Below are 57,671 nucleotides of genomic sequence, written 5' to 3'. Positions count from 1 at the left end.
CCACCGCCCAGCCCCGTTCGCGCCAGCCTTGAAATCGGTTGAGCATCAGCCCCTCGGTGCCAGTTCGGTGACGTGCGGCAAATGCCAGAAAGCATCGCGTACCGCGCGGTCGGAGAAACGCTCACGCAGTCGATCGAGCATCATCTCGGCACACTGGTGACGTTGCTGGTCGTCCATCGCGGCCAGGTGTTTCAGCCCTTGGGCCAAGTGTTCGGCATCGCCCAGCGGGAACAGAATGCCCACGCCTTCAACGACTTCCTTCGCCCCACCGCACGCGGTGGCCAGCAAGGGTACGCCGGCAGCCATGGCTTCCAGCAGCACCATGCCGAAGGGTTCGTGATCCGAACTCAGGGCAAATACGTCGAAGGCACGGAAGTAGCGACGGGCGTCCGGCACTTGACCGAGAAACAGCACGCGATCACCGATCCCCAGTTCCCGGGCCAGGGCCTTGAGGTCCTCTTCCAGGCGCCCGCTACCGAGAATCACCAGTTGGCTGTTGGCCGGCAAGCCCGGCAATGCCTCGGCAAAACCATGCAGCAACGTGGTCTGGTCCTTGTCCGGATGCAGCCGCCCGACGTTGCCGACAATCCACGCATCCGCCGACAGGCCAAGGGTTTCCCGGGCTTCGCGCACTGACACCTGGCTGGTCTGCAACGCCGGCACATCGACACGGTTATAGAGCGTCTGAATCCGCCCGGCCGGCCATTTCGGCAGGCAACGGCGCATGTCGTCACGCACCGCATCGGAGACGCCGAGCAGGCTCAGGCGCTTGCGGAAAAGATGGGCGAAGAGTTTGCGGGTGCCGCGCTTGTAATCGCCAAAGGCGTGATGCACACCGATCACCGGCAGCGAGGTGCCGAGCAAGGCGATGTAGATCGGCTTGAAACGGTGAGCAATGCAGAAACTGAAGTTGCGCGAAGCGGCGATCTTGCGCAGATCGCCGATGGCGCCCAGCTTCAGGCCACGAATGGCCTTGGAGCTGTATTCCATGAACAACACTTCATCGGAAGCGCAGTTCGCGGCCACTTCGCTATCGGCGGCCCCGGTCAAAAAGACCGTGGTCACACGATAGCCAGTCCCCGCGAACAGGCTGGCGTACTGCCGGGCGCAGTCCAGGAACGGCCCGTCATAGCCGTGGCAGAACTGCAACACATGGCGTTCAGCCGAGCGTGTCATAAGCGTTGGCGCCCTCTTTGACCACCAGGATGTCTTCCATGATCAGATACTGTAGATCGGAACCGAAGAACATGTTCAGCGCGTCGGTCGGCGAGCAGATCATCGGCTCGCCACGACGGTTGAGCGAGGTGTTCAGCGACACGCCGTTGCCGGTCAGCACTTCCAGCGCCTTCATCATGTCGTAGTAGCGCGGGTTGTATTCGCGCTTGAGCACCTGGGCCCGGGAAGTGCCGTCTTCATGGACGACTTCCGGCACGCGGGTCTTCCACTCTTCCGCCACTTCGAAGGTGAAGGTCATGAACGGCGCCGGGTGATCGATCTTGATCATCTGCGGGGCCACTGTGTCGAGCATCGACGGGCAGAAAGGCCTCCAGCGCTCGCGGAACTTGATCTGGTGGTTGATGCGGTCAGCCACACCGACAGCGCTCGGGCAACCGATGATCGAACGACCGCCCAAGGCACGCGGGCCGAACTCCATGCGGCCCTGGAACCACGCTACCGGGTTGCCATCGACCATGATTTTGGCGATGTTTTCCGGCATGTTTTCGAGCTTGCGCCACACCGGCTTGCTCGGGTGACGGGCGCACGCGGCGACAACGTCTTCGTTGCTGTAGGACGGGCCGAGGTAGACGTGTTCCATCTTCTCGACCGGTACACCACGGGCGTGGGACACGTAGGCGGCTGCACCGACCGCGGTACCGGCATCGCCGGACGCAGGCTGGACGAACAGTTCCTTCACGTCATCGCGGGCGATGATTTTCTGGTTGAGCTTGACGTTCAAGGCACAGCCGCCGGCGTAAGCCAGCTTGCCGGTTTCCTTGAGCACGTCGCCCAGGTAGTAGTCGATCATCTGCAGCGAAATTTTTTCGAACAGCGCCTGAATGCTCGCGGCGTAGTGGATGTACGGCTCGTCGGCGATATCACCTTCGCGCTTCGGACCCAGCCACTCGATCAGCTTCGGCGAGAAGTAGTAGCCTTTGCCCTTCTCTTTATAACGACGCAGGCCGATGACGTTGGCGTAGTCGGTGTTGATCACCAGTTCGCCGTTTTCGAACGAGGCCAGGCGCGAGAAATCGTATTTGCTGGCGTCGCCGTACGGCGCCATGCCCATGACCTTGAACTCACCGTCGAGCATGTCGAAACCGAGGAACTCGGTGATTGCGCCGTACAGGCCGCCGAGAGAGTCCGGATCGAAGAATTCCTTGATCTTGTGGATCTTGCCGTTTTCGCCGTAACCGAAAAAGGTCGTGGCGTACTCACCCTTGCCGTCGATCCCGAGGATCGCGGTTTTCTCTTTGAAACCGGAGCAGTGGTAAGCACTGGAGGCGTGGGCCAGGTGATGCTCGACCGGCTCGATCTTGATTTTCTTCGGATCGAAGCCCAGTTGCTCGAGGCACCAGACGATTTTGTTGCGATAGCGCTTGTAGCGACGGTTGCCCATCAGGATCGCATCAAGGGCGCGGTCCGGGGCGTACCAGTAACGCTTGGCGTACTGCCACCGAGCCTTGCCGAACAGGCTGATCGGGGCGAAGGGAATCGCGACCACGTCAACGTCGGATGGCTTGATGCCCGCCTGCTCGAGGCAGAACTTCGCCGATTCGTAAGGCATGCGGTTCTTTGCATGTTTATCGCGCACAAAGCGCTCTTCTTCAGCCGCCGCGACCAGCTTGCCGTCGATGTACAAGGCTGCGGAAGGATCATGGCTAAGGGCGCCGGACAGGCCAAGAATCGTCAATGCCACAGGGGTCTAGCCTCTTTAGTCTGCATGCAGGCGACAAGCGCCTCAAAAATTAATGTGCCCCTCGCGAGGGGCGAGAGACAGCTAAAGGGCGGGATTATAGCTTAAAAGCGACGGCAAGCCTCTAGCGGGAAGTGGCAAGCGGCAAGCTCACGCGTTGACAGCAGAAAGACGTCGACTTAGGCTCCTGTTCAAATGGACTGGGAGATCCCGGTCGGCGTTATAGCCTCGGTGAGTTCATCGGGGCTTTTCGCTTTCTGAAAGAGGGAAAACCTGGTTCAGGACTAGCCACATGAATTGCCGAATACAAAAGCGTTACCCGCGGCCCGCCCGCCAGTAAATACTCAGATTGCCGTCGCTGGCCTGGCGGTAAATCGTGTAGGGCAAGGAAACGGTGTCCATGACCCCTGACAGGGTCAGGTCCAGCAATACGAAGGGGACGAGGAAGCCAGTGGGGTCAGGCGGGGCATTCAAGATGCAGAAGTCGTAGGCCAGGCCGCTGTAAATGCGAGGGATGGACTGGCAGTAGGTTTTTTGCTTGCGCAGGCCGCGAGCGGCGTCTTCGTCATCTTGCAGCACCGTCAGCGCGGTGCCGCAGCCGGATAAAACCAGTGAGAAAGTAGCGATCGCAACAGCTGTTTTTATGGTCAAAATCTGCCCTCCGTGAACGTCAGGCAAACTAGCATCGTGGCTATTCAGGGCACAGTTCATGGGGTCTGTGGATCATGTAGGACGATTCACAAGAACCTGTCCCCATAATCTCGGGTGACTGGTCTGGCCCCATCGCGAGCAGGCTCACTCCTACAGGGGCCGGTGTTGAACACATATTTTGTGTACGACGGAGAACCACTGTGGGAGCGAACCTGCTCGCGATGGCGATTCAGGCAGCGCCAGAGATGTCTTTGGGCAGACGCTGGTCAATGACCTGATACAGCGCGCTGCTCTCGGGCCAGTTACGCATGAACCGCGCCCGGTCCCGCGCATACGCCGGGGCAAAGCTGCTCGTCGAGCCATGCTGACACATCGAATCCAGATCGATCAGCGCCCAGCGATCCTGCTGCCAGAACAGGTTGTGGCCTTTGAAGTCCCCATGGCTGATCCGCTCGCGGATCAGCTCGGCAAACAAATGATCCAGCGCCACCAATTCAGCCTCAGGCGCATCACCCCGTTCAACGTAGGGCGCAAAGCGTTCAATGATGTCCGGCCCCGGCAGATATTCGGTCACCAGATACGCCCGACTGCGCAGCCAGAGAAAACGCTTCTCCAGCAACGCCAACGGTTTGGGCGTGGCGATGCCGAGGAACGCGAGGCGATTGCCTTCGCGCCACGAGTGCCAGGCACGGCTCGGGCGCCAGAAGCGTTTGAGCCAGTGTGCAAAGCCTTTGATGTTGTAGCGCTTGATCACCAGCGTCCGACCATCAACCTCGACTTTTCCTACGCTCGCCGCACCGCCGGTCTTATAGAGATGACCTTGGTCGAGCAAGGCATCGGCCTGTTCCAGCACCGGCACCATCGCCGCTTCTTCTTCGCGGCGAATCGCACGCAAGCCAAACGCCCCGCGCTGAACGCTGAACAGCGAACACTCGCGACCGACCTTGATCAGGTAATCCTTCAAGCGCCAGCTGCGAACCTTGTCGATCTGCTTCTGCAACGCTTCCATCGGCAACGCGTGTTCGCCGTTGCTCAACAGGTAATACACCAGCAATTCTTCGGTGAACGGTTCCAGTGACTTGGGCAACTGGGCGAAAAATACGCCGAGGTTTTCCAGGACCTTCTGCCGTGACAGCGGCTGGCCCGGCGTTTCAGCGCAGACGCCGCCGCCATCGATCAGGTACAACCGACCTCGCTGACGCAAGAGATTGTCCAGGTGCAGGTCTTCCTGCCAGAGCCCCTTGCGATGCATTTGGCCGATAGCGCCCAACGCTTCGGCCAGCACGGCCCCTTGCATATCCGCCAGCACCGGCAGGTGTTCGACTTTTTCCCAGGTATCCCCCAGGCTTTCGGCGCCTTCGAGGAAGTCGAACAACAGCCAGCCACCCTCGCCCTCTTTCAAACCGTCCACCAGCAGCTGCGGCGTGGTCAGTCCTTGATCGGCAAGCAAACGCACACCGTCCAGTTCACGCTGAAAATGCCGCGCCGCTTTGCTGCCGACCAACAACTTGGCCAGCACCGGACGGCCGCGCCACACGCCGGCACCCACGTAACGCTGTCCCGGCAAGACCCGCAACAGACTCAGCAGCTGCAAGTCGGCGGGACCGGCAGCATCGGCCAGGGAAATGCTCATCGGCAGGCTCGGGCTGCGGCCGGCGTTTTTCAGTTCGGACAACCGCATCAGCGCGTCTCCTTGTGACTGCGCCGCGCGGTCAGGCGCGAAACCCAACTGTCCACCAGCGAACTGTCCCGCGGCTGATCCACGTAGACCGCCAGCAACTCGCGAAACTGCGCCTCAGTCCATTCCGGCGCGCGACGCAGCAACGGCTCCAGGTCCTTGATCCGGTCACGCTGACCGAACAGCAACGGCCGGGTCTTTTCCAAGTCGATCAACTGCGCCTGATAACCGTCGCCCGTGGCCTGCAGAAAAATGTGTTTAGGGTAGAAACAACCGTGAAGCTGGTGTACGCCGTGCAGGCGCCGCGCCAGTTCGCCACAGGCTTTCATAATGGCCGAGTGCTGCGCCTCGCTGAGGTCCGACCAGCGCTGCAACAGCGAATCCAGGTCATCCCAACCGTCCAGCGCGCGGGTCAGCAGAACCGCCCGCACTTCCCCGTCGACTTTGCGCTCACCGAAAAACGCTGCCTTCAGCGCCGGAATGCCCAGCTTCTGATAACGACTGATGTTGCGAAATTCGCGGGCAAAACTCGGTTCGCCAAACGGCGCATGGAAGGTGCGCGTCAGGTAGTTGCTCTGGCGCTTGAGGTAGTAGCCATGACCTTCCAGATCCAGCCGAAACACGCTGCTCCAGCCGCCACCGACGGTGTTGGGTTCATCCACCGCGTCGAGCTGCTTGGCCCAGAGTGCGTCGAACGTGCCGAGGCCATGGCGCTCAAGCAGCGCTCGGTCTTCAGCAGCCAGAAAATCAGTCATTCGCGTCCCTCGAAAAATCTCACCACGTGCCGGATCCGTTTTTTGTCGTCGGCATTCAGCCGATCACGCTGGCGGTATTGCAGGTAAAAGCGCAGGCGCTGGGTCGCCGACAGGTGATATTTGGCCACCTTGTCGAGACAGGCCAGGTCCTTGGTGATCCGGTACTTGAGCCAGAAGCCGCGCCAGAAATCGCCATTGGGGCAATCGATCAGGAACAGCTTCGCCTCATCGTCGACCAGCAGGTTGCGCCACTTCAAATCGTTATGGGTGAAACGGTTGTCGTGCATGGTCCGGGTGTAACCGGCCAACTGACGACTGACGGTATCGACCCAGGCGCGGTCCACCAACTTCGGATCATGGCGGTCCGCGAGGGCCGACAAGTCTTCTGTGTTCGGCAGTTCGCGGGTAATCATCGCGCCACGGGCATACGCCGCGCCACGCCGTTCCAGGCCCCAGGCCACCACTTCTGCGGTGGGAATGCCCCACTTGGCGAAGCGCTTGAGGTTCTGCCATTCGGCCTTGACCCGGGGCTTGCCCAGATAACGACGCAGGCCTTTGCCGGCGCCACTGTAGCGCTTGACGTAATAATTGACGCCGTTGCGATTGACGCGGATGACCTCGGACAACGGGTCGCGGGTCAGGCGCTCCCCCTGAAGCGCGAACACCGCTTCCAGGCAGCCAAAATCTTCCGCCAGATTGCTGTAAGCAGGCTCCAGTTTCCAACCCGGCATCAGAGCGCATCCCCGTATCGCTGTTTGCGGTCGTAGAGTTTGTTGGCCTTGCCTTCGAGCCAGGCGAGCAATCCGGCTTCCTCGCCCAGAATCTGACGCAAGGGCCGCTGGAAGTAGCCTTTGAGGAATCGCAGTTTGTCGCGTTTGGTCAGGCCGATGTCCAGGGCCGAAAAGTACAGCGCCGCCAGATCCTTGTTGCGCCAGCGTTGAGTGATCGTCGGACGGGTCTGGGCGCGGTGCAGGTCGATCACCGAGAGTTTGAAGTCATCAGCCGTCACCGGTTTGTCGGTGTGCAAAAGGAAATGGCAGATGTAGCAGTCGCGATGGTTGACCCCGGCGCGGTGCATCATGCCAGTCATGCGTGCGACTTCGGCGATCAGTGCGCGCTTGAGTTTGGGCTCGGGCGGGTTCTTGATCCAGTCGATGCTGAAGTCTTCGAGGCTGACGGTGGGCGCCAGCTCTTCGGTGACAATGAACGAATGCTGATCCGCCGGGTTGCTGCCCTTCTCGCCGTAAGCAACCGCCGTCATGGTCGGCACGCCGACTTCTTTCAGGCGCTGAATGGCCTTCCACTCCTGACCCGCGCCGAGTACCGGCAGCTTGGCCGTCAGCAGGTTCTTGAAGATCTCGCCCCAGCCGATGCCACGGTGGATCTTCACGAAAAAACCATTGCCGTTCACTTCAGTGCGCAACGTCCGGCGCGCTTCCAGTTCACGGTAAACCTCGCCCTGCAAGCCTTCGACTTCGGTGAACGCATCACGTCCGGCCCAAAGGCTCTTGAACGGTTCAGCCAGCATCAACTTCATTAAGCGTGCTCCGCCAGAATCACATCGGCCGCGTGTTGCGGCATGCTGTAGAGGTCGGCCGTCTCAGCGAAGGCCAGACCGTTGCGGCTCCAGGCCGCCCGTGCTTGAGCGTCGTTCAACATGCCGGTCAGGTACTGAGTCAGTTGCGCCTGATCGAACGGTTCGTCCAACACCAGGCCAGCGTCGGCCTCGGCGATGTAATGGGCGTAACCACAGACCGCGCTCACCAATACCGGCAACCCGGCGACCAATGCTTCGAGCAGCACCGTCCCGGTGTTTTCGTTATACGCCGGATGAATCAGCAGGTCGGCACCCAGCAGGAAACGCGGGATATCGCTGCGCCCCTTGAGAAACGTCACGTTGTCGCCGAGCCCCAAGGTGGCGCTCTGCATCTGGAACAATTTGGGGTCGTCCTGGCCAATTACAAACAGCCGGGTGCGTTTCTTCAGATCAGCGGGCAATGCAGCCAGCGCCTTGAGGCTGCGATCCACGCCCTTGGTCTTGAACCCGGAGCCGATTTGCACCAGCAGCAGGTCATCGTCCTTGAGATTGAATTCACGACGGAAATCGGCACGGATCTCGGCGGCATTGGCCGGGGCGCGACGGTCCTGTGAGATACCCGGCGGCAGCAAATGGAAGCGCTCCAGCGGCGTGTCGTAATGCTTGATGAACAGCGGCTGCTGGACCTCGGAAATCATCAGCACTTCGGTCTTGGCATCCTTGGCGAACACCGCGCGCTCGTACTCGGCGAAGTGCCGGTAGCGGCCCCAACGACGGTACAGCGAGTTGCGCAGGTTCTGCGCCTTGTCTTCGAAGCAGCCGTCGGCGGCGTAGTAAACATCCAGGCCCGGCATCTTGTTGAAGCCGATCAGACGGTCCACGGGACGCTTAACCAGGTCCGCTTCCATCCATTCGCTGAGCTTCTCGTTGCGCCGATGATTGAAGAACGCCTTGACCGGCGCCACCAGCACTTCGAAACCCGGCGGCACATCGCCTTCCCAGATCAGCGTGTAGACGCGAATCTGATGGCCGCGCTGCTGACATTCGAGGGCGATGCGCATGAAGTCGCGCTGCAAACCCCCGAACGGAAAGTACTTGTACAAGACGAATGCCAATTGCATCAGCGCAGCTCCTCAGCCAGTAACAACGTGCTCAGTCGGGTCGCGACACGCTCGGGATTCAGACGCGTGAAGCACAGGGGCCACTCGCGTTTCAGGTCGAACTGGCGGGCATCTTCGGCCGTCGGTTGATAGGTGCATTTCTTTTGCAGGCACGGCGCGCAGGGGAAGTCACTGGCGATGTGAATCTGCGCCTTGCCGTAGGCGCCGGTCAGGCCCGGGTTGGTCGGGCCGAACAGCGACAGGGTCGGTACGTCGAGCGCGGCGGCCAGATGACCGAGACCGGTGTCCACGGCTACGCAGGCTTGAGCGCCGGCCAGCACTTTGCCGACACCGGCCAGGTTCAGTTTGGGCAGCACTTCGACATGCCTGAACCCTGCGGCAATGCGTTCGGCGCGGGCTTTTTCGATGGGATTGCCCCACGGCAACTTCACGCCGACGCCGAGGTAGCCAACGCGTTCGGCCAATTCGCGCCAATAGGCTTCCGGCCAGTGTTTGGTGTCCCACGTGGTGCCGTGGAGAAACAGCACGTACGGATTCTTGCGCGGCAGTTCCACCAGGCGTTCGACGTTCAGGCCGTAATCGCCCAGGCCTTTTGGCAAGTCGTAGCCCAACGCCAGGGCGAACAATTGGCGGACCCGCTCGACCGCGTGCTGCCCACGACCCACCGCCAGGCGACGTGAATAGAATCGTGCGGCGATGGGTTCGCGCGCCGAATCCTTGTCGAGTCCGGCGACCGGCGCTTTGACATAGCGCGTCAGCCAGGCGCTCTTCAGCAAGCCCTGGGCATCAATCACCAGGTCGTATTTCGTAGCGCGAACGCTTTGCTTGAAGCGCTTCCACTCGCCACTTTTAATGGTTTGCCAGAGGTTCTTGCGCCAGCGACGGATCGCCACCGGAATCACCTTGCCCACGGCCGGGTGCCAGGTCGGGATTTCGGCGAAGCCTTCTTCCACCACCCAGTCGAACGTGATGCCGGGAATCGCCCGCGCCGCATCGGTCAACGCTGGTAACGCGTGAATCACGTCGCCCAGCGAAGAAGTCTTGATCAACAGAACGCGCAAACTATTTGACCTCAACCACAGTGCCCTGCAACCGCTGCAAGGCTTCGTTCACCGCTTGCGGCATGAGCTGGCGCAGGCAGTTGTAATGACCGAAGCGGCAGGTGCGATCGAAGCATGGGCTGCATTCGAGGCCCAGGCGCACGATCTCGACGTGCTCGGCCAAGGGTGGCGTGAAGCCCGGCGATGTCGAACCGTAAACCGCCACCAACGGGCGGTTGAGCGCGGCGGCGACGTGCATCAGGCCGGAGTCGTTGGACACCACCGCATCGGCGCAGGACATCAGGTCGATGGCTTCGGCCAGAGAGGTGCCGCCGCTGAGGTTCACCGACTCTTCACGCAGGCCGGGAATCAGCCGCGCGCGGATCTCTTCGCCGACCGCGTGATCGTTTTTCGAACCGAACAACCAGACTTGCCAGCCTTCGCGAATCTTCGCTTCGGCAACCTTGGCGTAGTGCTCGGACGGCCAGCGTTTGGATTCGCCGAACTCGGCACCGGGGCACAGGACCAACACCGGGCGGTCGAGGGCCAGACCGAATTTGGCCAGTGCCGCCTCGCGGGTGACCGGGTCGATCTGCAGGCTCGGCCGTGGATACGGAGTCGGCAGCTCGGCACCGCGCTCATAAGCCAGCGCCATGAAGCGCTCGATCATCAGCGGATAACGTTCTTTATCCAGGGTGCGCACGTCATTGAGCAGGCCGTAGCGGAACTCGCCACGCCAGCCGGTGCGTTTCGGGATGCCGGCGAAGAACGGCACCAGCGCCGACTTCAGGGAGTTGGGCAGCAGGATCGCCTGGTCGTACTGGCCGGCCAGGGATTTGCCGATACGCCGACGCGTCGCCAGCTCCAGGGCGCCGTGACCGAGCGGAAAGCTCAAGGCCTGACGGACTTCGGGCATACGCTCCAGGATCGGCCGGCTCCACTCGGGGGCCAGGACGTCGATTTCGCATTGCGGGTGGCGTTGTTTGAGACACTGAAACAGTGTCTGTGCCATCACCATGTCACCGACCCAACTGGGCCCAACGATCAGAATTTTCATGTGGTTTCCAAAAACGAACCGGGGAGGCATACGCCTCCCCGCCTCGAGAATTCTACAAAACACTGCAGATCTACTGTGGGAGCGAGCTTGCTCCGGGCGGCGTTCCGACGATGGCGGCGTGACAGTCAGCATAAATGCTGTATGTGACGGCCTCATCGCCGGCAAGCCGGTCTCGCTCCCACATTGGGTATTGGTGCACATCCAGTGCGGTGCAGCTTAGCTGCCTCAATCTACAAATCACCACAAATCCACTGTGGGAGTGAGCCTGCTCGCGATAGCGGAGTGTCAGTCACCATCAATGTCGGCTGTGATGGCCCCTTCGCGAGCAGGCTCACTCCTACATTTGAATCTCGTTGCTCTAACTGGCGCGTTTCAGCTTAGCCCCAGCTCGCGCCAGATCCGCACTACCTGCCGCCGTTCGTCCGCGAACTGGTCGCCCGGTATCACCCCGGCGTCCTTCTGCAAGGCCTGCCGGTGCGCAGCGGAGCGGTAGGCTTTATAGGCCTCACGCAGCAAACTGGCGTCTTCGGCGGGCATCAGCCCTTCGTGTTCCAGCTCTTCCAGAATGCGGATGTTGTCCGTCCAGCGCAGCAATGGCGGGTGTGTTTCGGACCACGCCAGGGCCGCGTATTGCACCATAAATTCAATATCGACGATACCTCCGGCGTCCTGCTTGAGATCGAACGGCGCCGAGGCCTCGAAGGCGTTTGCCGCGGTGCCGGCTGCGGTGCTCTTGCTGCCGAGGTTATCGCGCATCTTGGCGCGCATCTCGCTCACCTCCTGGCGCAAGGTCGCCAGGTCCCGCGCCTTGCCCAATATCGCTGCGCGAACCTTCTCGAACGCCTGGCCGACATCCTGGCTGCCGACCAGCACCCGCGCCCGCACCAACGCCTGGTGTTCCCAGGTCCAGGCTTCGTTTTCCTGATACCGGGCAAACGCGCCGAGCGAACTCACTAACAGTCCGGAAGCACCGGATGGTCGCAGGCGCATATCCACTTCATACAGCTGACCGGAGTTGGTCTGGGCCGTGAGCAAGTGAATGATCCGCTGCCCCAGCCGGGTGAAGAATTGCGCGCCATCAATCGGTTTCGGCCCGTCGGTTTCCGCCTGCGGATCACCGTCATGGATGAACACCAGGTCCAGGTCCGAACCATGCCCCAGCTCCAGCCCGCCGACTTTCCCGTAACCGACAATGATGAAGCCCGGATCGCACAGCGTACCGTCACTGCGCAGTGGCGTGCCGTATTTGGCCACGGTCTGGCGCCAGGCCAGCGCCAGCACTTGTTCGAGGATCGCTTCAGCGAGCCAGGTCAGGTAATCGCTGACTTTCATCAACGGCAGGCTGCCGGCGATTTCCGACGCGGCGACGCGCAAGCGGTGCGCCAGTTTGAAATGGCGCAGGGCTTCCATTTGTTGTTCGAGGTCGTCCTCGGGAATCCGCGTCAGACGCTCGCGCAATTCGGCGGCCAGTTCCGGCGCCAGGGGCGGCTTGAACAGCCGGCCTTCGTTGAGCAATTCGTCGAGCAGCAGCGGGAAGCGAGTGATCTGCTCAGCAATCCACGGGCTCGCCGCGCACAAGGTCAGCAACCGTCTTAGTGCGCCGGGGTTCTCGGTCAGCAACACCAGATACGCGGAGCGACGGGCCACCGCTTCAACCAGCGGCAGCACACGTTCCAGCACCAGGTCCGGATTGGCGTGCTCGACCGCCTGAGCCAGCAACCGCGGAATGAACGCATCGAGGCGTTCGCGCCCCAAGCGTTGCATCGCGCGCAACTGCGGGCTGCTGCGCAAACCGGCCAACGCTTTCAGGGCCTTTGTGGCATCGGCAAAACCGCCCTCTTCCAACTGACGGCAAGCAGCCTCTTCATCCTGGGCCTCTTCCCACAGCGGCAGCCATTCACCGCCGACCACCACTTCGCTTTCGGTGCCTTCCTCTTCATCGGGATCGGCAATCACCTGACCGAAGTGCCAGGCCACGCGGCCACGCCAATACATCAGCCGCTCATGGAAAGCCTCCCAGTCAGCGAAGCCCAACATAAAGGCAATGCGCGCCTGATCCTGCGCGCCGTCTGGCAGCATCTGGGTCTGGCGGTCGGCGATCGCCTGGATCGCATGCTCGGTGTAACGCAGGAATTCGTAGCCTTCGCGCAACTCGCTGATCACCGCTGGCGGCAGGTAACCCTGACCTTCCAGCGTGCTCAGTACTTTTAATAGGGGGCGTTGCTGCAGGCTCAGGTCGCGACCACCGTGGATCAGCTGAAACGCCTGGGCGATAAATTCCACTTCGCGGATGCCGCCCGATCCAAGCTTGATGTTGTCGGCCATGCCCTTGCGCCGCACTTCTTGCTGGATCAGCTGCTTCATGGTGCGCAGCGCTTCGATCGCGGAGAAATCGAGGTAACGCCGGTAAACGAACGGGCGCAGCATCTCTTGCAGTTGCGCGCCGGTCACTTGATCGCCGGCCACCACCCGCGATTTGATCATCGCGTAGCGTTCCCAGTCGCGGCCCTGATCCTGGTAATACTGCTCCAGCGCATTGAAACTCAGCACCAGGGCACCGGCCGAGCCGTAAGGTCGCAGGCGCATGTCGACGCGAAACACAAAACCGTCGACGGTCATCGGGTCCAGCGCCTTGATCAGGCGCTGGCCGAGCCGGATGAAAAATTCCTGGTTATCCAGCGAGCGTTTCACGCCGACGGTTTCCCCGCCCTCGGGGTAGGCGAAGATCAGGTCGATGTCCGACGACAGGTTGAGCTCCACCGCGCCGAGCTTGCCCATGCCGAGGATGACCATCTGCTGCGGCTCGCCGCTGCGCCGGCCGGTCGGCACACCGAACTGCTGGCAATGGCGCGAGTACAACCACTGATAGGCCTGATCGATGCTCGCATCGGCCATGTCCGAGAGGTCGCGGCAGGTCTGGATCAGATCCGCCTGGCGGGTCAGGTCACGCCAGATGATGCGCACTTGCTGGCGTGTGCGCTGACGGCGCAAGACACGCCCGAGCTCGTCGTCGGTTTCGGCCGCATTCACTGCCGCCGCAATCTGCCCGCACAACTCGCCGGGTACGAAGCTGCGGTCCAGTTCGCCGGACTGCACCAGTGCCAGCAACATCAAGGGGTCACGCACACTCTGTTCAGTCACGAAGTCGCTGGCGGCGGTGACGCGGGCGAATTGCGCCCAGCGTTCAGGCGTCCAGGCAGACAGGCCATGGTCGTCTTCCAATTCGCCGACGGCGGTGCGGAACGACTGCTCGGCGCGGGTGACAAACGGCTGGAGAATGCCGGGCAGTTCGGCAAGCGATGGGAGGCTCATGGTCTATCCTTGATCGGCGTGTAGAGGGCTGCATGTAGTGAATTTTCAAATCGCACTACGTGATCGACTGTCGAACAAAGGTTAGAAATAGCTGAAATCTCTTTCTTTTTGGCAGACAGCATCAAGCTTTCACCTTTTTCGGTTGGCAAAAGACCAACCTTAACGATTATTCTCACAACGCAGCCGGAGGCCACAAGCCGCTCATCTGTAGTTTTACTACTCGTATATACATTCGAAAGGCTGAAATGCCCGATGATTTGTAGTAAAACTACACGCCGCCGGAACAACCTCTCGGCAATCCAAGAATTTATATCGTCTGCCCACAAGGCCAGTCGCAAACTCAGGCAACCGATTCTGGAAGCCTTTCCGCCCTGGAGCAAGCCATGCAAGACCTCGATCCCGTCGAAACCCAGGAATGGCTGGACGCCCTGGAATCGGTTCTCGACAAAGAAGGCGAAGACCGCGCTCACTATCTGATGACCCGTATGGGCGAACTCGCAACCCGCAGCGGTTCGCAGTTGCCTTACGCCATCACCACGCCATACCGCAACACCATTCCCGTTACCCACGAAGCACGCATGCCTGGCGACCTGTTCATGGAACGCCGCATTCGCTCGCTGGTACGCTGGAACGCGATGGCCATGGTGATGCGTACGAACCTGAAAGATTCGGACCTGGGCGGTCACATCTCCAGCTTCGCCTCCAGCGCAACCCTGTATGACATCGGCTTCAACTATTTCTTCCAGGCCCCGACCGACGAACACGGCGGCGACCTGATCTACTTCCAGGGTCACACCTCGCCAGGCGTATACGCCCGTGCGTTCATGGAAGGCCGCATCACCGAAGACCAGATGAACAACTTCCGCCAGGAAGTCGACGGCCAGGGCTTGTCGTCCTATCCGCACCCTTGGCTGATGCCTGACTTCTGGCAGTTCCCGACCGTATCCATGGGTCTGGGCCCGATCCAGGCGATCTACCAGGCACGCTTCATGAAGTACCTGGAAGCCCGTGGCTTCATCCCTGAAGGCAAGCAAAAAGTCTGGTGCTTCCTGGGCGACGGCGAGTGCGACGAGCCGGAATCCCTGGGCGCGATCTCGCTGGCTGGCCGCGAGAAGCTCGACAACCTGATCTTCGTCATCAACTGCAACCTGCAGCGCCTCGACGGCCCGGTTCGCGGCAACGGCAAGATCATTCAGGAACTCGAGGGCGTGTTCCGCGGTGCTCAGTGGAACGTGACCAAAGTCATCTGGGGCCGTTTCTGGGACCCACTGCTGGCCAAGGACGTCGACGGCATTCTGCAACGCCGCATGGACGAAGTCATCGACGGCGAGTACCAGAACTACAAAGCCAAAGACGGCGCGTTCGTGCGTGAACACTTCTTCAACTCGCCAGAACTCAAGGCGATGGTTGAAGACTTGTCCGACGACGAGATCTGGAAACTCAACCGTGGCGGCCACGACCCGTACAAGGTCTACGCGGCGTACCACGAAGCGGTCAACCACAAAGAACAACCGACCGTCATCCTGGCCAAGACCATCAAGGGTTATGGCACCGGTGCCGGCGAAGCGAAGAACACTGCGCACAACACCAAGAAGGTTGATGTTGAAAGCCTGAAGTTGTTCCGCGATCGTTTCGACATTCCGGTTAAAGACTCCGAGCTGGAAAACCTGCCGTTCTTCAAACCCGAAGAAGGCAGCGCCGAAGCCCGTTATCTGAGCGAGCGTCGCACTGCACTGGGCGGTTTCGTGCCGCAGCGTCGCGCCAAAAGCTTTGACATTCCGACCCCACCACTGGATACCCTCAAGGCGATCCTGGATGGTTCGGGCGACCGTGAAATCTCCACCACCATGGCCTTCGTGCGGATCCTCGCGCAGCTGGTTAAGGACAAGGAAATCGGCTCGCGCATCGTCCCGATCATCCCGGACGAAGCCCGTACCTTCGGTATGGAAGGCATGTTCCGTCAGTTGGGCATCTACTCGTCCGTCGGCCAGCTCTACGAGCCAGTCGATAAAGACCAGGTGATGTTCTACAAGGAAGACAAGAAGGGCCAGATCCTCGAAGAAGGCATCAACGAAGCAGGCGCCATGAGCTCCTTCATCGCTGCCGGTACTTCGTACTCCAGCCACAATCAGCCAATGCTGCCGTTCTACATCTTCTACTCGATGTTCGGCTTCCAGCGTATCGGCGACCTCGCCTGGGCCGCAGGCGACAGCCGTACCCGTGGCTTCCTGATCGGCGGCACCGCCGGCCGGACTACGCTGAACGGCGAAGGCCTGCAACACGAAGACGGTCACAGTCACATCCTGGCTGGCACCATCCCGAACTGCCGCACCTTTGATCCAACCTACGGCTACGAGCTGGCGGTGATCATTCAGGACGGCATGAAGAAGATGACCGAAGAGCAGCAGGACGTTTTCTACTACATCACCGTGATGAACGAGTCCTACCAGCAGCCAGCCATGCCGGCCGGTGTCGAGGAAGGCATCATCAAGGGCATGTACCTGCTCGAAGAAGACAACCGCGAAGCGGCGCACCACGTTCAGCTGATGGGCTCCGGCACCATCCTGCGTGAAGTCCGTGAAGCGGCGAAGATTCTGCGTGAAGAGTTCAACGTTGCCGCCGACGTCTGGAGCGTTACCAGCTTCAACGAGCTGCGTCGCGATGGCCTGGCCGTCGAGCGCACCAACCGTCTGCACCCGGGCCAGAAGCCTAAACTGAGCTATGTCGAAGAGTGCCTGAACGGCCGTAAAGGTCCGGTCATCGCCTCTACCGACTACATGAAGCTGTTCGCTGAGCAAATTCGTCAGTGGGTCCCGTCCAAGGAATTCAAAGTCCTGGGCACCGACGGTTTCGGCCGCAGTGACAGCCGCAAGAAGCTGCGTCACTTCTTCGAAGTCGATCGTCAATTCGTGGTGTTGGCAGCCCTGGAAGCACTGGCTGACCGTGGTGATATCGAACCTAAGGTGGTGTCTGAAGCCATCGCCAAGTTCGGGATCAACCCGGAAAAACGCAACCCACTGGACTGCTGAGGAGACACTCTGTGAGCGAACTCATTCGCGTACCTGACATCGGCAGCGGTGAAGGTGAAGTAATTGAACTGTTTGTGAAGGTCGGCGACCGTATCGAAGCCGACCAGAGCATCCTGACGCTTGAGTCGGACAAGGCGAGCATGGAAGTGCCTGCGCCAAAGGCCGGCATCATCAAGAGTCTGAAAGTAAAGCTGGGCGATCGCCTGAAAGAAGGCGACGAACTGCTGGAGCTGGAAGTCGAAGGTGCCGCTACTGCGGCCCCTGCGGCTGCCGCTGCGCCTGCTGCCAAGGCTGAAGCCAAACCGTCTGCTGCTCCTGCCGCCGCCGCTGCCGCGCCTGCTGCTGCCACGTCCCAGCAAGTGAACGTGCCGGACATCGGTTCGGCGGGCAAGGCCCAGATCATCGAGATCCAGGTCAAGGTCGGCGACACCGTCGAGGCTGATCAGTCGCTGATCACCCTGGAATCCGACAAGGCCAGCATGGAAATCCCTTCGCCCGCCGCTGGCGTGGTCGAAAGCATCAGCGTCAAGCTCAATGACGAAGTCGGTACCGGCGACCTGATTTTGGTTCTGAAAGTGGCGGGGGCTGCGGCCCCTGCTGCTGCCGCGCCAGCTCAGGCCGCTGCGCCTGCTGCCGCTGCTCCGGCGCCAGCCGCTGCAGCACCGTCCGCACCGGTTGCCGACAGTGTTCAGGACATTCATGTCCCGGACATCGGTTCGTCGGGCAAGGCCAAGATCATCGAAGTGCTGGTCAAGGCTGGTGACACCGTCACCGCCGACCAGTCGCTGATCACCCTGGAATCCGACAAGGCGAGCATGGAAATTCCATCGCCTGCCGCTGGCGTGGTGGAAAGCGTTTCCGTCAAGCTGGACGACGAAGTCGGTACTGGCGACCTCATCCTGAAGCTGAAAGTCAAAGGCGCTGCGCCTGCTGCGGCTCCAGCGCCAGCCGCTGCCGCACCGAGTGCTCCTGCCCCTGCCGCCGCAGCACCTGCTGCTCCGGCACCGGCCGCACCTGCTGCTGCACCGGCCAAGCCGGGCGCCAAGGTTCACGCTGGCCCGGCTGTACGCCAACTGGCTCGCGAGTTCGGCGTCGAGCTGAACGCCGTCGGCGCCAGCGGTCCGCACGGTCGTGTGCTGAAAGAAGACGTGCAGGTTTACGTCAAAGCCATGATGCAGAAGGCCAAGGAAGCACCGGCCGCTGCTGCTGGCGCAACCGGCGGCGCGGGCATCCCGCCGATTCCGGTCGTGGACTTCAGCCGCTTTGGTGAAACCGAAGAAGTGCCGATGACCCGCCTGATGCAAATCGGCGCGTCGAGCCTGCATCGCAGTTGGCTGAACATTCCGCACGTGACTCAGTTCGATTCGGCTGATATCACCGACCTGGAAGCGTTCCGTATCGCTCAGAAAGCCGTTGCAGAGAAGGCCGGCGTCAAGCTGACCATCCTGCCGCTGCTGCTCAAATCCTGCGCGCACCTGCTCAAGGAACTGCCGGACTTCAACAGTTCGCTGGCACCAAGTGGCAAGGCGATCATCCGCAAGAAGTACGTAAACATCGGCTTCGCGGTCGACACGCCTGATGGCCTGTTGGTACCGGTCATCAAGAACGTCGACCAGAAGAGCCTGTTGCAACTGGCCGCCGAAGCCGCCGTGCTGGCAGCTAAAGCCCGCGACAAAAAGCTTACCGCTGACGACATGCAAGGCGCCTGCTTCACCATTTCCAGCCTCGGCCACATTGGCGGCACCGGCTTCACGCCGATCGTCAACGCGCCGGAAGTGGCGATCCTCGGTGTTTCCAAGGCAACCATCCAGCCAGTCTGGGACGGCAAAGCCTTCCAGCCGAAACTGATGCTGCCACTGTCGCTGTCCTACGATCACCGTGTGATCAACGGCGCCGCTGCTGCACGCTTCACCAAGCGACTGAGCGACCTGCTGGCAGACATCCGCACCATCTTGCTGTAACACCGACCAGCCCTCCTTCATCGGAGGGCCTGTCGCGTTCCACGTTTTCCGAGCGCCACGCTCGTACCTCAACCCCGCCAATTTGGCGGGGCTTTTTTTGCCTTGAATAAAGCACCTTCCTACAAACGTGGCTTACATCGCCCACAACTCAAGTCCACTTTCGCTCGATATTTATTTCCGCTCATTAACTAGGCTTAGTTCGACAGCATTTTCTTTTGAAAACTGCGAACCTCTTTTGCTTAGTTAGCGTTATTTCGAATGGATTCGAACATGTTCAAACCAACTGTCGGCCCTATTATTGGCCACACTACAACTAACCACGTGCGCATTTTTCTGCGAGGCGAACTTCAAGACAACGCATTGGTATTTGCCGGCATTCGCTATCGGCGTTATGGAGAAGAGCGTTGGTCCCAAGGCGTATTTGCCAAACTGTCCCTCTTGCGCGACATGGCCGATGTGATTGCGCTCAACGACCTCGCCACCGACACCGAGTACGAATACCAGGCCGGATGGTTCAGCCCCATGAGCCCGGTGCATACCGTGGAGACCGTCCAGGAGCTGCCGCTGCAGTGGCCACGGGACATTTATCGCTTTCGTACCCTGTCCAGCAAAGTCAGCACGCCGCGGGCGTACATCGTTGGCTCATGCCGCTACCTGCGCCTTACTGCAGGTGTGGTCATCGCACCACAGGCCGGCGACCGGATTTTTGCCTCGATCATCGAACTTGCGCAGCAGGCCGAACCGCGTATTAGCGCAATGCTGATGACCGGCGATCAAATCTATGTGGATGACCTGAACGTTATTGCGCCCGACCGGGAATACAAGGAAATACTCAGCAAGTACCGCGCGGCTTTTTCCCAACCGAATATCGCCAGGTTAATGTCCAGCGTGTCGACTTACATGATCCTCGACGACCATGAAATAGAAGATAACTGGCCCGCCAACGAGAGCAAGGCCGATGCTTATTTATATAAGAACGCCATGGCCGCCTATGAGATATACCAGGCCAGCCACAGCCCGGCGCATGATTTATTGGCAACTGGGCAACCCAGCAGAAAACTGGAACAGTATTGGTATCAGTTCGCCGAAGGCGATATTGAATGGTTTGTCACTGACAGCCGCACCCGCCGCAACTTGTCGGCCGATGATCGACGCATCCTCGACGATGATCAGGAACAGGCGTTGTGCAAATGGCTGATCCACAGCCCGGCCCGGGTCAAGTTCGTGGTCACCAGCGTGATGTTCTACCCCGACCGCAAACTCAACGGGGATGACGCCTGGAAAGCCTTTCCGGAACAACGCCTACGGTTACTGGAGACGATTCGTACGCATCGCATCAAGAACGTCGTCTTCGTTTCAGGCGATGTCCACGGCTCCCTGACCAGTCGCCTGACCCACAGCGAAGATACGGACTTCGAAGTGCACACCATCGTGTCGTCTCCCCTGTGCAACAGCAAACTGCTGCCGTACGCCTCCGCGTCCACCTTCATTCTCGATCAGGCACTGGCGCGAACCGCAGCGGGCGATTACCAGCACGAATTGACCAGCGAGGTGGTCAGCGAAGACAACTTCGCCCACCTGGTGGTCGATCGGGAGCAGATTCAGGTCAATTACCACGACCGGAACGGAGAGCGGCTGCAATCGATCAGCATTCCAATACGTTAAACCTGGAGCACTTGTGGCGAGCGAGCTTGCTCGCGCTGGGCTGCGTAGCGGCCCCAACATTCGGGGCAACGATTGCCGATGTTGTGAGTGCTGCGCACTCAAGCGCGACGGTGCGGCGATCCGACAAGCTCGCTCGCCACAGAAGGCCAAATGCATTAGTTTTCGGCCCTTGCTGGAGAAATCTTCGCCCCTGCCGACATATTCTTATAGCACTTGGCCTTCATGTCTCTTGTCAGTCAGTGTCGCAATGATGCAACCTTGCCGCAGGCAACAGTAAAGAGGGCGAGAGCCCGGCGCGATCAGCACATTCGAAGCGAGTTTCCCTCAATGAAAAGCCAACCCGATGCCGCCAGCCGTATGGTGGCCGAGGTAGTGACGCAATTGCCTGTGCCCTCGCGGCTCGGCATGCTGCGTTTCGAACGGCTGAATGAAGCTAGCTGGGCACTCCTGTTTCTCGATCCCAATTGCGAACGACAGTTTGGTCTGGCGGCCGTGGAGCTTTGTGCCCTGGTCGACTCACCCTACGCCAGCCTGATGGAGCCCGAAGCGCGCTATCAACTGCACGACGCGATTCAGCAGCAACTCAGCGACAGCCCGCATTACCTGATCCGCTACAACCTGCACACCGCCAAAGGCTCCCTGAGCCTGCTCGAACTGGGCGAAGCCTACCGCCAACACAATCGACACCTGCTGCGTGGCTACCTGATGGTCGTGGACGGCTTGTTCGACGGCGAACAACTGCTGCCGACGCTGGACCTGGAAACCCAGAACTCGCGCCTGCAAATCGCCCTGGAGCTCAATCAGCGCGCCCAGCTGGAACAACTGCAGCACCTGGACCGGGTGCGCGCCCAGCAAGACTTGATCCTGCTGCTGACCCGCCAGCGCTACAGCACCAACAATTCCCTGCAAGAAGCCGCCGAACTGATCACCCGCAGCGCTTGCGATATCTACGAAATCGACTGCGCCAGCCTGTGGAACCTTGAAGGCTCGCTGCTGGTGCCGATCTCGGCCTATCACCGCGCCTCCGGGGAATACCTGCTGCCGGATCCGATCGACGCCAGTGGCTTCCCGGATTACCTCGATGCCTTGCACAGCAGTCGCGCCATCGACGCGCACAACGCCATGCGCGATCCGCGCACCCGGGAAATGGCCGAGAGCCTGCGCCCGCGCGATGTGAACGCGATGCTCGACGCCAGTATCCGTGTCGACGGCCAGGTTGTTGGTGTGCTGTGCCTGGAGCAGACCGGCGCGACCCGCGCCTGGCAGTCGGACGAAATCGCCTTTGCCGGCGAGCTGGCCGACCAGTTCGCCCAAGTCATCAATAACCACAACCGCCGCACCGCCACGAGTGCCTTGCACCTGTTCCAGCGTGCGGTCGAGCAAAGCGCCAACGCCTTTTTGCTGGTCAATTGCGATGGCGTGGTGGAATACGTCAACCCGAGCTTCACGGCGATCACCCAGTACACCACCGAAGAAGTCCACGGCCAGCGGCTGTCGGAACTGCCGGCACTGGAAAACCTCAGCGAGCTGTTGTTCGACGCGCCCTCGGCGCTGGCCAAGAGCAACAGCTGGCAGGGCGAGTTCAAGAGCCGCCGTAAAAACCTCGAACCCTACTGGGGCCAGTTGTCGATTTCCAAGGTCTATGGCGACAACCGTGAGCTGACGCATTACATCGGCATCTACGAAGACATTACCCAGACCAAACTCGCCCAGCAGCGCATCGAGCGCCTGGCCTACACCGACAACCTGACCAACCTCGGCAACCGCCCGGCGTTCATCCGTAACCTCGACGAACGCTTCGCCCGAGACAGCGATACCCCGATCAGCCTGCTGCTGGTGGACATCGACAACTTCAAGCGCATCAACGACAGCCTCGGCCACCAGACCGGCGACAAACTGCTGATCAGCCTGGCCCGCCGTCTGCGCAACAGCCTGAGCCCGAGCGGCAGCCTGGCGCGCTTCGCCAGTAACGAATTCGCCGTGCTGCTCGACAACACCGGCCTCGCGATGGGCCAGCAAGTCGCCAACCAATTGCTCGCGACCCTCGACAAGCCGATGTTCGTCGATAACCAGTTGATCAGCGTCACCGGCTCCGTGGGCCTGGCTTGTGCGCCGCTGCATGGTCGCGATCCACAGACGTTGATGCGCAACGCCGGACTGGCGCTGCACAAGGCCAAGGCCAACGGTAAACATCAGGTCCAGGTGTTCACCGAAGCGCTGAACGCCGAGGCCAGTTACAAACTGTTCGTCGAGAACAACCTGCGCCGCGCCCTGACCCAGAACGAGCTGGACGTGTTCTATCAGCCCAAACTGTGCCTGCGCAGCGGTCGCCTGCTGGGTATGGAAGCGCTGCTGCGCTGGAACCATCCGGAAAAAGGCATGATCCGCCCGGACCAGTTCATCAGCGTCGCCGAAGAAACCGGATTGATCATCCCGATCGGCAAATGGATCGCCCGCCAGGCCTGCCGCATGAGCAAAGACCTCACCGCTGCCGGACTGGGCAATCTTCAGGTGGCGATCAACTTGTCACCCAAGCAGTTCTCGGACCCGGACCTGGTAGCGTCCATCGCCAACATCCTCAAGGAAGAAGCGTTGCCGGCGAACCTGCTGGAGCTGGAGCTGACCGAAGGCCTGCTGCTGGAAGCCACCGAAGACACCCACTTGCAGCTCGATCAGCTCAAGCGCCTGGGCCTGACCCTGGCCATGGATGACTTCGGCACCGGGTACTCATCGCTCAGTTACCTGAAAAAATTCCCGATCGACATCATCAAGATCGATCGAAGCTTCATCCACGAAATCCCGGACAACCAGGACGACATGGAAATCACCTCCGCAGTGATCGCCATGGCCCACAACCTGAAACTCAAGGTCGTGGCTGAAGGCATCGAGACCGCCGAGCAACTGGCTTTCCTGCGTCGTCACCGCTGCGACGTCGGCCAGGGCTACCTGTTCGACCGACCGATCCCGGGCGCCGAGCTGATCGAAAAGCTCAAACGCTACCCACGCGGCCCGCTCGTCTGACATAACACCGCGATCCCCTGTAGGAGTGAGCCTGCTCGCGATTGCGGTGTGTCTGTCGCCATCAATGTTAAATGTCCCGCCGCTATCGCGAGCAGGCTCACTCCTACAGGGGTAGTGCGTAACCGGGCAGCATTGGGCAAACTGGCGGTCTGATCCTACATCCCAACCTGACTGAGAGGACTGATCATGGTCTTGCGCTCGGAAATCCTGGTGAACAAAAACGTGCTCCCTACCAAAGAACAAGCTCTGCCTGGCCGTGAATCCCCAATGACCGTGCCGGAAAAACACTTCGTCCATGACGCCCCGCTGCTGGGCCCGTTCGCGATGGACGTGGATTTCGCGATCTTCGGCCTGGGCTGCTTCTGGGGCGCAGAACGCCGGTTCTGGCAACGTGAAGGTGTGGTCAGCACGGCGGTGGGTTACGCCGGCGGCTTTACGCCGAACCCGACGTACGAAGAAGTCTGCTCCGGCCTGACCGGCCACAGCGAAGTGGTACTGGTGGTCTACGAACCGGCAAAAGTCAGCTACGAAGAGCTGCTGAAGATGTTCTGGGAATTGCACAACCCGACGCAAGGCATGCGCCAGGGCAACGACATCGGCACTCAGTATCGCTCGGTGATCTATGCGACCAACCCGACTCAACTGGAGGCGGCCAAGGCCAGCGAGAAAGTGTTCCAGGCTGAATTGACCAAGGCCGGGAAAGGCGAAATCACCACTGAAATCGACGAAGCGCCGACGTTCTACTTCGCCGAGGCGTATCACCAGCAATACCTGGCCAAGAACCCTGAAGGGTATTGCGGGATTGGCGGTACGGGCGTGACTTGCCCGATATGATCTAGCGCAAACCTGTGGCGAGGGAGCTTGCTCCCGCTCGGCTGCGAAGCAGTCGTAAATCGGTATGCGGGTTCTTACAGAAAGAACACCAATACCGACTTTAGGGCCGCTGCGCGCCCCGGCGGGAGCAAGCTCCCTCGCCACAATTTCTTGGCTTACTCAGCAATCAACCAATCCATCTGCCACCCACCCTGGGTCTGCCCAAGCTTCTTGGACAACCACGGCAGCAGCTCACGCAATTCCTCTTCCAGCCCCCACGGCGGATTCGCAATCGCCAACCCGGACCCGTTCAGACTGTTCGGCGTATCCAGCGGATGCACCAGCAACTCCACCCGCAACAACTTCGGCGCGCCCGAGCCCGCCAGGTCCTGATAAAACCGCCGCAACATGCGCTGGTCCTTCACCGGGTACCAGATCGCCGCCACGGTTTGGCGCATCCGGCCAATCGCCTCTTTCAGCGACGCCGCACAACGCTGCATCTCATCGAGTTGCTCGAACGGCGGATCAATCAACATCACCGCCCGCTTCTCCTGCACCGGCAACATCGCACGCGGCACATGCCAGCCTTCGCCCAAGTGAACCTTCACCCGACGATCACCAGCCATATTGTCCTTGAGCAACACACCGTCTTCCGGGTGCTTCTCGTTGAGCATCAGCCGATCCTGCGGCCGCGTCAGACGCCGCGCCAGCTCCGGCGACCCCGGGTAATAGCGCAACTGGCCATCCGGGTTCATGTCGTGCAACACCTTCATGTAATCGGCGGTCAGCTCCGGCAGATCCGGCTGATCCCACAACCGCGCAATACCTTCCAGGTACTCACCGGTTCGGCTCGCCTGATCGCCCTGCAAGTCATACAGACCAATGCCGGCGTGAGTGTCGAGATAGGCAAACGGCTGCTCCTTGCGCGACATCAGGGCGATGAGGCGGGTCAAAGTCAGGTGTTTGAACACATCGGCGTGATTGCCGGCATGGAAGGCGTGACGATAATTCATGATTGCTCCTGCGAAGGCCGGGAAGTTTACCTTGTACGGCGCCGAACGTCAGGGCTTCGCAGCCGAGCGGCCAATCGCCGCCTGCAATCCCACGCCAACCCAAACCCTGTGGCGAGGGGGCTTGCCCCCGTTGGGCTGCGAAGCAGCCCCAAAACATCCCAGCCAACCACAAACCCTGTGGCGAGGGAGCTTGCTCCCGCTGGGCTGCGAAGCAGCCCCAAACCCCAGCACCACAGGTTTGTCAGGCACACCGCAGCGCTTGGTCCTGCGACTGCTGCGCAGCCGAACGGGAGCAAGCTCCCTCGCCACAAAAGCCATCCAGCCCTTAGTCCGAAGGCCGAGCCTTCAACCGCCGTCCAACCACATCCAATACATCACATCCATCCCGCAACGGAATGGCACACAACAAAGCAAAATCACTAAGAATGAACGACTCACACTCGATCGAACCACGCATCGACAGGTTCTCAAGCACCTGCGTCACGGCGCGAATTCGATAGCTGGCAGCGTCATACAAAACATCAAGCGGCGCGTGGGTATCGACGAATAGCGTGGGCATGTCGTTGCAGTTGCTGGTGAGGGCCATGAAGCGGTTATCGGGGTGGGGGATTGGTTTTTCGTAGGGTGGATCGGGGTGAAGGGTTTTCATTTTTTAGACCTTGGTGATTGGGTTAAAAGCTACCAACGGCCTTTCCTACGGGCTTGGGTGGCAGCCATACGCGGGAGTAGGAAACTGAGCAACTCACCAAACTCAGCCACGCCGTAGCGTGCCCCGCGCACAGCCGCCGCGAACGATGTTACGGACACAAGTTAAGTGCCGCAATCAAACGACAGCGCTGATGCACGGTGAGTTGTCCAGGGTTCCTACACCCCGCCACTGCATTTGCAGCGACAGCCAAAGACTATCCATGGAGCTCACTTCGCACCAGTTCATGGAAACCGCTACAACTTGAAGGAAACTTCCGATGACCTTGCCCAGAAATTTCGCTGTCTGTAAGACCGCGTCGCGGGCAAGCCTCTCTCCTACAGATCACCGACATCCTGTGGGAGCGTGGCTTGCCCGCGATTGAGCGCGAAGCGGTCATAAAATCCATCAGACTCGAAATCAACGAGCCTCACCACGTGGATTGATCTTCAAGGCTGGCTTTATGAAGATCATCTTTCCATTCTTCGCTCGCTAACTTATATACATCCTCAAAAAAACCACGAGGATTTTTCAGTGAATACCATTCAGCTCGCGGCCAACTTGAGTCATACACATCATCTATATTGAACAAAATTTTAAAATCATAACTACTATCTCTTAGCTTGCTGGCTAAAAACTCAAACAACACAAATTTATGTCTATAAGACAAACACCCCAGCCTCAAACTGTGCTTATTGATCAAGATCTCTCTATCAAACTGGTTATCAGGATCAAAAGCCTCAAGCTCTTTACCACGAGTCTCCTCACGATCATAGACATTAAACACTCCAATAAACCACATCAGATTCGGCTCAAACTCCGTATCAACAAAAGGATCTCGCAACATCACTTTCTCTCCGTCGGAAAACCCGTATATGGCCAAGCCACTTTATCCTGATCAAACTTAACTTCAAACCAATTCAAATCATCATTCAACGTAGGGTTTTGTTTGTCCTTTTTATTCGGCCGATAACCACGACCCGCGCCAGGCAACTCCATCCTCACAATTGGGTCATTGTTGTGGTCCCAACCCGTATATGGATCGAGCCCGAGACCCTCCCTGGTCATAGCCTTGTTCAACGCATTAAGATGAACCCTCCAGTTCGCGAACTGAGAGCTTAAACTTCCTCTAGGTGGCACTGGAACTCTTCCAGTCTTAGGATTTGCTCCATCTATAGCCCTCTGTTTGAGTGCCACATCAGGTATTTCTGAACTGTGTTTTTGCACAGTGTGCATCTTGTATTTTTTCTCCAGTTTCATTACCCGACCCTTGGCGTTTGCCTCAGCAAGCTCATCAATCCTCGCCCGCCTCTGCTCAGACGTCAGCTTCGGCAGTTGCGGCTCACCCTCATCAACCCTAGCGCCAGTCGTATCACCCGGCGCCTCACACCCAGCCTTATCCGCCGGCGGACAACTCCCGCTCAACCCCAACGGATCAACCCACCCCATCGGATTCGGCGTGTATTGATACTGGTTCAGCCCTCCCGCCAACTTCACCGGGTCCGGTGTCAGATACCGCCCAACCTCCGGATCATAGTACCGATGCCGGTTGTAATGCAGGCCGCTCTCGGCATCAAAGTATTGCCCCTGAAACCGCAACGGTTGCTCAAGTTGCTCGCCCCCGCCCAACGCCAGGTGCGTGACTTTGCCGTAGGCGTTGTACTTCGCCGACCAGACGATCTCGCCACCAAAATCGGTCAGTTCCTGTGGCGTGCCGAGGTGGTCGAGTTGGTAGTAGAACGGGCAGGCCTTGCGCGGGCCTTTGCCGTCGAGCATCGCCAGTGGACGGAAGGTGCCGGGTTCGTAGACGTAGCTGCGGTAGTGTTCGCGGCTGCTTTCGGCGACGAGGTTGTCGCCTTGCCAGAAGAACTCGGTGGTTTTGCCGTCGACGGTTTTGGCGATGCGGCGGCCGAAGGCGTCGTAGCGATAACTGGTGCAGCGGCCGTCCGGGGTCGTGACGCCGACCAATCGGTGCTGGCAGTCGTAGCGGTATTCGGTGACGAGTTTTTGCGCGGTGCCGCGGCGTTCACGAACCAAGTTGCCGAAGGCGTCGTAGTCGTAATGCCGGTCGCCCTGCATCAGCAGGCGATTCCCTTTAACGGTCGCCAAACCGGGCCGATCTTGCATCAGCAGGTTGCCGGCGGGGTCGTGGGCGAAGGTTTCCGGTGGATCGTCGCGGGTGTGGCGGACGCGGGTCAGGCGGTTGAGCGGGTCGTAGTAATAGCTGCGTTGGCCGTGGCGGCTGTCGGCGATGGTCGCGAGGTTGCCGTTGACCGCGTAGCCGTAGTGGCGCATGTACAGTGGTCGGGTTTGCTGGTTGATCGCGTGGGCTTGCAGCCGGCCCTGTTCGTCGTAGTGGTAGTGGCTGGTGAGCTGGCCTTGCTGGCGTTGTTGTTCGCGACCGAAGGCAAATTCGTGAGTAGTGAGCCGCGCGCCGTTGAGGTCGATGGCGGTCAGCGCGCCGCCCTTGGCGTGGTGGTAGTCGAGTTTGCTGCCGTCCGGCAGGCGCAGGCGATTGAGTTGACCGCAGGCGTCGTAGCCATAGCGCAACGTGCCCCAACCTTGATGCTCGGTGATCAGTCGGTCTTGTTGGTCGTACTCGAATTCCAGCGGATGGTCGTGGCCGTCATCGACACCGATCAGTCGACCGAGGCTGTCGTAGCGGTATTCGACCTTGATGCCGTCGGGCAGTGTTTTGACCAGCAACCGTCCTGCCGCGTCTCGTTCATAAGCGGTGATGAGTTGCGAGCCATCGTCACCGGACTCGGTTTTTTCCAGCAGGTGGCCGTTGAGGTCGTAGGCGTACGCGGTGCGCTGGCCGTCGAACCCGGTTTCCTGTCGGATCAATCCGCCGGGTGTGTAGTCCAGGCGATATTTTTCGCCGGATTCGTTTTCGATCTCGGTAAGAAGCAGCTGCGCGTTGTCGTAGCGATACTTGAGCTGGGTGCCATCGGCATTGAGGCGACGGCTGACCAGATGCAAGTCGTCGACGTATTCGTAGCGGGTGACCCGGCCCAGTTCATCGCGTTCGGCAGTGATTTTTCCGTAGGCGTTGTAACTGAAGCCGCGAATGGCACCGGTAGGTAGCGTCGTCTGGATCAGTCGGCCGACGGCATCCCATTGGGACTTGGTGACCGCGCCGTGTTCGTCCTGCCGGGTAATCTGCCGCCCCAGCGCATCGTAGGAAAACCGCCGTACACCACCGTCCGGCAGCGTCTCTTCGACCAGTTGCCCCAAGCCATTCCAGACGAAAACATGCCGACTGCTATCCGGGTAACGGATCGACAGCAGCTGACCTTTTTCGTCGTAGTGATAGTGGGTGACCTGACCGTCAGGATCGGTCGCTTCGGTGATGTCGCCCTGGGCATTGCGCTGATATTTCCAGACGGTTTTGCCGCGATAGCGCGCGTGCAGGAAACCGTTGCGGTACTCGTAGGACGTTGGCTCGCCTTCTGGCGGAATCAGCGCCACCAGCCGTCCGACTTCGTCGTAACGGTATTCAGTGACGGCGCCGAGCGGGTCCTGCTCGGCAATCAGCCGGCCTTCATCGTCGTAGGCCTTGAGCTGTTCACCGCCGTCCAGTTCGACCTTGCGCACCAGCCGCGCCCGCTCGTCGTGGACGTAAACCTCTTTGCTGCCGTCGAGGTTGTGCACGGTGACACTGCCGGCATCATCCCAGACGTAGCACGCATCCATCTGCGCAAACGACGCCCAATGGCGGACGCAGCGCGCCGCTATGCCGGACCGTTCCCACGCCCAGAAGAAACTCGCCCCACCGGCCAGTTGTCGCTGGAGAATGACGTGCCGATCGTCGTAGTCGTAGCGCTCGCTTTCGCCAGCGGCGTTGGTGGCTTCGATGAGTCGGGCGCGTTCGTCGTAGCGGTAACAGACCAGTGTTTGCTCGGTCTGCCAGGCTTCTTCGAGGGTTTGAGCCGGAACGAAAACCTGATAGTCGACGGCGACCAGATGACTGCGCTCATAGCGCAGCAGCAAGGCGCGGCCAGCGCCGTTGTCGAGGCGCTGGATGCGGTCCTGGCGATCGCGAGTGATGCGCAGTCGGTTGTCGTAGCCGTCGCTGATTGCTGTTAGAAAACCGTTATGAAAGTGGTAGAACCGTGTCGCGTCGCCGGCCTGGGCGAGGATCAGTTCTTCGGGTTCATTGCCCAGATAAATCGCGGCGCGCGAGAGGCTGTTGTGGATCGCCGGGCGCTCGCTGCTCGGTAACGGAAAGGTGGTGCGTCGGTTTTCGTGGTCGATCCAAATGACGGTTTCACCGTCGATTTCCAGCCGATGGGATAACGAATGACTCCAGCCATATCCGAGGCCGGCATCGATTTCGGCGGCGCTGGTGCGGTAGAGCCGGGTGAAGTCGAACGGCAGGATACCGTCCAGTGAACCGTCGGTGAGGGTCAGCAGTTCTTCGCCGGTGACCATCGACACAGGGCATTTGTTGGTGGCGGTTTTATCGACGGAATCGGCGCTGTCGCCGTTGGGGTTTTTTGCCTGATCCGGGACGTTGTCGTGGTGTACGTGTTGCTTGAGTGTGGTGTTGCGCTTGGCATCCCAACGCAGTTGCATGCGACCTTTTTTCAGGCCCGCCGCCACACCGCGTGCGGCTACTTTTTTATAGCGATCAACGTAAGTAATGAAGCTGTTGATGATTGTGAAAATCGCTTTGACCATGCGCAGAACTGCACTGAGCAACTGCGCGCCCCGATCAGCCAGACGCATCGTCAAATAAGCGATGCCAGCCCCGGCCCCGGCAAAGGTCAGAACGATGCCGATCAGAATGTCGATCAACAACTGCACCACCAGCGTGGACAGCGCTTCGGCGGTTTTGCCTGCAATCTCGCTGGGAGGCAGCATGTCCAGCCATAGGCTGGCGGAGCGGACCAATAGGCACAGCGCCGCTTCGTCACTGGCCAGCAACTGGGCTTTTTCCATGATCTTCGGTGCGGTTTTCGCGAGCCTTTTCAGCTCTTCGGCACTCTCGCCCAACCGCTCACCAAACTTTCCGGGGTCCTTGAGGATGTCTGAAAGCAGGCTGATGCTGTCCCACACGCCCTCGATCGCCGCCCAACTTCCCGCCAACAATCCGTTACCAGCGGCGGCAAAAGTCGACTGTGACCATTGCGGTTTGAAACCTTCCCATTCTTTATGCAGCCAACCTTCCAACTCTTGGGTCAGGCCATCATAAGAAGAGAAAAGATCTTCAACTTGCTGCGGTGTGACTTCACTGTGAACGTGAATGCGGTAGAACTTGCCCTCTTTCCCCTCGAAGGTCCCTTTGCCATTTTCGTCGAGCGTGACCTGCTTTATCTCTCCACTCTCAGCCGCAATCACATCGACCTGAATATTTCCCACGGGAATGTCATAAACCGATTCAAACTTGCTCTCGATCTCCAGCATCCCACCCTTGGGGCACTGCACGACGGTGGAGATAAAATCGTCATCGCCGCTGCTCACAATGGTGCTGGTATTACCGAACCGAACGATCCGTTCCATCCCCATCAGCGAAGGCAAATCAGCCGTGTGACTGACCTTGTCTGCCGCCTGGCTAAGCCAATGCTTTAGCTGTTCACGGTAGAGGGACAACGTGTTTGGAAAACCGTCGAGCTCCTGCTCAATCCGTACGATCTGATCCATCAGTTCAACTCCGCCATCAGGTAGTCTGCCAAGGCTTGTTTCGGTGCTTGAGGCAGGTCCGGCGTCTGCAAAAAGATCGCGACTTTGTGCCGCAAAACGGGCTCAGAAAACGCATCAAAAAGGTCAGGTCGGTCCTCACTCAACCACTTCATCAAGTTGTTGATGCGGGTTGTCGCGGACTTGGTGGCGAGTTCTTCAAGCAGCGATTCGGAAACCTCCCACCACGGAAAAACCCTGGAGGTTTTCAACGCACTGCCGCCGATATCAAGCGGCTGCGCATTGATCAAACAGCGGTCAATCACCGGCATTAACTGCGTGGCGTTAACCTCGGCCGACTGAAGAATCGGCAACAAATAACGCCCATCCCAGAACCGAAAAAACACCGCATTACCATTGGGAAAAAGCACTTGAGTGAGGCTGCGCAGATGCTCGACCAGCACTTCTTGAGAGGCAGAAGAAACCGCCAGCCAACCCCAGTCCCGAGACTCGGTCGTGGCGACCCACTCCAGAAACTCACTGTCAGCGGTGACGATTCCGACATAGGGCATCACCGGTTCCCACTCGGCATACGCGGTGTCGGTCCAGATCGGACTCGGCGCTTGTGCTGTGGTCGCGTGTTGCCAGGCGTTCAGAGGCTGCGCAGCACTGGCGTTGCCGAAAATCGCAAACAACTGCTCGCCAGGTTTGAGCGGTTGGCGTTCCAGCCAGACGTGGGGTGACAAGTGATCAGGCTGCACAGACACCGTCCTTGCAGCGCTCGCATTCTTCGCAGAACGGCGCATCACTTTTCAGGCTCATGATCTGTGCCGCGCTCAGCAGGGCGGCCGGGGCGGCGACGAGTTTCAACGGTGTATTCGGCGACACGGGCGCTGCAGCCATCGCTGGCATCAGCGCGCCGCCGACCTGAATCGGCACACTGCTGAAAATCCCGCCAGGACCAATGTTGATCCACTGCCCGCCCGCCTGGATCGTCGCGCTGGCGCCACCGTCGATCACCACTTGCTGGCCGGCCCTGACATGGAATTGCTCACTGGCATTGAGCGCCTGACTGGTCACGCGGATGTGCCGGTCGCCAATCACCACCAAGTGATCATCGAGTTTCACCTCGGCCTGGCGCTGACCGTGGGTGATGCGTTGTTCATCAGCCTTCAGCTCATGGCGAGCTGTCCCCGTGACGACGATGCTGCGCTGGTTATCGACCTGCACCTGCTGATCGTGCAACACGTGCTGAGTCCAGTTTCGCTGGGCGCGCAGGTAGATTTCCTCGGCGCCTTTACGATCCTCGATGCGCAATTCGTTGTAACCGCCGCCTCCTGGACTACTTTGGCTGCGGAAAATACTGCGGGTCTTGTCGGCGGGCAGATCCAGCGGCACTGGCGTTGCTGCGTTGGGCAGGCAACCCATCACCAGCGGCTTGTCGGCATCGGCGTCGATGAAACCCACCAGCACTTCCATGCCGACTCGCGGGATCAGCACGCTGCCGTAATGGTCGTGGGCCCAGCCCGTGGCGACCCGCAACCAGCAACTGGAATGTTCGTTGAGCTGACCGTCGCGGTCCCAGGCGAGCTGAACCTTGACCCGACCGAACTCGTCGCAATGGATTTCGCTGTCGACCGGACCGGTGACCACGGCAGGTTGGTAACCGAGCATGCGTGGTTTTTCCGGCCCCAGGGGCGGGCGAAACGAAACGTCCCACGGCGTCGCCAGAAAAGTATTGCGATAGCCCTGGAAATCATCCGGGTCGTCGCTGGTGGCCGACTCTTCCAGCACTTGCGGCTGTCGGCCACGGTGCTCAATGCCAGTGATTAACCACAGGTCGTTCCACGCCTGACGCGGATGCTCGGCGAGGTGCAGGAAATGTCCGCTGACCAACGCAGAATCGTCGCCACGACCTTCCGCCTGACGGAAGTCCGCGGTGTGCCGCTCCAGCGCTCGTTGCGTCAGCTGTTTGCCATGCTCGCGATCAGTGAATTGGCCGGGAAAGTGGTAGTCCTCCAGCACCGGGCGCTGTTCGCTGTCGACCCGGCTTTCAAGGGAAAGACGCGGTTTCTGGAAGTCGTAATCGCGACGAGTGACCGCCGTGGTGCGGGTCTCCAGGCGTACGTTGAAACGCTTGATGGCCGGCGCATCCGCCGCCATGCCACTGCCCGGCAGGTACAGCGTCGACTCGGGCAGACGCGGGAACACCGTTTGATCATCGCCGAACACCAGCAGATGCCCGTCGGGACTGTGCTGGAAGTGGTAATGAATGCCGATCTCGGCACACAGCCTCTGGATAAACGCGAGGTCGCTTTCGGCGTACTGCACGCAGTACTCGCGAGGTGAGTAGTCGCTGCCGAGTTGAAATTCGAACGCATCGCGCTGGATGCCATGGTCCTTGAGGACCTGCGCAATGATCGCCGGCACGCTTTTGTGCTGGAAGATCCGCTGGTTGATGCGCTGACCGAGGTAGGCCAGCCGCGGTACGAGACTGATTTGGTAGCCTGTCAGACGTTTCCCGGAGTCGCTTTGACCGACGCGAAAGATCTGACCGTGTATGCCGGAACCTTGTGCATCGAAACTCAGAAACGCCTGACGATGCAGCAGGCTTTCGAGCTCGATGTCCGGCCGTTCGCTGACCAGTTCCAGGTCAAAGCGGTAGGGTTGGCTGATGGCTTCCGTGCCCGTGAACTCAAGCACCTTGAGCTCATTCTGGACGCCGTCGATCGTCAACGTGAAACGCGGTTGATTGGCAGGAGCGAACATCCGATGTGTCTCTGCAGAATGAAGGCGGGCGATTCTGCATGAGCGACAAGGGGTGTTGAGGGAGGGACAGGAAAATCAGATTCGCCCTACTTTTTTAGAGATTTATCCTTCAACAATAAGTGTGTTTGGCTACAGACATTTCCCACAAAAGTAGTGTGTTACAGCTGACGGCCTCTTCGCGGGCAAGCCTCGCTCCTACAGGATTTGTGATTCTGTAGGAGCGAGGCTTGCCCGCGAAGGGGCCATCAAAGACACCAAACCTTTCACCGCAAACAAAAAAAACGGCCCGCCTCCAAAGGAAGCGGGCCGTTTTCATGTTCGGCGAAAGGTCAGAGCCTTAGCTCATCGCGATCACTTGTTCAGGCGGAAATCAGCCTCGGCAGCAGCGAAACGCTGAAGCATGCCGTGAGTCGGCGAGCCCAGTTTGCTGACGAAGTAGATCGCCAGGCTGGCGAAGATGAAACCAGGGATGATTTCGTACAGGCCCAGCAGCTCGAAGTGTTTCCACACGATCACGGTGATCGCGCCGACCAGGATGCCGGCCAGTGCGCCGTTGCGGGTCATGTCTTTCCAGATCACGGAGATCAGGACAACCGGACCGAACGCAGCACCGAAACCGGCCCAGGCGTAGCTGACCAGGCCCAGTACGCGGTTTTCCGGGTTGGCAGCCATCGCGATGGCGATCAGGGCAACCAGCAGCACCATGGCGCGGCCGACCCAGACCAGTTCCAGCTGAGAAGCGGACTTACGCAGGAAAGTTTTGTAGAAATCTTCGGTCAGGGCGCTTGAGCACACCAGCAACTGGCAGCTCAGGGTGCTCATGACGGCAGCCAGAATGGCCGACAGCAGTACACCGGCGATCCATGGGTTGAACAGGATTTTGGCCAGTTCGATGAACACGCGTTCGTGGTTTTCGGTCACAGGACCGGCCACTTCAGGGTGCGCCGAGAAGTAAGCGATACCGAAGAAACCTACCGCGACGGTGCCGCCCAGGCACAAGATCATCCAGGTCATGGAGATACGACGAGCGTTAGCAATCGACTTGACCGAATCCGCCGCCATGAAACGCGCGAGGATGTGCGGCTGGCCGAAGTAGCCCAGGCCCCAGCCCATCAACGAGATGATGCCGATGAAGGTGGTGTTTTTCAGCATGTCGAAGTTGCTGGCATCTTGCGCTTCGATGGCCAGGAACGTGGTGTCGACGCCGCCAGTGGCCAGCAGCACGATGATCGGCGTCAGCAACAGGGCGAAGATCATCAGCGTGGCTTGTACGGTGTCAGTCCAGCTCACTGCCAGGAAACCGCCGACGAAGGTGTAGGCAATAGTCGCCGCAGCACCGGCCCACAGCGCAGTCTCGTAGGACATGCCGAAGGTGCTTTCGAACAGACGGGCACCGGCCACGATGCCGGAGGCGCAGTAGATGGTGAAGAACACCAAGATCACCACGGCAGAGATGATCCGCAGCAGACCGCTTTTGTCTTCGAAACGGCTGGAGAAGTAATCCGGCAGGGTCAGTGCATCGCCGTTGTGCTCGGTCTGCACGCGCAGACGGCCGGCGACGAACAGCCAGTTCAGGTAAGCACCAACGATCAGGCCGATGGCGATCCAGCTTTCGGACAGACCGGACATGTAGATGGCGCCCGGCAGGCCCATCAACAACCAGCCGCTCATGTCGGAGGCGCCGGCGGACAATGCAGTCACGACGCTGCCCAGGCTGCGACCGCCCAGAATGTAGTCAGAAAGGTTGTTGGTGGAGCGATAGGCCATGAAGCCGATCAGCACCATTGCTGCGATGTAGATCACGAACGTGATCAGTGTTGGATTGCTTACGCTCATTTAAGTGATGCCCTGGCTTTGTTTTTATGTAGCGGCAGAGTGTGAAACCTCCGACAAACGACAACGTTTGTTCAGACGATTTCGGGGCCCGCGCATTTATGACTGATGTTTCCCCAGGAAAGCCATCAGCCGGTACACCTGTCTTTTTTGACCGGTTGCACCTTGGGCGCGAATCCTATTCAACAACGCAAATAAGGTGCAACCCATTTCTTGAGAATAAGTTGCACCTAGTCGGATTTATCCGAAAAAGACCTGTTTTTGCTCCCTTTTAGCGCAGTCCTTACGGTTTTCTAGAATTAAAAGCACCAAGCAGGAGCGGTACGTTCGTACCGGAATTTATTTCCTGACGAGCTGCTTATTATTCCGACAAAAAAAGGGTTGCACCCGGTTGCACCTCAAAGGTTGCCCAGCTAATCTTGCGGCCAGCTGATGCCACGCGGTCGTGGCAAACATGAGGATAAAAATATGGCTACCACCACCCTTGGGGTCAAACTTGACGACCCGACCCGCGAGCGCCTCAAGGCGGCCGCGACCTCGATTGATCGCACGCCGCACTGGCTGATCAAGCAGGCAATTTTCAATTACCTGGAAAAACTCGAGGGTGGTGCAACCCTGACCGAGCTGAGCGGTTTGACCAAGGATTCCGACGACATCGTCGATGCGCCTCTGGATCACGCCCACCAGTGCTTCCTCGAATTCGCCGAAAGCATCCTGCCGCAATCGGTACTGCGCGCCTCGATCACCGCCGCCTACCGTCGCCCTGAGCCGGAAGTGGTGCCGATGCTGATCGAACAGGCGCGTCTGCCTGCTGCGATGGCCGAAGCCACCAACAAACTCGCCTCCTCGATTGCCGAGAAACTGCGCAATCAGAAAAGCGCCGGCGGCCGTGCCGGGATTGTTCAGGGTCTGCTGCAGGAATTTTCCCTGTCGTCCCAGGAAGGCGTAGCGCTGATGTGCCTCGCCGAAGCGCTGCTGCGCATCCCGGACAAAGGCACCCGCGACGCGCTGATCCGCGACAAGATCAGCACCGGCAACTGGCACCCGCACTTGGGCAACAGCCCGTCGCTGTTCGTCAACGCCGCGACTTGGGGCTTGTTGCTGACCGGCAAACTGGTCGCCACCCATAATGAAGCAGGCCTGACGTCGTCCCTGAGCCGCATCATCGGCAAGAGCGGCGAGCCGATGATCCGCAAGGGCGTCGACATGGCCATGCGCCTGATGGGTGAGCAGTTCGTCACCGGCGAAACCATCGCCGAAGCCTTGGCTAATGCGAGCAAGTTCGAAGCCAAGGGCTTCCGCTATTCCTACGACATGCTGGGTGAAGCCGCACTCACCGAGCACGATGCCCAGAAATACCTGGCCTCGTACGAACAAGCCATCCACTCGATCGGCAAAGCGTCCCACGGTCGTGGGATTTATGAAGGCCCGGGTATTTCCATCAAGCTGTCAGCCCTGCACCCGCGTTACAGCCGCGCGCAGTACGAGCGCGTGATGGACGAGTTGTACCCGCGTCTGCTGTCGCTGACCCTGCTGGCCAAGCAATACGACATCGGGCTGAACATCGACGCCGAAGAAGCCGACCGCCTCGAGCTGTCGCTGGATCTGCTGGAACGCCTGTGCTTCGAGCCGCAACTGACCGGCTGGAACGGCATCGGTTTCGTGATTCAGGCTTATCAGAAGCGTTGCCCGTATGTGATCGACTACGTGATCGACCTGGCTCGCCGCAGCCGTCATCGCCTGATGATCCGCCTGGTGAAAGGCGCGTACTGGGACAGCGAAATCAAGCGCGCCCAAGTCGAAGGCCTGGAAGGCTATCCGGTCTACACCCGCAAGGTGTACACCGACGTTTCCTACATCGCGTGTGCTAGAAAACTGCTGTCGGTGCCGGAAGTCATCTACCCGCAGTTCGCCACGCACAACGCCCACACCCTGTCGGCCATTTACCACATCGCCGGTCAGAACTATTACCCCGGCCAGTACGAATTCCAGTGCCTGCACGGCATGGGTGAACCGCTGTACGAACAGGTTGTAGGCAAAGTTTCCGAAGGCAAGTTGAACCGTCCGTGCCGCGTGTACGCACCGGTCGGTACTCACGAAACACTGTTGGCGTACCTGGTACGTCGTCTGCTGGAAAACGGCGCGAACACTTCGTTCGTCAACCGTATCGCCGACCAATCCATCTCGATTCAGGAGCTGGTGGCCGATCCAGTGGCCAGCATCGAGCAGATGGCGACGCTGGAAGGCGGCTTCGGCCTGCCGCACCCGCGTATCCCGCTGCCGCGTGATCTTTATGGTGCCGAGCGCGCCAACTCCAGCGGCATCGACATGGCCAACGAACATCGTCTGGCTTCGCTGTCCTGCGCCCTGCTGGCCACGGCTCACAACCACTGGAAAGCCGTGCCGATGCTCGGCTGCGCGTCCAGCACTGAAACCCCTGCGCCGGTCCTCAACCCGTCCGATCTGCGTGACGTGGTTGGCCACGTGCAGGAAGCCACTGTCGAAGACGTGGACAACGCGATCCAGTGCGCCCTGAACGCTGCGCCGATCTGGCAGGCCACTCCGCCCGCCGAACGCGCCGCGATTCTGGAACGTGCCGCCGATTTGATGGAAGGCGAGATCCAGCCGCTGATGGGCCTGCTGGCTCGCGAGGCCGGCAAGACTTTCGCCAACGCCATCGCCGAAGTGCGTGAGGCCGTGGACTTCCTGCGTTATTACGCAGTGCAGGCGCGCAACGATTTCACCAACGACGCCCACCGCCCATTGGGCCCGGTGGTCTGCATCAGCCCGTGGAACTTCCCGCTGGCCATCTTCAGTGGTCAGGTCGCTGCAGCATTGGCTGCCGGTAACCCGGTACTGGCCAAGCCTGCGGAACAAACCCCGCTGGTCGCCGCTCAAGCCGTGCGCTTGCTGCTCGAAGCCGGGATTCCGGAAGGCGTGCTGCAATTGCTGCCGGGCCGTGGCGAAACCGTCGGCGCCCGTCTGGTCGGCGACGATCGGGTCAAAGGCGTGATGTTCACCGGCTCCACCGAAGTGGCTCGTCTGCTGCAACGTAACGTCGCCGGTCGCTTGGATGCACAAGGTCGTCCGATTCCGCTGATCGCCGAAACCGGCGGCCAGAACGCGATGATCGTCGACTCCTCGGCTCTGACTGAACAAGTTGTGATCGACGTGGTGTCGTCGGCCTTCGACAGCGCCGGCCAACGTTGCTCGGCACTGCGCGTGTTGTGCTTGCAGGAAGATTCCGCTGACCGTGTCATCGAAATGCTCAAGGGCGCCATGGCTGAATGCCGTCTCGGCAACCCTGAGCGTCTGTCCGTGGACATCGGCCCGGTGATCGACGCCGAAGCCAAGGCCGGCATCGAGAAGCACATCCAGGCCATGCGCGACAAAGGTCGCAATGTGTATCAGGTGGCAATCGCCAACAGCGAAGAAGTCAAACGCGGCACCTTCGTGATGCCGACCCTGATCGAACTGGAAAGCTTCGACGAGCTGCAACGGGAGATCTTCGGTCCTGTGCTGCACGTGGTTCGCTACAAGCGCAAAGACATCGATCAACTGATCGGTCAGATCAACGCTTCCGGCTACGGCCTGACGCTGGGTGTGCACACCCGGATCGACGAGACCATCGCCAAAGTGATCGACAACGTCAACGCCGGTAACGTTTATGTGAACCGCAACATCGTGGGTGCCGTGGTTGGCGTGCAGCCGTTCGGCGGCGAAGGCCTGTCGGGCACCGGTCCGAAGGCTGGTGGTCCGCTGTACCTGTACCGCTTGCTGTCGACGCGTCCTACCGATGCGATCGAACAATCCTTCGCTCGCGGTGACGCCATCGCAGCACCGGACGTTCGTCTGCGTGATGCCATGAGCAAACCGCTGACCGCGCTGAAAGCCTGGGCCGACAGCAACAAGTTTGTCGACCTGAGCACGCTGTGTGTGCAGTTCGCGGCGCAATCGCAAAGCGGCATCACCCGCGTCCTGGCGGGCCCGACCGGCGAGCGCAACAGCTACGCCATCCTGCCGCGTGAACACGTGTTGTGCCTGGCGGAAGTCGAAGGCGATCTGCTGACTCAGCTGGCGGCGGTATTGGCTGTCGGCGGTTCGGCGGTGTGGCCGGAAGCTGAATTGACCAAGGCACTGTTCGCACGTCTGCCGAAGGACATTCAGGCGAAGATCAAACTGGTTGCCGACTGGAACAAGGACGAAGTGGTGTTTGATGCGGTTCTGCATCATGGCCATTCCGATCAGCTGCGTGCGGTGTGCCAGCAAGTGGCCAAGCGTGCCGGTGCGATTGTTGGGGTTCATGGATTGTCCCAGGGCGAGACTAACATTGCGCTGGAGCGTCTGGTGATCGAGCGGGCGTTGAGCGTTAACACCGCTGCGGCGGGTGGTAATGCCAGCTTGATGACCATCGGCTAAAACCGATAAGCCGGGCTGCCGCAATAGCCGCCCGGTACGCAATACCCTGTAGGAGTGAGCCTGCTCGCGATAGCGGTCTGTCAGTCACATCTGTTTTGGATGTGCCGCAGCTATCGCGAGCAGGCTCACTCCTACATTTGTTTTGTGGTGTTTGCTAAGTCGCTGCGCTGCTCCACCATCACGCTCATCAATCATCCTGTTCAGCCTTTATTCCCGCGCCTAGACTCGGTCCATTCCAAAAAAAGGTAGGCCGCCATGTCCGAGACGTTGCTCAGTTCCCGCAATCTGGCTTTCGAGCTGTACGAAGTCCTCGATGCCGAAGGCCTGACCCAGCGTGAGCGTTTCGCCGAGCACAACCGCGAAACTTTCGATGCCGCCATCGGCACTGCCCGCAGCATCGCCGAGAAGTTCTTCGCCCCGCACAACCGCAAGGGCGACGAGAACGAGCCGCGCTATGAAGACGGTCAGGCGATTCTGATTCCGGAAGTGAAACCGGCGGTGGATGCCTTCCTCGAAGCCGGTTTCCTCAACGCGGCGCGCAGTTTCGACGCCGGTGGCATGCAACTTCCTACGCTGCTGTCCCAGGCCTGCTTCGCGCATTTTCAGTCGGCCAACGCGGCGTCAACCTCGTACCCGTTCCTGACCATGGGCGCGGCGAACCTGATTGAAAGCTTCGGCACTGATGAGCAGAAACAGCGCTTCCTGCAACCGATGATCGACGGGCGCTTCTTCGGCACCATGGCCCTGACCGAACCGCACGCCGGTTCGTCGCTGTCGGATATTCGTACACGCGCGGAGCCTGCTGCTGACGGCACCTATCGCCTGAAGGGCAACAAGATTTTCATCTCCGGTGGCGATCACCCGCTGTCGGAAAACATCGTGCATATGGTGCTGGCCAAGTTGCCGGATGCACCGGCCGGGGTGAAGGGAATTTCGTTGTTCATCGTGCCCAAGTTCCTGGTCAAAGATGACGGCAGCCTCGGCAAGCGCAACGACGTCCTGCTGGCGGGCCTGTTCCACAAAATGGGCTGGCGCGGCACCACGTCCACCGCACTGAACTTCGGCGATAACGGCGAGTGCGTCGGTTATCTGGTGGGCAAGCCGCACCACGGTTTGAGCTACATGTTCCAGATGATGAACGAGGCGCGAATCGGTGTCGGCATGGGGGCGGTGATGCTCGGTTACGCCGGTTATCTGTATTCGCTGGAGTACGCCCGCGAGCGTCCGCAGGGTCGTGTGCCAGACAGCAAGGACCCGAACACTGCCCCCGTGGCAATCATTCAGCACGCTGACGTTAAACGCATGTTGCTGACGCAGAAAGCCTATGTCGAAGGCTCGTTCGACCTTGGGTTGTACGCAGCGCGGCTGTTCGATGACACCACCACGCTGGAGACTGAAGAGCAGCGCAAGCAGGCCCACGAACTGCTGGATTTACTGACCCCGATCGTTAAATCCTGGCCGTCGGAGTTCTGCCTGAAGGCCAACGAACTGGCGATCCAGATTCTCGGTGGCCACGGTTATACCCGTGAGTACCCGGTGGAGCAGTATTACCGCGACAACCGTTTGAACCCGATCCACGAAGGTACCCATGGCATTCAGTCGCTAGACTTGCTGGGGCGCAAACTGGCGCAGAACGGTGGTGCGGGGCTCAAGCAATTGATCCGCTTGATAGCCAACACCGCCGAACGAGCGCAAGCGCATGAATCGTTAACCGCGTTGCGAGAACCACTGGAGAAACTGGTCGCGCGCCTGCAATCGGTGACCATTGGTTTGCTGACGGACCTGGGCCAAGGCAAGGTCAACAGCAGCCTGGCGAACTCGGCGTTGTACTTGAAGGTGTTCGGGCACACGGTGATTGGCTGGCGCTGGCTGGAACAGGCGATTCGCGCCGAGGAAGGGCTGGCCAAAGGCAATGCGGCGGATGTGAGCTTCTATAAGGGCAAGCTGCAGGCGGCGCGGTATTTCCTGACGTGGGAAGTGCCGGGTTGTCACCATGAGCTGGCGATTCTTGAGGCTCGGGATGATGTTTGTTTGAACATGCAGGATGAGTGGTTCTGATCCTGAATCTTTGGTGTTGCTGAAGGCCAATCGCGAGCAGGCTCACTCCTACAGTAGTTCTGTGGTGAACACATTACTTGTGAACACCAGTGATCCAATGTAGGAGTGAGCCTGCTCGCGATGGCGTCAGCTCAGTTTGAAAATGCCCATCTGCCGCGCCAAATCATCCGCCAACCGCTGCAACGTCTGACAATCCTCTCGGCAAGCTCTCACTTCCCCAGCCGTCGCCCGAGCCAGATCCGAAATCCCCTGCACATTGCGGTTGATCTCTTCCGTCACCGCCGACTGCTCTTCCGTGGCCGTCGCCACCTGATGGTTCATGTCGCTGATGCGTTCGACCTGCCCGGTAATCGCCGTCAATGACGCGCCGGTACGCTGGCTCGACTCGACTCCTGTACCCGTCGCTGCCTGCCCGGAATGCATGGATAAAACGGCATTCTCCGCGCCCTGCTTGAGGCTGCCGATCATCTGCTGAATCTCGTCGGTCGACGATTGCGTGCGCCGCGCCAATGTCCGCACTTCATCCGCCACCACCGCAAACCCACGTCCCATGTCGCCGGCACGCGCCGCTTCGATGGCCGCGTTCAGTGCCAGCAAATTGGTCTGCTCGGAGATCCCGCGAATGACCGCCAGCACCTGATCGATGGACGCGACCTGATTGGCCAGTTCGCCAACGGCACCCGCCGCAATGCCGATTTCATCTGACATGCTTTCTATATGCCGGATCGAACCGCCCACAACTTCCCGCGCCTGCATGGCTTCATCGCGAGCATTCTGCGAAGCGACGGCGGCATTGCCCGCGTTCTGAGCGATTTCCTGCACCGTCAGGCCCATCTCGTGGACAGCGGTGGCAACCATGTCGGTCATTTCCTGCTGACGACCGGAACGTTCAGCGGTGTTGTCCACCACCCGCGCTACCTGCCCGACGGCGGTGCGCAATCGCTCACTGGTGGTCAGTACTTCGCCAATCATTTCGCGCTGACTGTCGAGGAATCGGTTGAAGCCGCGCGCCAGATCACCCAGCTCATCGGCGCGGCTGGAATCTAACCGGTGGGTCAAATCTCCACCACCGCTACCGATGGCTACCAGTGCCGCTGTTACCTGACGGATCGGCCGCACCAATCCACGGGCCAACAACACCACCAGCATCAGGCAAACCAGCGCCACCGCCAGGCCGATGCCGCTGCTCATCCACATCGCGCGGCGGGCTTCGGCGTAGATCTGCGACTGTGGCACTTCGGCCACCAGGGTCCAACCCAAGTCCCGCAACGGCAGGCTCAATGCCAGGAAATCTTCGCCATCGCGATCGAAGCTGCTGTGGGTGGCAGCTTGTTGGCCCATGACGGCTTGCGCTGCCGGGGCGCCAATCTGTTCGGCCAAGGAGCGCTTACCGCTGAATTGCGCCTCGGGGTGAACTTGGATCAAACCGTCGGAACGCACGAGATAGACCTTGCCGCGCTCACCGAAGTTGAAGTTGTGGATCAGCTCCGACAGCTCTTTCATGCTCAAGCCAAGCCCGGCAACGCCCACGACTTTGCCGGCCTGCTCGACCTTGAGGTCGATGAACAGCGCCAATTCTCCGGTCGCGGTGTCATTGTCGATATTGAGGGTGCGCGGCTGGTTGCTGTCGAGGAATGCGTAGAACCAGGCGTCTTTGGGGTTGGAGCGGCTGAGGGTCCGGTCCAGGCCTTTTTCAGTGAAGTAATGGTTTGAAGCCGTGCCGACAATTAGCGCGGTGAAGGCTTTGTGTTCGGCGCGGATGCCTTCCAGATACTGCACGAACGCGTCTGTCTGGGCACTGTTTTCACCCCCGGCCAGCCAGTCCCGCACCATGCTGTTGCTGGCGATGTCCTTGGCGGCGGTGAGGGGTTGCACGAGGATTCGCTCGATGTCGTTGCGCATCGCTTCGATGCTCGACGGCAGTGCCTGTTCGACCAGATAGCGCTGGGCGAGACGGTTGACCACGAGGGTATAAATGCCAACCACGATCAGGATGCTGACCAGCAGGGCGGTGCCCATGCTGAGGATCAACTGCCATTGAATACTGCGTCGCCAGAACTGCATGGAGCACCCCCAAAGAATAAGAGGCTGAAACACTGCAACAGCCGTGCCGATTGTATACAACTTAATCGACAATCTATTCTTTGGTTGTGCGCAAAGCCTATCAGGCCTGATTGATCGTCTTGGAGATCACTTCAACCGTGGCGCTGACTTGCTCTTGGTAACGGTCGAGTTCCTGCTTGTGCTGCTTTTGCATTTCGATCTGCTGGGAACACAGATTCATCGCGGCCAGTACCAGCAAGCGGTCACCGATCAGCGTCGGGTACTTCCTTTTGGTGTCGGCCAAGGCAGCTTTCAACATCATCGCGGCGTCCAGCAGGGTTTGCTCTTCCCCGGCCGGCGCCTTGATCGAATAGTCCTCCCCCAGGATCGAGACGACTTTTACCCCTGCGGCGCCGTGACTCATGCGCTGACCGGGCCGGCGCTGACGCGCTCAACCAGGGCCTGGATGCGGGCCGCGGTGGCGCCTTGTTTCTCTTCCTGTTCCATCAGGCTCAGTTGCAGGCTTTCGTTTTCATCCTTGGCCTGGGCCAGTTCTGCACTCAGGGTCTGGTTGGTGCCGAGCAGCGTCTGGTTCTGTTGCACCAGGTCGTTGACCAGTTGTTCCAATTGGCTAAGGGATGCTTCCAACATTTTGATTTTCCAAGCATTTTCAAAGGGCGCGTACGATAAAGAAAAGTCACCACGGATGCCAGGGCTATTCAGGCGCAAGGCCTTGATTTTCCTGGCGGGCGACCGTCCTCGTGAGCTTTAAAGACTGTGATCGGTGAATCTGGTTCCTGCACTTCGTCGCTCGATTTTGTAGGAGCGAAGCTTGCTCGCGAAGGACGTTAACGATTACGCGGGCTGTCTGGATGAACCCGCTGCCTGGATATTTTTCGCGAGCAAGCTTCGCTCCTACAGAAAACGGCCTTTCTGCGACAAAAACGCGCAGGCACTCAAGACTTTAGTCGTATGACCGATAAGTCACTCATACGTCAGCTTCAGCGCCGCACGGGTGCGCTCACTTTGGTAAACACCATGTCCCTTCGTAATATGAATATCGCACCGCGGGCGTTCCTCGGTTTCGCCCTGATTGGCGGTTTGATGCTGGTTTTGGGTGTGTTTGCCCTGAACCAGATGAGCAAGATTCGCGGCGCCGGCGAGAACATCGTCCAGAGCAGCGTGCCGAGCATCAAGGCGCTGGATGAGTTCACCCAACTGACGCTGCGTCTGCGGGTCCTGTCCTATCGCCTGTTGACCAACCGCGAACCCGACGTGCAGCAAAAAACCATCGAGCTGTTCGACCAGCGCAATCAACAGATCCGTGCCGCTCAGACTGAGTATGAAAAGTTCATCTCCAGCCCTGAAGAGCGTGCGGCTTACGACCAGTACGTGCAGTTGCTTGGCCAGTATCGTCAGCTTGAAGACCGGATGAAGAGCCTGTCGCGCAACAATCAGATGGAAGAACTGCGCACCTTGCTCAACACCGATCTGCTGAACAACTCTGAAGCCGTCAACGCCGTGCTCAACCGCCTGATGCTGATCAACAACCAACAAGCGGTCGACCTTAACCAGCAGGCAGCGGATCAGTATTCCTCGGCGTTCAACCTGGTCGTCACCCTGCTGGTGATCGCCTCTGGCCTGACGGTGCTGTTCGCCTGGCTGCTGACCAACAGCATCACCAAGCCGATCGCCAATGCCCTGAGCGCTGCCGAAGAAATCGCCGAGGGCAACCTGACTCGCCCGATTACCGTTGATGGCGAAGACGAAGCCGGCCGCTTGCTGCTGGCCATGTCGAAGATGCAGGACAAGCTGCGCGATACCTTGCAGCGGATTTCCGGCTCGGCCACGCAACTGGCGTCCGCTGCGGAAGAATTGAACAGTGTCACCGACGAAAGCGCCCGTGGCCTGACCCAGCAGAACAACGAAATCGAACAGGCTGCCACCGCGGTCAATGAAATGACCAGCGCCGTGGAAGAAGTCGCACGCAACGCCGTGAGCACTTCCGAAGCCTCGAAGAACGCCACTGCCTCGGCCGGTGACGGTCGTGACCTGGTACAGGAAACCGTCAGCGCCATCGAACGCATGAGCGCCGATGTGCAGAGCACGGCGACGCTGATTGGCGATCTGGCCAATGAATCCCGTGACATCGGCAAGGTGCTGGACGTGATTCGCGGCCTGGCTGACCAGACCAACCTGCTGGCATTGAACGCTGCAATCGAAGCCGCACGTGCCGGTGAAGCCGGGCGTGGTTTCGCGGTGGTCGCGGATGAGGTTCGTGCACTGGCGCATCGCACTCAGCAGTCGACCAGCGAAATCGAACGCATGATCGGCAGCATCCAGAGCGGTACCGAACACGCGGTGGATTCGATGCGTAACAGCACCGAACGTGCCGAGTCGACCTTGAACATCGCCCGTGGTGCAGGTCTTTCGCTGGACACCATCAACAGCGCCATTGTCGAAATCAACGAGCGCAACCTGGTGATCGCCAGCGCCGCGGAAGAACAGGCGCAGGTCGCCCGTGAAGTGGACCGTAACCTGGTGAACATCCGTGATTTGTCGGTGCAATCGGCGACCGGGGCGAATCAGACGAGTGCGGCGAGTAATGAATTGTCGCGATTGGCGCTGGACCTGAACAACATGGTTGGGCGGTTTAGCCTCTGATCGGGATTTGGGGGTGCTTTCAAGAGCCACCCCTCACCCCAGCCCTCTCCCCAAGAGGGAGAGGGGAAAGGGAGCCGATCTTCATGCTGTTCAGAACCTGAGTTCGGCTCGATATCTCAGGTCGCAGTATTTAGAACAAACACCTCGGTCAGTCCCCTCGCCCCTCGGGGCGGTCCGACGTTTCGGGAGGGTTAGGGTGAGGGGGCCGGTCGCAAGCCGAACAAAAAATCTGAACACCACACCGTCAAAACCTTTTTGACAGCATCACATTTCAACAGGTTAGAATCGCTGGCACGCAGACTGCATGGTCAGTTTGTGCCCGCCTTTCAGCTTTCTGGAGTACTGCCTTTGAATGCGACGACCATCAACAGCCTGTTCTTGATCGGCGCGTTGCTGGTAGGTGCGAGCATTCTTGTGAGCTCACTTTCCTCCCGCCTTGGCATCCCGATTCTGGTGATCATCCTGGCGGTGGGCATGGCCGCTGGCGTCGACGGCGGCGGCATTATTTTCGATAACTACCCAACGGCTTATCTGGTCGGCAACCTCGCACTCGCGGTGATCCTGCTCGATGGCGGCTTGCGCACCCGGGTCTCGAGTTTCCGCGTGGCGCTTTGGCCCGCGCTATCGCTGGCCACGGTCGGGGTGTTGATCACGACCGCGCTGACCGGCCTGGTCGCCGCCTGGCTGTTCAACCTGAACATCATCCAGGGTTTGCTGATCGGCGCCATCGTCGGCTCCACCGATGCCGCGGCGGTGTTCTCGCTGCTGGGCGGCAAAGGCCTGAACGAGCGGGTCACCGCCAGCCTCGAAATCGAATCCGGCAGCAACGACCCGATGGCGGTGTTTCTCACCGTCACCCTGATCGACATGCTCGCCAGCGGCCAGACCGGCCTGCACTGGAGTCTGCTTGCCCACTTCGTGCGTGAGTTCGGCATCGGTGCCGTCATCGGCCTCGGCGGTGGCTGGGTCATGCTGCAATTGGTCAATCGCATCAACCTGGCCAACGGTCTCTACCCGATTCTGGTGATTGCCGGCGGCCTGGCGGTCTTCGCCCTGACCAACGCCCTGCACGGCAGCGGTTTCCTGGCGGTCTACCTCTGCGGCCTGGTGATCGGCAATCGTCCGGTGCGCAGCCGCCACGGCATTCTGCACATGCTCGACGGCATGGCCTGGCTGGCGCAGATCGGCATGTTCCTGGTGCTGGGGCTGCTGGTGACGCCTCATGACCTGCTGCCCATCGCCCTGCCCGCTTTGGGACTGGCGCTGTGGATGATTCTGTTTGCACGGCCGCTGTCGGTGCTGGTTGGCCTGTTGCCGTTCAAAGCGTTCCATGGCCGCGAAAAGGCGTTTATCTCCTGGGTCGGATTACGCGGCGCGGTCCCGATCATTCTGGCGGTGTTCCCGCTGATGGCCGGCCTGCCGAATGCGCAGCTTTACTTCAACCTCGCCTTCTTTATCGTGCTGGTGTCGTTGCTGGTGCAAGGCACGAGCCTGCCGTGGGTGGCGAAGCTCTTGAAAGTGACCGTTCCGCCGGAGCCGGTACCGATCTCACGCTCAGCGCTGGAGGTGCATGTCACCAGCGAGTGGGAGCTGTTCGTTTATCGCCTCGGTGCCGAAAAATGGTGCATCGGCTCGCCCCTTCGCGAACTGAAAATGCCCGAAGGCACGCGTATCGCCGCACTGTTTCGGGGCCAGCAACTGCTCCATCCGTCGGGTAGTACGGTGCTCGAAGTCGATGATTTGCTGTGTGTTATCGGCCATGAACACAACCTTCCAGCCCTCGGAAAACTCTTCAGTCAGGCACCGCAACGCGGCCTCGATTTGCGCTTCTTCGGCGACTTCGTGCTCGAAGGAGACGCCCAGCTGGCTGCGGTTGCGGCGCTGTACGGGTTGAAGGTCGAAGGCATCGATCCGGACATGTCCCTGGGCCATTTCATTGCCCAGAAAGTCGGCGGTGCTCCAGTAGTCGGCGACCAGGTGGAGTGGAACAACACCATCTGGACCGTTGCGGTCATGGAGGGGAACAAGATCGGCAAAGTGGGCGTCAGATTCCCCGAAGGAAGTCGCCCGGGTCCGGGACTCTTCCTCTAAACTCCACACTTCGTCTCGTTCTCGATCGGTCTCTATGTCAACCCTGCGCACCTTTTTCATCATCGCCCTGCTGGGCTTGAGTCTTTCTGTCGGTACGTTGCAAGCGGCCGAACCGCCGACCAGCGAAGCCGTGCAAGCGAGTCTGGACAAGATCGCCGATCGCAAACTGCCGGAAGCGGATCAGAAGGCCTTGCAGGGCATCCTGCAGAACACGCTGACCCAGCTCAATAACAAGAGCGATTACGATCAGAAACTGATCGCTCTGAAGCAGCAACTGGCCACCGCCCCCCGGCAGAACATTGAGAACCAGCGTGAACTGGCCCGGCTCAAAGCCAGCAAAGTGCAGCCGGTTGCGCAACGCTACGCCAACCAAACGGTCCAGCAGCTCGAGCAAGTGCTCACCGAGCGTTCGACCCAGCAGAGCGATCTGCAGAAAGCACTGGCCGACGCCAACAGTCTGGTGATTACCGCCCAGACCCGTCCCGAGCGCGCCCAGGCCGAAATTTCTGCCAGCCAGACGCGCATCCAGCAGATCAACAACATCCTCAAAACCGGCAAGGACGCCGGCAAGTCTCTGAGCGGCGAACAGCGTGACCTGCTGAATGCCGAACTCGTGGCTCTGAACGCCCTGATCCCGCTACGCCGCGAGGAACTGGCCGGCAACAGCCAGTTGCAGGACCTGGGCAACAGCCAGCATGACTTGCTCTCGGAAAAATCCGATCGCCTGGATCAGGAAATCCAGGAACTGCAAACCCTGATCAACCAGAAGCGCCTGGCCCACTCCCAAGAGGCGGTGACTCAACAATCCATCGAAGCGCAGAAGTCCGGCAGCAGCAGTTTGCTGGCCACCGAAAGCGCGGCGAACCTGAAACTCTCCGACTACCTGCTCAAAAACACCGACCGCCTCAACGCAATCACCCAGCAAAACCTGCAAACCAAGCAGCAACTGGACAGCGTGACCCAAAGCGATTCGGCCCTGGACGAGCAGATCAGCGTACTCAAGGGCAGCCTGCTGCTGTCCAAGATTCTCTACAAACAGAAGGCGGCCCTGCCGCGCCTCAAGCTCGATCGCGACCTGGCCGACCAGATCGCTGACATTCGCCTGATTCAATTCGACGTCAACCAGGAACGGGAACTGCTCAACAACCCGGCGACCTACGTCGACAATCTGTTGGCGACCCAACCGCCGGAGCAAGTCACCCCGCAGCTGCGCAAGAGCTTGCTGGAGCTGGCGACCACCCGCGCAGACCTGCTGGAACGCCTCAACCGCGAACTGAGCGCGGTGCTCAACCAATCCATCACCCTGCAACTCAACCAGAAACAGCTGCTCAGTACCACGCAAAGCCTGCGGGCGACGCTCGATGAACAAATGTTCTGGATTCCCAGCAACAAGCCGCTGGATCTGGAATGGATGCGCGCCGTACCGGATCGCCTGCAACGTCAGGTCACCACACTGCCATGGGCTTCCAGCCTGAGCGAACTGAGTGATGGCCTGATTCAGCGGCCGTTGCTGTTCCTGCCCTTGGTGTTGCTGATCGGCGCCCTGCTGTGGCGGCGTAAAAGCCTGTATGCCCGACTGAACAAGGTTCACCAGGACATCGGCCACTTCAAGCGTGACAGCCAGTGGCACACGCCGCAGGCCATCCTGATCAATATCCTGCTGGCAATGCCGGTCTCGCTGGGCTTGGCGTTATGCGGGCTGGCGTTGCAGATCGACGCCCGCGGGCAGAACGCCAACATGGGCGCGGCGCTGCTGCAAATGGCCCAGGCCTGGCTGGTGTTCTACACCGCTTACCGGATCCTCGCGCCGGGTGGCGTGGCTGAACTGCATTTCCGCTGGGAAAAGCCCCAGGTCGAATTCCTTCAGGGCTGGGTCCGCAGGCTCGGGCTGGTGGTGATGGCATTGGTCGCGGTGGTGGCGGTTGCCGAACTGCAACCCGCGACCCTGGCTGATGACGTGCTAGGCATGCCCGTGGTGCTGATCTGCTACGCGTTGATGGCCTGGTTGCTCAGCCGCCTGCTGGTCAGCAGCCCCACGCACCAGAACGCTTCGCTGTTCCGCAAAGCGGTCGGGGTCATGTTTACAGTCCTGCCCGTCGCGTTATTCGTGGCGGTGTGCTTCGGTTACTACTACACCGCGCTGAAGCTCAGCGACCGGTTGATCAACACCCTTTACCTGCTGATGTTCTGGCTGGTGATCGAAGCCACTTTCGTCCGCGGTCTCAGTGTTGCAGCACGGCGCCTGGCCTACCAACGCGCCCTGGCCAAACGCCAGGCTGCGAAAGAAGCTGGCGACGGCGAAGCGGTGATCGAAGAGCCGACGCTGGACATCGAGAAGGTCAACGAACAGTCCTTGCGCCTGATCCGTCTGGCACTGCTGGGCGGTTTCATCGCGGCGTTGTACTGGGTCTGGTCCGATCTGATCTCGGTGTTCTCGTACCTCGACAACATCACCCTCTACGAATACACCAGCGGCACCGGCGCCAACATGAGCATGGTGCCGATCAGCATCGGCGACATGCTCGGCGCGCTGATCATCATCGGTATCACCTTCGCCCTCGCGCGCAACTTGCCAGGCTTGCTGGAAGTGCTGGTGCTGTCGAAGTTGAATCTGGCACAGGGCAGTGCTTATGCCACGACCACGTTGCTGTCCTACGTGATCGCCGGCATCGGCTTCGTCTCGACCCTGTCGACCCTCGGCGTGAGCTGGGACAAGTTGCAATGGCTGGTGGCGGCGCTGTCGGTCGGTCTCGGTTTCGGGATGCAGGAGATCTTCGCGAACTTCATCTCCGGCATCATGATTCTGTTCGAACGTCCGGTACGGATCGGCGACACGATCACCATCGGCAACCTGTCGGGCACGGTCAGCAAGATCCGCATCCGCGCCACGACCATCACCGACTTCGACCGCAAGGACATCATTGTCCCGAACAAGACGTTCATCACCGGGCAACTGATCAACTGGTCCCTGACCGACACCATCACCCGGGTGACCCTCAAGCTCGGCGTCGATTACGGGTCGGACCTGGACCTGGTGAAAGAGCTGCTGCTCAAAGCTGCTCGTGACAATCCGCGCGTCCTGAAAGACCCGGAGCCCCACGTGTACTTCCTGAACTTCGGCGAAAGCACCCTCGACCACGAGTTGCGCATGCACGTGCGTGACCTCGGTGACCGCAACCCGGTGCTCGACGAGGTCAACCGCTTCATCAACCGCGAGTTCAAGAAGCAGCACATCAACATCTCGTTCCGGCAGATGGAGGTTTACCTCAAGAACCTTCACGGCCAGGAATACAAAATGGTGCCGATCGAGCCGGAAGCCAAAACCATCGTGCCGCTGGTGGATGGCAAGTCGCCCCTTCAGCCGCCGCCCGCCAAGCTCGACTAACCGCCTTATCCCTAGCAGAATGCTCGGACATTCTGCTGGAGATGGCCGTTGAAAGCCCTCGACGAACTGACCTTCGATAATCGCTTCGCCCGCCTCGGCGATACGTTTTCCGCCCATGTCCTGCCCGAGCCCATCGACAATCCGCGTCTGGTGGTGGCCAGTCCTGCCGCCATGGCACTGCTGGATCTCGATCCCGCCGTAGCTGATACCCCGGAGTTCGCCGAGTTGTTCAGCGGCCACAAGCTCTGGGCCGACGCGGTGCCTCGGGCGATGGTCTATTCCGGGCACCAGTTCGGTTCCTACAACCCACAGCTAGGTGATGGTCGTGGCTTGTTGTTGGGCGAGGTCTACAACGAGGCCGGCGAACACTGGGACCTGCACCTCAAAGGCGCTGGCCAGACACCCTTTTCGCGCATGGGCGATGGACGCGCGGTCCTGCGTTCGTCGATCCGCGAGTTTCTCGCTTCCGAAGCGCTGAATGCCCTGAACATCCCGACCACCCGCGCCCTGTGCGTGATCGGCTCCGACACCCCGGTGTGGCGCGAGAAGCAGGAACGCGCAGCCATGGTCCTGCGCATGGCTCCAAGCCATGTGCGATTCGGACATTTCGAGTATTTCTACTACACCAAACGCCCCGAGAAGCAGAAAGAACTCGGCGAGCACGTGCTGGCCATGCATTTCCCTGAGTGCCTGGAACAACCGGAACCGTATCTGGCGATGTTCCGCGAAATCGTCGAACGCAATGCCGAGCTGATCGCTAAATGGCAGGCGTACGGTTTCTGCCACGGCGTGATGAACACCGACAACATGTCGATCCTCGGCATCACCTTCGACTTCGGCCCGTTCGCCTTCCTCGACGACTTCGACGCCCATTTCATCTGCAATCACTCGGATGATCAGGGCCGCTACTCTTTCAGCAACCAGGTGCCGATCGGCCAATGGAACCTCAGCGCCCTCGCCCAGGCACTGACACCGTTCATCAGCGTTGAAGCCCTGCGCGAAACCCTTGGCCTGTACTTGCCGCTGTATCAGGCCCACTACCTGGACCTGATGCGCCGCCGCCTCGGGTTCACCACGGCCGAAGACGATGACCAGAAACTGCTGGAGCACCTGCTGCAACTGATGCAGAACAGCGGCGTCGATTACACGTTGTTCTTCCGCCGTCTGGGGGATGAATCACCAGAACTGGCCGTCGCCCGATTGCGCGACGACTTCGTCGACATCAAGGGTTTCGATGCCTGGGCCGAGTTGTATGTCGCCCGTACGGCTCGTGATGGCGAGGTTGATCAGGAGCAGCGGCGCAAGCGGATGCACGCGGTCAATCCGCTGTACATCCTGCGCAACTACCTGGCGCAGAAAGCCATCGATGCGGCGGAAAGCGGCGACTACTCAGAGGTTCGGCGACTGCACGCGGTGCTGAGCACTCCGTTCGACGAGCAAACGGGGATGGAGAGCTATGCCGAGCGGCCGCCGGAGTGGGGGAAGCATTTGGAGATCAGTTGTTCGTCGTGAGGCTAGTCATTCCAGCGGATCAATGGCACTGACGACGCGAGCAACGATGTCTGCCATCGTAACGTCATCAAGTCGCTCAATGAATTTGGCTGAGCCGTCGCGAACACGTTGCTCGATATCAAAACTACGTACCTGATTACAAACCGCGACGCCGTTCGTTTCGTGGCCGGAGACGAGGACCGCCAAACCGGAGTTTCGACTGAAGCTCCCGCCACTGGTCACCGGCACAGTCATGCTGACACCCAAGGAGTTGATTTCCCTTGGCGTAATCACCACGAAGCGATGCCGATTCATCATTTCTCTTCCTGCAACCGGGTTCGGATCAATCCAGTAAACATCACCCCGTTGCGGGGCCTGCCGCCGAACCATCAACCTAACTCCCGGCCAACTGGATCGCCTTCACGTGCATACGCCGTCTGCGCATTCAGTTCCGCCATATCTTCGGAACCTTCCAGCAACTCTGCAAGGCTGTAGCGCTTGTGAGAAGGCTGTACAACCGGGCGGGCAATCAACTCACCGTCGACCACATTCAGTTCCAGTTGCGCTCCTACTTCCAGGTGCAGGAGCTTCAGCAACGTTGGCGGGAGAGTAATCACCGCAGCACCACCTTGACGGCGGATTTTGGAAGTCACGGACATGGGATAACTCCTATCCGACAATTGAGAGATATCGACTTTTCGATAAGTGCAACAAAAGTAGCACGAGGCTAAAGGCAAAGCGAACTCCTCATAAAGAGATTTGAAACGGTGAAGTTGCTTCCAGCGTAGTCACCGATCCGACCTCAAAACTGCGGAATATGTGAGCATTTGCGACAATCGCTGCTCCTGACCCATCTTTTGCTGGCTTGATAAAAGCAGCTTGCGACTCCAGATCAGTTTTAGACTGCCCAAACATTCAGAGCTCCGACCATGACCGACCCACTCCTCATCCCCTGCCCCCACTGCAACGGCCTCAACCGCATCCCCGCCGAACGCCTCGACGACCATCCAAAGTGCGGCCGCTGCAAAGCCGAGGTCTTGCTGAACAAGCCGTTCGAATTGAAGCAAGGCGATTACGCCAGCCAGATCAAGGGTGATCTGCCGTTGCTGGTGGATGTGTGGGCGGATTGGTGCGGGCCGTGCAAGTCGTTTGCGCCGGTGTTCGAGCAGGCGGCGGGGCAATTGGCGGGTAAATGTCGGCTGGCGAAACTGGACAGTGAGGCGAATCAGCAATTGTCGGCACAATTGGGGATTCGCTCGATTCCGAGTTTGATTCTGTTCAAGAACGGCCGGGAAGTGGCGCGTCAGAGCGGTGCGTTTCCGTTACCGCAGTTGATGAGCTGGTTGGGTAGCCAAGGAATCTGAAAACACCACACATCCAATTGTAGGAGTGAGCCTGCTCGCGATAGCGGTTTAACATTCAACATCTCTGCTGACTGATCTGTCGCTATCGCGAGCAGGCTCACTCCTACAGTAGTTTGGTGTCGCTCCAGGGATCAGGCGTTTTCGAGGAGGTTATGCAGCTCGACAAACTGCTGGGTCAGCTTGTGCCGTGGGTCGAGGTGGATCAGCGGTGTATTGGCCTGGTGGGATTCGCGCATGCGCACCGAGCTGGTCAGGTACACCGGCAACACCGGTAAACCTTCGGCGATCAACTCGTCGAGAATTTGCTGCGGCAGGCTGGCGCGAGCCTGGAACTGATTGACCACGATGCCTTCGACTTCCAGGCCTTCGTTGTGGTCTTCCTTCAATTCTTCGATTTCCGCCAGCAGGCCGTACAGCGCCTGGCGCGAGAAGCTGTCGCAGTCGAAGGGGATCAGCACCCGATCAGCGGCAATCAATGCCGATACCGCGTAGAAGTTCAGGGCTGGCGGGGTATCGAGGTAGATACGGTCGTAATCTTCCCCCAGCTCCTCAAGCAGTTTGCGCAGCTTGTTGATTTTGTGTTTGGCCTCAAGCTTGGGCTGCAAGTCGGCCAACTCGGCGGTCGCGGTGATGACGTGGAGGTTGTCGAACGGCGTTTCGTAGATATCGACCTGATTTTTCTTCGAGAACGGTCCAGAGGACAGGGTTTGCTTGAAGAAGTCGGCGATGCCCATCGGGATATTATCCCCGGTGAGGCCCGTCAGGTACTGAGTGGAGTTGGCCTGGGCATCGAGATCCACCAACAGGGTGCGATAACCCTCGCTGGCGCTGACCGCCGCCAGATTGCAGGCAATGCTGGATTTGCCCACGCCACCTTTCTGATTGAACACCACGCGCCGCATGTGAAAAACCTCCGTGTATCAAAGAATGACCGAGTGTAGTAGTCCACGGCGCTGCTTAGCTACCTCATCGGCATAGGGACTACACAGTCAGCGGCAATCTCTCAATAAAAAAGCCGCCAAACCTGCCATTGATGACAGACAGAACCGACAGACGCGTCCACCCTGATTGTGAATAATGGCCATACGACAGCTTTTAGCGGACAAACCAGTACATTTGAGTGCGCAAAATGTAACCATCATTTGCTACACGCCTACCGCAACGGGATAATGCGCGCCACTCGGCGCCAAGCGCCACGTAAGGTCGTCGCGTATTTCTGCGACTCGCCGCGTCAAGAAAGCCCGCAGGGGCGGGATGAATGCCTGTGATCAATTTCAACATCGCCCAATGGCGCGCGTGGGCCCCTGGGCTCGAAAGCGTGGACGATTGGCAGGCCTGGAGCCGACAACCGGTCGTGCTTCAGAGCAGCGATGCCGCCCCCGACGTGTCTTTTCTGCCAGCCATGCAGCGCCGACGGCTCAGCCGTCTGGCGCGGATGGCATTCAGCGTTGGCTGGCCTCTGGCCGATGGTCGGCAGGACCTACCGTTGGTCTTTATTTCCCGCCATGGCGAAACACCCCGCACGTTCGAAATCCTGAGCGATCTGGCAGCAGAACAGCCGTTGTCACCGACTCAATTCAGCTTGTCGGTGCACAACGCGGTCATTGGCCTGTGGTCGATCATGCGCGGTGAAACCAGCGAAATGACCGCCCTTGCCGCCGCCGGTGACGGCCTTGAACA

The 57,671-nt window shown here is 59.7% G+C and carries 39 protein-coding genes and 1 pseudogene (2 of these 40 cut by a window edge); 13 read left to right on the top strand and 27 right to left on the bottom strand.

Going from position 1 to position 57,671, the window contains the following annotated elements; all coding sequences use genetic code 11:
- The 13 genes from ACYZTY_RS00450 to ACYZTY_RS00390 all read right to left on the bottom strand — a co-directional run.
- Positions 1–46: the 5' portion of an antimicrobial resistance protein Mig-14 gene (locus ACYZTY_RS00450; RefSeq protein WP_461956851.1), read on the bottom strand. 851 nt of this gene lie to the left of the window's left edge; the window shows 46 of its 897 coding nt (coding positions 1–46); its start codon is at positions 44–46; its stop codon lies off the left edge, out of view.
- A complete protein-coding gene (locus ACYZTY_RS00445; RefSeq protein WP_461956850.1) occupies positions 46–1,176 on the bottom strand; it encodes a glycosyltransferase in 1,131 nt (376 codons plus the stop codon). Before ACYZTY_RS00445 ends, ACYZTY_RS00450 begins: the two co-directional genes overlap by 1 nt.
- On the bottom strand, positions 1,160–2,917 hold the full coding sequence (locus ACYZTY_RS00440; protein ID WP_461956849.1) for a carbamoyltransferase family protein: 1,758 nt from the start codon (positions 2,915–2,917) through the stop codon (positions 1,160–1,162). Before ACYZTY_RS00440 ends, ACYZTY_RS00445 begins: the two co-directional genes overlap by 17 nt.
- Positions 2,918–3,229: 312 nt before the next feature.
- Positions 3,230–3,565, bottom strand: coding sequence for a YceK/YidQ family lipoprotein (locus ACYZTY_RS00435; RefSeq protein WP_461959424.1), 336 nt, complete (start codon positions 3,563–3,565; stop codon positions 3,230–3,232).
- A gap of 229 nt (positions 3,566–3,794) precedes the next feature.
- Positions 3,795–5,246 carry a lipopolysaccharide kinase InaA family protein gene (locus tag ACYZTY_RS00430; RefSeq protein WP_461956848.1) on the bottom strand — a complete coding sequence of 484 codons (1,452 nt, stop codon included), beginning with the start codon at positions 5,244–5,246 and terminating at the stop codon, positions 3,795–3,797.
- Entirely contained in the window at positions 5,246–5,998 is a 753-nt protein-coding gene (locus tag ACYZTY_RS00425; RefSeq protein ID WP_461956847.1) for a lipopolysaccharide kinase InaA family protein, read from the bottom strand. Before ACYZTY_RS00425 ends, ACYZTY_RS00430 begins: the two co-directional genes overlap by 1 nt.
- The gene (locus ACYZTY_RS00420; RefSeq protein ID WP_461956846.1) at positions 5,995–6,729 is read right to left on the bottom strand and encodes a lipopolysaccharide kinase InaA family protein; all 735 of its coding nucleotides are present in this window, start codon (positions 6,727–6,729) and stop codon (positions 5,995–5,997) included. The genes ACYZTY_RS00425 and ACYZTY_RS00420 overlap by 4 nt, the downstream gene beginning before the upstream one ends.
- Positions 6,729–7,535, bottom strand: coding sequence for a lipopolysaccharide core heptose(I) kinase RfaP (gene rfaP, locus ACYZTY_RS00415; protein ID WP_131058757.1), 807 nt, complete (start codon positions 7,533–7,535; stop codon positions 6,729–6,731). Before rfaP ends, ACYZTY_RS00420 begins: the two co-directional genes overlap by 1 nt.
- Entirely contained in the window at positions 7,535–8,656 is a 1,122-nt protein-coding gene (locus tag ACYZTY_RS00410) for a glycosyltransferase family 4 protein (protein ID WP_461956845.1), read from the bottom strand. The genes rfaP and ACYZTY_RS00410 overlap by 1 nt, the downstream gene beginning before the upstream one ends.
- Positions 8,656–9,717 carry a lipopolysaccharide heptosyltransferase I gene (gene waaC, locus ACYZTY_RS00405; RefSeq protein ID WP_461956844.1) on the bottom strand — a complete coding sequence of 354 codons (1,062 nt, stop codon included), beginning with the start codon at positions 9,715–9,717 and terminating at the stop codon, positions 8,656–8,658. Before waaC ends, ACYZTY_RS00410 begins: the two co-directional genes overlap by 1 nt.
- Before the next feature lies 1 nt (position 9,718).
- Positions 9,719–10,753 carry a lipopolysaccharide heptosyltransferase II gene (waaF, locus tag ACYZTY_RS00400; RefSeq protein WP_461956843.1) on the bottom strand — a complete coding sequence of 345 codons (1,035 nt, stop codon included), beginning with the start codon at positions 10,751–10,753 and terminating at the stop codon, positions 9,719–9,721.
- A gap of 372 nt (positions 10,754–11,125) precedes the next feature.
- Positions 11,126–14,065 (bottom strand): bifunctional [glutamate--ammonia ligase]-adenylyl-L-tyrosine phosphorylase/[glutamate--ammonia-ligase] adenylyltransferase, encoded by a 2,940-nt coding sequence (gene glnE / locus ACYZTY_RS00395; protein ID WP_461956842.1) that lies wholly within the window; start codon positions 14,063–14,065, stop codon positions 11,126–11,128.
- Positions 14,062–14,454 carry a hypothetical protein gene (locus ACYZTY_RS00390; RefSeq protein ID WP_461956841.1) on the bottom strand — a complete coding sequence of 131 codons (393 nt, stop codon included), beginning with the start codon at positions 14,452–14,454 and terminating at the stop codon, positions 14,062–14,064. The genes glnE and ACYZTY_RS00390 overlap by 4 nt, the downstream gene beginning before the upstream one ends.
- On the opposite strand from ACYZTY_RS00390, the gene aceE reads away from it, so the two are divergent.
- From aceE to msrA, 5 genes are all read left to right on the top strand, one after another.
- Positions 14,449–17,094 (top strand): pyruvate dehydrogenase (acetyl-transferring), homodimeric type, encoded by a 2,646-nt coding sequence (gene aceE / locus ACYZTY_RS00385; RefSeq protein WP_461956840.1) that lies wholly within the window; start codon positions 14,449–14,451, stop codon positions 17,092–17,094. The genes ACYZTY_RS00390 and aceE overlap by 6 nt on opposite strands.
- 11 nt (positions 17,095–17,105) lie before the next feature.
- The gene (gene aceF, locus ACYZTY_RS00380) at positions 17,106–19,055 is read left to right on the top strand and encodes a dihydrolipoyllysine-residue acetyltransferase (RefSeq protein ID WP_461956839.1); all 1,950 of its coding nucleotides are present in this window, start codon (positions 17,106–17,108) and stop codon (positions 19,053–19,055) included.
- A 270-nt stretch (positions 19,056–19,325) separates the two neighbouring features.
- Positions 19,326–20,720 carry an alkaline phosphatase D family protein gene (locus ACYZTY_RS00375; RefSeq protein WP_461956838.1) on the top strand — a complete coding sequence of 465 codons (1,395 nt, stop codon included), beginning with the start codon at positions 19,326–19,328 and terminating at the stop codon, positions 20,718–20,720.
- Between the two features lie 327 nt (positions 20,721–21,047).
- On the top strand, positions 21,048–23,741 hold the full coding sequence (locus ACYZTY_RS00370; RefSeq protein WP_461956837.1) for a sensor domain-containing phosphodiesterase: 2,694 nt from the start codon (positions 21,048–21,050) through the stop codon (positions 23,739–23,741).
- A 186-nt stretch (positions 23,742–23,927) separates the two neighbouring features.
- Positions 23,928–24,575, top strand: a complete 648-nt coding sequence (msrA, locus tag ACYZTY_RS00365) for a peptide-methionine (S)-S-oxide reductase MsrA (RefSeq protein ID WP_461956836.1) — start codon at positions 23,928–23,930, stop codon at positions 24,573–24,575.
- Positions 24,576–24,730: 155 nt separating this feature from the next.
- Here msrA and ACYZTY_RS00360 read toward each other — a convergent pair whose 3' ends face one another.
- The 7 genes from ACYZTY_RS00360 to putP all read right to left on the bottom strand — a co-directional run bounded on the left by ACYZTY_RS00360 (position 24,731) and on the right by putP (position 36,479).
- Entirely contained in the window at positions 24,731–25,567 is an 837-nt protein-coding gene (locus ACYZTY_RS00360; RefSeq protein ID WP_461956835.1) for a 23S rRNA (adenine(2030)-N(6))-methyltransferase RlmJ, read from the bottom strand.
- Positions 25,568–25,892: 325 nt separating this feature from the next.
- Positions 25,893–26,216: a hypothetical protein gene (locus ACYZTY_RS00355; RefSeq protein ID WP_461956834.1), complete on the bottom strand. Its 324-nt coding sequence runs from the start codon at positions 26,214–26,216 to the stop codon at positions 25,893–25,895.
- A 466-nt stretch (positions 26,217–26,682) separates the two neighbouring features.
- Positions 26,683–27,099 carry a hypothetical protein gene (locus ACYZTY_RS00350; protein WP_461956833.1) on the bottom strand — a complete coding sequence of 139 codons (417 nt, stop codon included), beginning with the start codon at positions 27,097–27,099 and terminating at the stop codon, positions 26,683–26,685.
- On the bottom strand, positions 27,099–31,898 hold the full coding sequence (locus ACYZTY_RS00345) for an RHS repeat-associated core domain-containing protein (RefSeq protein ID WP_461956832.1): 4,800 nt from the start codon (positions 31,896–31,898) through the stop codon (positions 27,099–27,101). Before ACYZTY_RS00345 ends, ACYZTY_RS00350 begins: the two co-directional genes overlap by 1 nt.
- Positions 31,898–32,635: a DUF4123 domain-containing protein gene (locus ACYZTY_RS00340; protein ID WP_461956831.1), complete on the bottom strand. Its 738-nt coding sequence runs from the start codon at positions 32,633–32,635 to the stop codon at positions 31,898–31,900. The genes ACYZTY_RS00345 and ACYZTY_RS00340 overlap by 1 nt, the downstream gene beginning before the upstream one ends.
- A complete protein-coding gene (locus tag ACYZTY_RS00335) occupies positions 32,625–34,643 on the bottom strand; it encodes a type VI secretion system Vgr family protein (RefSeq protein ID WP_461956830.1) in 2,019 nt (672 codons plus the stop codon). The genes ACYZTY_RS00340 and ACYZTY_RS00335 overlap by 11 nt, the downstream gene beginning before the upstream one ends.
- A gap of 351 nt (positions 34,644–34,994) precedes the next feature.
- Positions 34,995–36,479, bottom strand: coding sequence for a sodium/proline symporter PutP (gene putP / locus ACYZTY_RS00330; RefSeq protein WP_461956829.1), 1,485 nt, complete (start codon positions 36,477–36,479; stop codon positions 34,995–34,997).
- A 465-nt stretch (positions 36,480–36,944) separates the two neighbouring features.
- Here putP and putA point away from each other — a divergent pair, with 465 nt between their 5' ends.
- Together putA and ACYZTY_RS00320 are read left to right on the top strand one after the other, a co-directional pair.
- Complete coding sequence (gene putA, locus ACYZTY_RS00325; protein ID WP_461956828.1) at positions 36,945–40,895, top strand: trifunctional transcriptional regulator/proline dehydrogenase/L-glutamate gamma-semialdehyde dehydrogenase; 3,951 nt, start codon at positions 36,945–36,947, stop codon at positions 40,893–40,895.
- Positions 40,896–41,150: 255 nt separating this feature from the next.
- The gene (locus tag ACYZTY_RS00320; protein ID WP_461956827.1) at positions 41,151–42,953 is read left to right on the top strand and encodes an acyl-CoA dehydrogenase; all 1,803 of its coding nucleotides are present in this window, start codon (positions 41,151–41,153) and stop codon (positions 42,951–42,953) included.
- 126 nt (positions 42,954–43,079) lie between these two features.
- Here the strand turns inward: ACYZTY_RS00320 and ACYZTY_RS00315 are convergent, their stop codons facing one another.
- The 4 genes and pseudogenes from ACYZTY_RS00315 to ACYZTY_RS00300 form a co-directional block, all read right to left on the bottom strand.
- Complete coding sequence (locus ACYZTY_RS00315; protein ID WP_461959423.1) at positions 43,080–43,787, bottom strand: methyl-accepting chemotaxis protein; 708 nt, start codon at positions 43,785–43,787, stop codon at positions 43,080–43,082.
- Positions 43,788–43,991: 204 nt separating this feature from the next.
- Positions 43,992–44,855 (bottom strand): annotated as a pseudogene (locus ACYZTY_RS00310) (cache domain-containing protein); the annotation flags it as partial.
- Positions 44,856–45,117: 262 nt separating this feature from the next.
- Positions 45,118–45,420 carry a cell division protein ZapA gene (locus tag ACYZTY_RS00305; protein ID WP_461956826.1) on the bottom strand — a complete coding sequence of 101 codons (303 nt, stop codon included), beginning with the start codon at positions 45,418–45,420 and terminating at the stop codon, positions 45,118–45,120.
- The gene (locus ACYZTY_RS00300; protein WP_131061409.1) at positions 45,417–45,647 is read right to left on the bottom strand and encodes a hypothetical protein; all 231 of its coding nucleotides are present in this window, start codon (positions 45,645–45,647) and stop codon (positions 45,417–45,419) included. The genes ACYZTY_RS00305 and ACYZTY_RS00300 overlap by 4 nt, the downstream gene beginning before the upstream one ends.
- A gap of 387 nt (positions 45,648–46,034) precedes the next feature.
- On the opposite strand from ACYZTY_RS00300, the gene ACYZTY_RS00295 reads away from it, so the two are divergent.
- From ACYZTY_RS00295 to selO, 4 genes are all read left to right on the top strand, one after another.
- Entirely contained in the window at positions 46,035–47,660 is a 1,626-nt protein-coding gene (locus tag ACYZTY_RS00295; protein ID WP_461956825.1) for a methyl-accepting chemotaxis protein, read from the top strand.
- A gap of 348 nt (positions 47,661–48,008) precedes the next feature.
- Positions 48,009–49,751, top strand: coding sequence for a potassium/proton antiporter (locus ACYZTY_RS00290; RefSeq protein ID WP_461956824.1), 1,743 nt, complete (start codon positions 48,009–48,011; stop codon positions 49,749–49,751).
- 34 nt (positions 49,752–49,785) lie between these two features.
- Complete coding sequence (mscK, locus tag ACYZTY_RS00285) at positions 49,786–53,136, top strand: mechanosensitive channel MscK (protein WP_461956823.1); 3,351 nt, start codon at positions 49,786–49,788, stop codon at positions 53,134–53,136.
- A 48-nt stretch (positions 53,137–53,184) separates the two neighbouring features.
- Positions 53,185–54,648, top strand: a complete 1,464-nt coding sequence (gene selO, locus ACYZTY_RS00280) for a protein adenylyltransferase SelO (RefSeq protein WP_461956822.1) — start codon at positions 53,185–53,187, stop codon at positions 54,646–54,648.
- Between the two features lie 6 nt (positions 54,649–54,654).
- Here selO and mazF read toward each other — a convergent pair whose 3' ends face one another.
- Both mazF and mazE read right to left on the bottom strand, forming a co-directional pair.
- Positions 54,655–55,017 (bottom strand): type II toxin-antitoxin system toxin MazF, encoded by a 363-nt coding sequence (mazF, locus tag ACYZTY_RS00275; protein WP_461956821.1) that lies wholly within the window; start codon positions 55,015–55,017, stop codon positions 54,655–54,657.
- Positions 55,017–55,286, bottom strand: coding sequence for a type II toxin-antitoxin system antitoxin MazE (gene mazE, locus ACYZTY_RS00270; RefSeq protein WP_461956820.1), 270 nt, complete (start codon positions 55,284–55,286; stop codon positions 55,017–55,019). The genes mazF and mazE overlap by 1 nt, the downstream gene beginning before the upstream one ends.
- Before the next feature lie 270 nt (positions 55,287–55,556).
- On the opposite strand from mazE, the gene trxC reads away from it, so the two are divergent.
- Positions 55,557–55,991 carry a thioredoxin TrxC gene (trxC, locus tag ACYZTY_RS00265; protein WP_461956819.1) on the top strand — a complete coding sequence of 145 codons (435 nt, stop codon included), beginning with the start codon at positions 55,557–55,559 and terminating at the stop codon, positions 55,989–55,991.
- A gap of 131 nt (positions 55,992–56,122) precedes the next feature.
- On the opposite strand, the gene ACYZTY_RS00260 is transcribed toward trxC, so the two are convergent.
- Positions 56,123–56,893 (bottom strand): ParA family protein, encoded by a 771-nt coding sequence (locus tag ACYZTY_RS00260; protein ID WP_461956818.1) that lies wholly within the window; start codon positions 56,891–56,893, stop codon positions 56,123–56,125.
- Positions 56,894–57,249: 356 nt separating this feature from the next.
- On the opposite strand from ACYZTY_RS00260, the gene ACYZTY_RS00255 reads away from it, so the two are divergent.
- Positions 57,250–57,671, top strand: the 5' portion of a protein-coding gene (locus ACYZTY_RS00255) for a beta-ketoacyl synthase chain length factor (protein ID WP_461956817.1). 304 nt of this gene lie beyond the right edge of the window; only the first 422 of its 726 coding nucleotides appear in the window; the start codon lies at positions 57,250–57,252; its stop codon lies off the right edge, out of view.

The sequence above is a fragment of the Pseudomonas sp. LB1P83 genome (genome assembly GCF_054897885.1).
This window is presented reverse-complemented; position numbering and strand designations above follow the sequence as displayed.

Coding starts and splice junctions, on each gene's coding strand:
- aceE (WP_461956840.1), top strand. CDS start 14,449: ATGCAAGACCTCGATCCCGTCGAAACCCAGGAATGGCTGGACGCCCTG.
- ACYZTY_RS00320 (WP_461956827.1), top strand. CDS start 41,151: ATGTCCGAGACGTTGCTCAGTTCCCGCAATCTGGCTTTCGAGCTGTAC.
- waaF (WP_461956843.1), bottom strand. CDS start 10,753: ATGAAAATTCTGATCGTTGGGCCCAGTTGGGTCGGTGACATGGTGATG.
- ACYZTY_RS00335 (WP_461956830.1), bottom strand. CDS start 34,643: ATGTTCGCTCCTGCCAATCAACCGCGTTTCACGTTGACGATCGACGGC.
- mazF (WP_461956821.1), bottom strand. CDS start 55,017: ATGGTTCGGCGGCAGGCCCCGCAACGGGGTGATGTTTACTGGATTGAT.
- ACYZTY_RS00425 (WP_461956847.1), bottom strand. CDS start 5,998: ATGACTGATTTTCTGGCTGCTGAAGACCGAGCGCTGCTTGAGCGCCAT.
- ACYZTY_RS00300 (WP_131061409.1), bottom strand. CDS start 45,647: ATGTTGGAAGCATCCCTTAGCCAATTGGAACAACTGGTCAACGACCTG.
- ACYZTY_RS00350 (WP_461956833.1), bottom strand. CDS start 27,099: ATGTTGCGAGATCCTTTTGTTGATACGGAGTTTGAGCCGAATCTGATG.
- ACYZTY_RS00420 (WP_461956846.1), bottom strand. CDS start 6,729: ATGCCGGGTTGGAAACTGGAGCCTGCTTACAGCAATCTGGCGGAAGAT.
- ACYZTY_RS00305 (WP_461956826.1), bottom strand. CDS start 45,420: ATGAGTCACGGCGCCGCAGGGGTAAAAGTCGTCTCGATCCTGGGGGAG.
- ACYZTY_RS00345 (WP_461956832.1), bottom strand. CDS start 31,898: ATGGATCAGATCGTACGGATTGAGCAGGAGCTCGACGGTTTTCCAAAC.
- ACYZTY_RS00445 (WP_461956850.1), bottom strand. CDS start 1,176: ATGACACGCTCGGCTGAACGCCATGTGTTGCAGTTCTGCCACGGCTAT.
- ACYZTY_RS00430 (WP_461956848.1), bottom strand. CDS start 5,246: ATGCGGTTGTCCGAACTGAAAAACGCCGGCCGCAGCCCGAGCCTGCCG.
- rfaP (WP_131058757.1), bottom strand. CDS start 7,535: ATGAAGTTGATGCTGGCTGAACCGTTCAAGAGCCTTTGGGCCGGACGT.
- ACYZTY_RS00295 (WP_461956825.1), top strand. CDS start 46,035: ATGTCCCTTCGTAATATGAATATCGCACCGCGGGCGTTCCTCGGTTTC.
- putA (WP_461956828.1), top strand. CDS start 36,945: ATGGCTACCACCACCCTTGGGGTCAAACTTGACGACCCGACCCGCGAG.
- mazE (WP_461956820.1), bottom strand. CDS start 55,286: ATGTCCGTGACTTCCAAAATCCGCCGTCAAGGTGGTGCTGCGGTGATT.
- trxC (WP_461956819.1), top strand. CDS start 55,557: ATGACCGACCCACTCCTCATCCCCTGCCCCCACTGCAACGGCCTCAAC.
- ACYZTY_RS00315 (WP_461959423.1), bottom strand. CDS start 43,787: ATGGGCCTGACGGTGCAGGAAATCGCTCAGAACGCGGGCAATGCCGCC.
- ACYZTY_RS00355 (WP_461956834.1), bottom strand. CDS start 26,216: ATGAAAACCCTTCACCCCGATCCACCCTACGAAAAACCAATCCCCCAC.
- putP (WP_461956829.1), bottom strand. CDS start 36,479: ATGAGCGTAAGCAATCCAACACTGATCACGTTCGTGATCTACATCGCA.
- msrA (WP_461956836.1), top strand. CDS start 23,928: ATGGTCTTGCGCTCGGAAATCCTGGTGAACAAAAACGTGCTCCCTACC.
- ACYZTY_RS00260 (WP_461956818.1), bottom strand. CDS start 56,893: ATGCGGCGCGTGGTGTTCAATCAGAAAGGTGGCGTGGGCAAATCCAGC.
- ACYZTY_RS00360 (WP_461956835.1), bottom strand. CDS start 25,567: ATGAATTATCGTCACGCCTTCCATGCCGGCAATCACGCCGATGTGTTC.
- ACYZTY_RS00410 (WP_461956845.1), bottom strand. CDS start 8,656: ATGCAATTGGCATTCGTCTTGTACAAGTACTTTCCGTTCGGGGGTTTG.
- glnE (WP_461956842.1), bottom strand. CDS start 14,065: ATGAGCCTCCCATCGCTTGCCGAACTGCCCGGCATTCTCCAGCCGTTT.
- ACYZTY_RS00375 (WP_461956838.1), top strand. CDS start 19,326: ATGTTCAAACCAACTGTCGGCCCTATTATTGGCCACACTACAACTAAC.
- mscK (WP_461956823.1), top strand. CDS start 49,786: ATGTCAACCCTGCGCACCTTTTTCATCATCGCCCTGCTGGGCTTGAGT.
- ACYZTY_RS00370 (WP_461956837.1), top strand. CDS start 21,048: ATGAAAAGCCAACCCGATGCCGCCAGCCGTATGGTGGCCGAGGTAGTG.